The organism is Pseudomonas sp. PS01270 (assembly GCF_029959775.1).
Taxonomy (GTDB): domain Bacteria; phylum Pseudomonadota; class Gammaproteobacteria; order Pseudomonadales; family Pseudomonadaceae; genus Aquipseudomonas; species Aquipseudomonas atacamensis.
In genome coordinates, this window is record NZ_JASCPT010000043.1 from 1 (window position 1) to 40,618 (window position 40,618).

Sequence of the window (40,618 nt, forward strand, 5' to 3'; positions counted from 1 at the left end):
GGATTCATCCCCGCTGGGCTGCGCAGCGGTCCCCGCTTTTTTAAGAACGGGGCCGCTTTGCGACCCAGCGGGGATGAATCCCCTCGCCACAGGGTCATCACATGCGCAGGAGGATTTTCCAGGCGCGGTTCTGGTACACCGCAATCGCCTGATGCTTGCGCGCATCGAGCAGTTCGTCGGTGATGGTCGGCTCGTTGGCCAGTTGCGCCAGTTTGTTCAGCTCACCGTACAGGCGATCCATTTCCGGGATGTCCAGCACGTTGCGCGCGTGGTGCAACCAGACCTGAATGCGCTCGATACGTGGCAGTTGCTCGGCAAGGTCTTCCGGCTGCTGCTGATAGCGTTGCAGCTGCAGAGCGGTGGCTTCTTCGCCCAACAGACGCGGCAACCAGCTGTGCAGTTGCGCGTCACCCTGACGGTTGCCACGGGTGTTGCGGTCGGCGGTCCAGGTGCGGGCCAACAGCCAGCGTGAAGCGTTCAGCGAGAACTGGCCCCAGCGCGGATCTTCCAGCTCTTCGAGGAACTGCTCCGGCGCGGCCTTGCGCACGTCTTCGTCCTCGATGCCGACCTGCACCAACGGGCGCCAGTCTTCGAGCAAAGCATCGAGGGCCACACGCAAATCGTGGGTCGACTGACGCGGCGCCGCCTGGCCGAGGCTGCTGAGCAGGGCGCGCATTTCCGCGAGGTTCTCGACCCAGTCCTGCAACAGACGCCAGTGACCGTTGAAGCGATATTGTTCGGCCAGACGCTGGCTGCTGCCGAGCAGATGCCAGCTCAGCGCGGCGAAGGCGTCGTCGAGACGGGTTTCGGTGGTCAGCTGCGGCGCCGGCAGGCTCAGCGAGTAACTGTTGGCGTCGTGCAGACGATAACCGCGCTCAGCCTTGCTGATATCGCATGGCATCAGCGCCAGGGTTTCGGCCAATTCGGCAGCTAGTTCCAGCAACGCGGCAGGCTCGCCTTCGCGCAGTTCCAGTTCCAGCTCGCAGATTTCTTCCTTCTGCTTGCCGACCACCACATGACCGAGGTCCAGCGCGGCTTCGATGACCACTTTGGTCTTGCCACGGCCCCAGGCGATTTCGGCGCGCTCGCGGACGAAATCGGTGGTGAAGATCGGTTTGAGGGTTTTCTTGTCCAGCTCGACCAGCGCCTCGGGCCAGCATTCGCCGTCGAGTTTCTTCACGTCGAGCTTGGCTTTCGCCAGTTTCCAGTCGTACTCGTTACGCTCGGACAGACCGGCGACGCTCTGGCCACGGGTCTTGAGGGTCTGAATCACTTCGTCACCGTCCTTGCGCAGGCGCAGTGCGACTTTGGCTTGGGCGAGGTCGCGCTCGGGGGTGTCGAAGTACTGGTTCATCAACTCACGGCGTTCCCAGCCACTTTTGTTGCGTTTCTTCAGCAGCGGGTGCTCGCGCAGGGCAGCGAGGGTTTCGCGGCTGACGCGGAGTTTGATTTCAGTTTCTTTTTGCATGGCCGGAACATCCAGAATCGGGAGCGCAGCCGGGGGAATGTGTGGCTGCCAAGGCCGTGCAGTGTACAGGAGTCAAACTTCCTACGCCCTGCGGCGGTTTATTCCGCGCGCCGGATGGTTCTATAGTGGGCCTCAATCCGGGACCTGGAGTCAGTGATGCCATTGCCGTCCATGCAAGACCAGTTCGCCGCGCTGATTGCCGCGCCATCGGTCAGCTGTACTCAACCGAACCTGGACCAGTCCAACCGCGCCGTCATCGATCTGCTGGCGGGCTGGCTTGGTGACCTGGGCTTCAGCTGCGATATCCGGCAGGTCAGCCCCGGCAAATTCAATCTGCTCGCCAGTTTCGGCAGCGGCCCCGGCGGCCTGGTGCTGGCCGGGCACAGCGACACCGTGCCGTACGACGACGCGTTGTGGCAGACCGACCCGCTGAAGCTCACGGAGGTTGATGGCCGCTGGGTCGGGCTGGGCAGTTGTGACATGAAGGGTTTCTTCGCGCTGATCATCGAAGCCGTGCAGCCGCTGCTTGATCAGCCGTTCAAGCAACCGCTGCTGATCCTCGCCACCTGCGACGAAGAAAGCTCGATGTCCGGCGCCCGCGCGCTGGCCGAGGCCGGGCAACCGTTGGGCCGCGCGGCGGTGATCGGCGAGCCGACCGGGCTCAAGCCGATTCGCATGCACAAAGGCATCATGATGGAGCGCATCGACATCCTCGGGCAGAGCGGCCACTCGTCTGATCCGCGCCTGGGCCACAGCGCCCTTGAAGCGATGCACGATGCCATCGGCGAACTGCGCGGTCTGCGTCTGTTGTGGCAGCGCGAATTCAGCAACCCACAGTTCAGCGTGCCGCAACCGACGATGAACTTCGGTTGCATTCATGGCGGCGACAACCCCAATCGCATCTGCGGCCAGTGTTCGCTGGAGTTCGACCTGCGGCCGCTGCCGGGCATGGACCCGAACCTGCTGCGCGCGGAAATCCTGCGCAAGCTCAACCCGGTGGCCGAGCGGCATAAGGTGAAGATCGACTACCGACCGCTGTTCCCGGAAGTGCCGCCGTTCGAACAGTCCGAGGATGCCGAACTGGTGCGCATCGCTGAAAAGCTCACCGGTCATCGCGCCGAAGCAGTAGCGTTCGGCACCGAAGCGCCTTATCTTCAGCGCCTCGGCTGCGAAACCATCGTCCTCGGCCCCGGCGACATTGCCTGCGCGCATCAACCCGGCGAGTACCTTGAAATGTCACGTTTGCAGCCTACCGTGCATCTGATTCGGCAGTTGATTGAACATTACTGCCTGACGACAGACGAACGATGACGGCCCTGTGTGGGAACGAGCCTGCTCGCGAAAGCGTTCCGTCAGTCGCCCTTGATGAACCTGATCCACCGTTTTCGCGAGCAGGCTCGCTCCCACTGGGTTAAATGTCTTGCATCAACCCGGTAAATTGCCTGCACCACAACCCGTATTCATGAGGAGAGCGCGCGTGTCGCCAAGCCTGTTCCGACGATAACCATCAGCCCGCTGTGCGTTTTTCGTTTCGCCCCTTTTTTCGGCTGCTCTTTATTACAGGCCCAGGTTCATGCCCGAATACGTCAATTGGCTTCGCCACGCGTCCCCTTACATCAATGCCCATCGCGATTGCACCTTCGTCGTCATGCTGCCCGGCGACGGCGTCGAGCATCCGAATTTCGGCAACATCGTCCACGACCTGGTCTTGCTGCACAGTCTGGGCGTGCGTCTGGTGCTGGTGCACGGCTCGCGCCCGCAGATCGAAACCCGCCTCGCCGCCCGTGGCCTGACCCCGCATTACCATCACGGCATGCGCATCACCGATGCCGCGACCCTGGAATGTGTGATCGACGCGGTCGGCCAGTTGCGCATCGCCATCGAAGCCCGGCTATCGATGGACATGGCTTCGTCGCCGATGCAGGGCTCGCGCCTGCGCGTGGCCAGCGGCAACCTCGTCACCGCGCGGCCGATCGGTGTGCTGGAAGGTGTCGACTATCACCACACCGGTGAAGTGCGTCGGGTTGACCGCAAGGGCATCAATCGCCTGCTCGATGAACGCTCGATCGTATTGCTGTCGCCGCTGGGCTATTCGCCGACCGGCGAAATCTTCAATCTTGCCTGCGAAGACGTCGCCACCCGCGCCGCGATTGATCTGGGCGCGGACAAGTTGCTGTTGTTCGGCGCCGAGCTCGGCCTGATCGACGAAAACGGCAAGCTGGTACGCGAACTGCGCCCGCAGCAAGTGCCGGCACATTTGCAGCGCCTCGGCATGAGCAACTATCAAGCGGAGTTGCTCGATGCCGCCGCCGAAGCCTGCCGTGGCGGCGTTGCGCGCAGCCATATCGTCAGTTATGCCGAAGACGGCGCGCTGCTGACCGAGCTGTTCACCCGTGACGGTGGCGGTACGCTGGTGGCGCAGGAGCAGTTCGAACTGGTGCGCGAGGCGGCGATTGAAGACGTCGGCGGTTTGCTCGACCTGATCAGTCCGCTGGAAGAACAGGGCATTCTGGTGCGCCGCTCGCGGGAAGTGCTGGAGCGCGAGATCGAGCAGTTCAGCGTGGTCGAGCGCGAAGGCATGATCATCGCCTGTGCGGCGCTGTATCAGATTGCCGATTCTGATGCCGGCGAACTGGCGTGTCTGGCGGTGAATCCGGAGTATCGCCATGGCGGTCGCGGCGATGAATTGCTCGAGCGCATCGAAACCCGCGCACGGGCGCAGGGTCTGAAAACCCTGTTCGTACTCACCACGCGTACTGCGCACTGGTTCCGCGAGCGCGGGTTCGAGCCGAGCAGCGTGGAACGCCTGCCAGCGGCACGGGCGTCGCTGTACAACTATCAGCGCAACTCGAAGATCTTCGAAAAGACCCTCTGAACAACAGCGAGGTCTGTGGCGAGGGGATTTATCCCCGCTGGACTGCGCAGCAGTCTCCTTGCGTTTCCAAGTGAAACCATAGGTGGTCGCTACGCGACCCAGCGGGGATAAATCCCCTCACCACAGGGTTCTGCATTCAGTCAGAGATGAACTTGGCGCTGACGTACTGCGAATAATCAGGCAGCACCGTCTCGACCTTGCCTTGTTCCTTCAAGAATTTCGCCGTTTCGGCAATGGCCTTGGCGGTGCCGCCGTCCAGCAGCGCCGTGCTTTGCTGCGCCTTGGCATCCGGGAACGCCGAACCGGCCAGCAGTTCCGGCACATCTGCTGCGTTGGCACCGGTCAATCTGGCGATTTTTTGCACAGGCACCGAGTCGGCCGTCCAGCTGTCTCTGTGTGCGGCGTAATCAGCGAACGACTCCAGGGTGACCTTGGCAAACTTGGCCACGACCTCGGGATGCTTCTCGGCAAAGTCCTTGCGCGCCACCCACACCTCGAAGGTCGGCGCACCCCACTGGCCGACCTGGGCGGCGTCGGTCAGGGTCTTGCCGGTCTTGCGGATCTCGCCCAGCGCCGGCGACCAGACAAACGCCCCGTCAATGTCGCCACGCTTCCACGCGGCGGCGATTTCCGCCGGTTGCAGGTTGACCACTTTGACTTGCGAAGTATTCAGGCCCCAGTGCTTCAGCGCCCCAAGCAGACTGTAGTGCGAGGTCGACACGAACGGTGTGGCGATGGTCTTGCCGATCAGGTCCTGTGGTTTGTCGATGCCGCTGCCGTTGCGCACCACCAAGGCTTCGGCGGCATTAATCTGCGCCGAAACGATAAACGCCACGATCGGCAGATTGCGTGAAGCAGCTGCTGCCAGTGGGCTTGAGCCAAGGTTGCCGATCTGCACGTCGCCAGAAGCAATGGCAGTGACGACTTCCGGGCCGCTGTTGAAACGACGCCAGTCGATCTTCTCGCCGATGGTTTTTTCATAGACACCATCGGCCTGCGGCACTTTGCTCGGATCGATCCCGGTCTGGTAGCCGACCGTCAGACCGGCGGCATGTGCGGAAAAAGAAAACAGTGCCGACACACAAACTGTAACAAATTGACTTGATAGTGCGCGTTTCGCCATGATGCGTCGCCTTTTCGATGGGATTTGCCGTGTTGGGAGCACGGCAAAGCTAATCGATCTAAAAAAAGGTCAACAAATACCATTTAGGAATGAGCTTAGGCGCCGATACGCTGTTTCCCGGCTCAAAGGGCCATTAATGGGCCATATGTCCGAATGGTATGAAAAAGGATGAATAAATTCTTTTTGGGATTATCAGGAAGTCTTTACGCTGCAGGGACCCAATCACTTGCGATTAGACGATGGTCGTAGACACACAAGGTTACGATTGACTTGGCAGTCACGGTCTGGCGCTAATCGCGCATCTTAGGATTCAGGGCAAATCGACCCCGAACCAGGAACACAAGAATTAGAACGAGAGGAGCGATACATGAACAAGTCCACCTTGGCCCTGGCTGTGGCCGTTGGGGTTATGGCGCAGCAGGCAGGCGCCGCCGGTTTCATCGAAGACAGCAAGGCTACTCTGGGTCTGCGCAACTTCTATATCAACACTGACAACCGTGACGGCGATACCAAAGCTGCCGGCGCTCAGAACAAGCAAGAAGAATGGGGCCAAGGCTTCGATCTGCGGTTTATCTCCGGTTATACCCAAGGCACCGTAGGCTTCGGTATCGATGCCATCGGCCTGTTGGGTGTGCGTCTGGATTCGGGTGGCGGCACCAACGGTGCTACCTCGACTTCCTACGGCGGTACTGTATTCCCGAGCAAATCCAACGGCGAAGCGGTCGATAACTTCTCTAGCCTGGGTCTGACTGCCAAAGCCAAGATCTCCCAGACGGAATTGAAGTTGGGTACCCTGCAGCCGAAACTGCCGGTTATCGTGACCAATGATGGACGTCTGCTGCCACAAACTTTCCAGGGTGGCCAGATCACTTCCGGTGAGATCAAAGACCTGACGCTGGTCGCTGGTCAGATTGAGCATGCCAAGGGTCGGAACTCCAGCAACAACGAAGAGTTGTCGATTGCGGGCTCCAACGCTCACACCGCTGCCGGTCGTGACAGTAACAAGTTCATCTACGGTGGCGGTGACTACAAAATCACCAAAGACCTGACTGCTCAGTACTACTACGGCAACCTGCAGGATTACTACAAGCAGCACTTCCTGGGTCTGGTGCACAACTGGGCAATCGGCCCGGGTGTATTGAAGTCGGATTTGCGTTACTTCAATAGCCGTGACGATGGCGCCAACGGTAATGATCCGGCGTACTACACCACTGGTGACTACGGTACCGGCATCACCAAAGGGAAAGTCGACAACAACCTGTACAGTGGTTTGTTCCTGTACACCGTTGAAGGTCACACCTTCGGTGGCGGTTATCAGGTCAGTAACGGCAACAGCGACTTCCCTTGGCTGAACCAGGGTGACGGCTCGTCGGCTTACATCACTACCGACATGCAAATTGCCAAATTCGCTCGCGCTGGCGAACGTACTTGGCAAGCTCGCTACTCGTACGACTTCGCGAAGGTAGGCGTACCTGGCCTTACCGCCGGTGTGGTTTACCTGCGTGGCGATAACATCGACACTACTGGTCGTGTTGGCAGTAGCGTGCCACAAGTCAGCACCAATGCCACTGGCCGTTCCGAGTGGGAGCGTGACCTCACTGTTGCTTACGTCGTACCGGAAGGCCCGCTGAAAAACGTTGGCGTAATGTGGAAAAACGCAACCTGGCGCAACGACATCCCGGGTCAACGCGACCAGGACGAAAACCGCCTGATCCTCAGCTACTCGATCCCGCTGCTGTAACAGCTCGACCAAGTAACTGAAGCAAAAAAAGCCCCGTCCGGCATCGCGCCGGACGGGGCTTTTGCGTTTCGAGTCAGGCTCACCCCCGTAAGCCCTTCTCGATTTCCCTCTTTGCTGCAACTCAAGGCCTTCTCGAACCTTGCGTTGGATGTTCGTCGCGATGCCGTCTGGTGTCCAATGAACAGATGTTTAATATTCACTAATGATCTAGATATCTAGTTATTTATTCTTTTTCACACTGATTGATCCCGAGCTACAGTTGTTGTCTCCCATCCCTCATCAGGAGCAGCACCATGAGCCTCAGACTCGGCGACATCGCCCCCGATTTCGAACAAGACTCCAGCGCCGGCAAGATTCGTTTCCACGAATGGCTGGGCGATAGCTGGGGCGTGCTGTTTTCCCATCCGGCGGACTTCACTCCGGTGTGCACCACCGAGCTGGGTTTCACCGCCAGGCTCAAGGATGAATTCAGCCAGCGCGGCGTCAAGGCCATCGCGCTGTCGGTCGACCCGGTGGACTCGCACCACAAGTGGATCGAGGACATCAACGAAACCCAGAATACCATCGTCAATTTCCCGATCCTGGCCGATGCCGATCGCAAGGTCTCCGATCTCTACGACCTGATCCACCCGAACGCCAATGACACGCTGACTGTGCGTTCACTGTTCGTCATCGATCCGAACAAGAAGATTCGTCTGACCATCACCTACCCGGCGAGCACCGGGCGCAACTTTCACGAGATCCTGCGGGTGATCGACTCGCTGCAGCTCACCGACAACTACAAGGTCGCCACCCCGGCCAACTGGCAGGACGGTGAAGAGGTGGTGATCGTGCCGTCGCTCAAGGATGAGGACGAGATCAAGCAGCGCTTCCCCAAAGGCTATCGCGCGGTGAAGCCGTACCTGCGCCTGACGCCGCAGCCGAATAAATGAATCAGTGAGATTTTGATCGTTCCCACGCTCTGCGTGGGAATGCCGCCCGTGACGCTCCGCGTCACAGTGGACGCGGAGCGTCCATGGATTCATTCCCACGCAGAGCGTGGGAACGATCTTCGTGTGACTACAACGCAGGGGATTTCAGGCCGTTTCGACGGCCTTTTTTTTCGCCTGGATTCTGCTCAGCGGTATATCTCTTAAATGCATAACCAAATGAATAAATATGATTTATGGATATATAAATCAGCTGGTAAGGTCACTGCCATTGAAGCGAGATCGCAGCCTGCGAATCGCCCGTAACGCTTAAAGGAATCTGCAATGCTGGTCGTCTCACTCGGTGGCAGCCCCAGCCTGCGCTCCCGTTCCGGGGTGCTGCTGGAGCGCTCGCAACGCTGGTTGCAACAGCAAGGGGTGGAAGTGGTGAGTTATCAGGTGCGGGACTTCCCGGCCGAGGATCTGCTCCACGCCCGCTTCGACAGCCCGAAGGTCCTCGACCTGCTGCTACAGATCGCAAACGCCGATGGCCTGCTGATCGCCACGCCGGTGTACAAGGCCTCGTTTTCCGGTGCGCTGAAGACCCTGCTGGATCTGCTCCCCGAGCGCGCCTTGAACCACAAGATTGTCTTGCCGATGGCCACGGGCGGCAGCATCGCCCACATGCTGGTGGTCGATTACGCGCTCAAGCCTGTGCTGTCGGCACTCAAGGCCCAGGAAATGCTTCAGGGCATTTTCGCCGAGGACAGCCAGATCGCTTATGGCGAAGGCAGTGCCGCCGCGCAACTGGCGCCGGCCCTGGAGCAGCGCTTGCACGAGGCCCTGGACCAGTTCATCGGTGCCATGGCGCGCCGGCCGAAACCGCTGGAGCCGGGCCTGCTGAACGAACGTTTGTTGAGTGCTCGCTGGAGCATTTAAGCCTTATCGAAATTTGAAGTACTGGCCTTACTCGCCCGCCAACGGGCAAGCAGGTGCAGCCAAAACCCAACAGCAAAAAGGAGAGCGCTATGCGCACTGTATTTTTGCGTCGTGGTCTGGTCGCTCTGTTTGCTGCGGCTGTCACCTTCGGCGCCATCACCCAAGCTCAAGCCGAGACATTGCGGATCGGTTATCAGAAGTACGGCACGCTGGTGCTGCTCAAAGCCAAAGGCACGCTGGAAAAACGCCTCGCCGCGCAAGGCGTCGACGTGCAATGGACCGAGTTTCCCGGCGGCCCGCAGCTGCTCGAAGGCCTCAACGTTGGCTCGATCGATTTCGGCGTGACCGGCGAAACCCCGCCGGTTTTCGCCCAGGCCGCTGGCGCCGATCTGCTCTACGTCGCCTATGAACCGCCAGCGCCGAACAGCGAAGCGATCCTCGTGCCGAAAGACTCGCCGATCAAATCGGTGGCCGATCTCAAAGGCAAGAAAGTCGCCCTGAACAAAGGCTCCAACGTGCACTACCTGCTGGTGCGCGCGCTGGAAGACGCCGGCCTCAAGTACAGCGATATTCAGACCGTGTTCCTGCCACCGGCCGACGCCCGCGCTGCGTTCGAACGTGGCAGTGTCGACGCCTGGGTCATCTGGGATCCGTATCAGGCCGCTGCCGAGAAACAACTACAAGCGCACACCCTGCGTGACGGCAAAGGCATCGTCGACAACCACCAGTTCTATCTCGCGACCAAACCTTACGCGCAGAAAAATCCCGAGGTGATCAAGACCCTCGTCGAAGAAGTGCGCGCGGTTGGCGAATGGTCGCAAGCCAATCCCGAAGACGTGACGCAACAGGTCGCGCCACTGCTTGGCCTGCCGGCTGACATCACCCTGACCTCGGTGAAACGCCAGGGCTACGGCGCGCTGTTCGTGACTCCGGAAGTGGTCGCCGCGCAACAGAAAATCGCCGACACGTTCTTCCAGCTCAAGCTGATTCCCAAGCCGTTGAGCATCAAGGATGTGATCTGGACCCCGACGGCCGCTGTGGCCCAAAGCTCCCCCGCCCAGTAATTCGAATCCACAAGGAGACCACTCCATGAGCCTCAACATCTTCTGGTTCCTGCCGACCCACGGCGACGGCCATTACCTTGGCACCGCCGAGGGCGCCCGCGCGGTTGATCACGGTTATTTGCAGCAAGTCGCGCAAGCGGCGGATCGTCTGGGTTTTGGCGGGGTGCTGATTCCGACCGGGCGTTCCTGCGAAGACTCGTGGCTGGTGGCAGCCTCGCTGATTCCGGTGACCCAGCGCCTGAAGTTTCTGGTCGCCCTGCGCCCCGGGATCATTTCCCCGACGGTCGCGGCGCGCCAGGCAGCGACGCTGGATCGTTTGTCCGGCGGGCGTGCCCTGTTCAATCTGGTCACCGGTGGCGATCCGGAAGAGTTGGCCGGGGACGGGCTGTTCCTCAACCATGAGGAACGCTATCAGGCCTCGGTGGAATTCACCCGCATCTGGCGTCGTGTGCTGGAAGGCGAAACCGTCGATTACGACGGCGAGCACATCAGCGTGAAGGGCGCGAAGCTGCTGTATCCGCCGATCCAGCAACCGCGTCCGCCGCTGTATTTCGGTGGCTCCTCGGAAGCGGCGCAGGATCTGGCCGCCGAGCAGGTGGAAATGGTCCTGACCTGGGGCGAGCCGCCGGCAGCAGTGGCCGAGAAGATTGCCCAGGTTCGCGCCAAGGCCGCCAAGCTCGGGCGCACCGTGCGCTTCGGCATTCGTCTGCATGTGATCGTCCGTGAAACCAATGCCGAAGCCTGGCAGGCAGCGGACCGGCTGATCTCGCATCTGGACGACGACACCATCCAACGTGCCCAGGCTTCGCTGGCGCGCTTCGATTCGGTCGGCCAGCAACGCATGGCCGCGCTGCACGGCGGTAGCCGCGACAATCTGGAAGTCAGCCCGAACCTCTGGGCCGGCGTCGGTCTGGTACGTGGCGGTGCCGGTACTGCGCTGGTCGGCGATGGCCCGACCGTGGCAGCGCGGGTCAAGGAATATGCCGATCTGGGCATCGACACCTTCATCTTCTCCGGTTATCCACACCTCGAAGAATCGTATCGCGTCGCCGAGCTGCTGTTCCCACACCTCGACGTTGAACGCCCGGAACTGCCGAAGAGCGCCGGTTATGTCAGCCCGTTTGGCGAGATGGTCGCCAACGACATTCTGCCCAAAGCCGCATCGCAGAGCTGAGGCGCAGCCATGAAGAAATTTATCCACAGCCTCGCGCCCTGGGCGTTGCCGGTGTTGCTGCTGGCGGTGTGGCAGTTGTCGGTGTCGGCGGGCTGGTTGTCGACACGGATTCTGCCGGCACCGGTGGCGGTGATCGAAGCCGGCGTCAGTCTGGTACGCAGCGGCGAGATCTGGACGCACCTGGCAATCAGCGGCTGGCGCGCGGCACTCGGTTTTACCATCGGCGGCAGCATTGGTCTGGTGCTGGGCTTCATCACCGGCCTGTCGAAGTGGGGCGAGCGCCTGCTCGACAGCTCGGTGCAGATGATCCGCAACGTGCCGCATCTGGCGCTGATTCCGCTGGTGATCCTGTGGTTCGGCATTGACGAGTCAGCGAAGATTTTCCTCGTGGCGCTGGGCACCTTGTTCCCGATCTACCTGAACACGTATCACGGCATCCGCAACGTCGACCCGGCGCTGGTGGAAATGGCGCGCAGTTATGGTCTGAGCGGTTTCAGCCTGTTCTGGCAGGTGATTCTGCCGGGAGCGTTGCCGTCGATTCTGGTTGGCGTGCGCTTCGCCCTGGGCTTCATGTGGCTGACGCTGATCGTCGCTGAAACGATCTCGGCCAGCTCCGGTATCGGCTATCTGGCGATGAACGCCCGCGAGTTCTTGCAGACCGATGTGGTAGTGCTGGCGATCCTGCTTTACGCGGTGCTCGGCAAACTTGCTGACCTCGCCGCCCGTGGACTTGAGCGTGTGTGGCTGCGCTGGCACCCGGCCTATCAGGTTGCCAAGGGAGGTGCGGCATGACCGCTCAACAACCTCCACGCCTGTTGCGCGGGATTCCACTGGCGGTGCGCAACCTGCAGAAAACCTTCGGCGCGCGCCAGGTGCTGCGCTACATCGATCTGCACATTCCGGCGGGGCAGTTTGTCGCCGTGGTCGGGCGCAGCGGTTGTGGCAAGAGCACGTTCTTGCGCTTGCTCGCCGGCCTCGATCAACCCACTGGCGGCGAGCTGCTGGCCGGCTCCGCGCCGCTCAGCCAGGCGCGCGACGATACGCGGCTGATGTTCCAGGAAGCGCGGCTGCTGCCGTGGAAAAAGATCATCGACAACGTCGGTCTCGGCCTCAAGGGCAACTGGCGCCAGCAAGCACTGGATGCACTGGAAGCCGTGGGTCTGGCTGATCGTGCCAATGAGTGGCCGGCGGCGTTGTCCGGTGGCCAGAAGCAGCGCGTGGCGCTGGCCCGGGCGCTGATTCACCAGCCGCGTCTGCTGCTGCTCGACGAACCGCTCGGCGCGCTGGATGCGCTGACCCGCATCGAGATGCAGCAACTGATCGAACGGCTCTGGCAGCAACACGGTTTTACCGTGCTGCTGGTAACCCATGACGTCAGTGAAGCGGTGGCGATCGCTGATCGGGTGATTTTGATCGAGGACGGCGAAGTCGGCCTCGACCTGCACGTCGAACTGCCGCGCCCGCGTGTCCGTGGCTCGCATCGCCTCGCCGCGCTGGAAACCGAAGTGCTCAACCGTGTTCTGTCCCTGCCCGGCGAACCGCCGGCGCCGGAACCCGTTTCACCCCTGCCTACGCAACTGCGTTGGGCGCAATGAAGCAGCTGCAAGCTTCAAGCTACAAGCCGCAAGAACAAGCCTGGTGCTTTTACTTGCAGCTTATAGCTTGCCGCTTGCAGCTCATTTCGATCCTAGGAGAAATGCCATGACCATCAAAGCCATCAACGTGCGCAACCAGTTCAAAGGCTCGATCAAGGAAATCGTCCTCGGCGACGTGCTGTCGGAAATCGACGTGCAGACCGCTTCGGGCATCGTCACTTCGGTGATCACTACCCGCTCTGTGAAAGAGCTGGAGCTGGTGGTCGGCAGTGAGGTGATCGCCTTTGTGAAATCCACCGAGGTGTCGATCGCCAAGTTGTAAGTCGGTGAGCAAAAAACAACCCCGGAGGGTGTGAGCCCTGCGGGGTTTTTTGTGCCTGTCGCGGATTCGGCGGCGCGGCTTTCGCGAGCAGGCTCGCTCCCACAGGGGAACGCATTTCAAATGTGGGAGCGAGCCTGCTCGCGAAAGGGCCGGTGCATGCGCTAGAGATTTCTTTTGGGTAAATATGGCGGAAGGTACAACCCGATATAGGCATCAAACACGCGCATCCCTTCCTCGGCCATGCGCGGGGTGATCTGCCCGTGCTGCTGCACCGAACGGGCATAAACCCGGTCGCCCAGTTCCATCGCCAGGGCAAACACATCGACATCGTCCGGCAGCCTCGGCAATTCGAAATGCTGGTCGAACAGCTTGTGCATCAGGTCGCCCAGTTCCAGATCGTGCTGGCGGTCAGCCTGGGTCACTTCGGTCAGGCCGTGTTGCGCCAGGATCAATTGCCGCGCGGCGGCGTCTTCGTCGTAAATCTCGAGCATGCGCTGTTCGACCAGTCGCGACAGGTCACGCCAGTCACGCAAAGCATCGTGATCGATCGGCGCTTGCAGGCAGGCGCGGAAGGCTGCGTGGACATCAGCGGTCAGTGCTTCGAGCAACGCCGGCACGCTGGCGAAGAAGTGATACACGGAGGAGGGCGGAATCTGCGCGCGCTCGGCGACGCTGTAGATCGACAGACTGGCCACGCCCTCGGCCGCCAGCAGCGTGCGCGCGGCATCGAGGATCGAATCGATCCGCGCCTGACTGCGGGCACGGGGTTTGCGGACGGTGGCGGGACGCGTCATGGAAGTCTCCTGCGGGGCAGCGGGCATTGTACGAGGCGGTTCAGGTGTTGTCTGCCAGTACCCTGTGGCGAGGGGATTTAGCGAAACGTCGCACCGCCCCGTTCGGCTGCGCAGCAGTCGTAAACCCTGAGAGCCGGGTATTCCTGACACACCGAGTGGGATGGATTTGGGTCTGCTTCGCAACCCAACGGGGATAAATCCCCTCGCCACAGGTTTTGTGTTCGGCCATAAAAAAACGCCGCTGGCTGAGTCAGCCAACGGCGTTTTTTTGAAGCTGCAAACCGTTTAAACCGTATGCAGATACCAGTTGTACTCAAGGTCGGAGATGGAGTGTTCGAACTCCTCCAGCTCGCTTTCCTTGCAGGCAACGAAGATATCGATGTACTTCGGATCGATGTACTTGGCCATCACCTCGCTGTCGTCCAGCTCGCGCAGGGCATCGCGCAAGTTGTTCGGCAGGCTCTGCTCGTTCTGTTCGTAGCTGTTGCCTTCGACAGGCGCGCCCGGTTCGATCTTGTTGACCAGGCCGTGGTGCACGCCGGCCAATACCGAAGCCATCAGCAGGTACGGGTTGGCGTCGGCGCCGGCCACGCGGTGCTCGATACGTACGGCATCGGCAGAGCCGGTCGGTACGCGGATCGCCACGGTGCGGTTGTCCAGGCCCCAGCACGGCGAGTTCGGTACGTAGAACTGCGCGCCGAAGCGACGGTAGGAGTTGACGTTCGGGCAGAGGAAAGCCATCTGCGCCGGCAGGGTCTCGAGCACACCGCCGATCGCGTGACGCAGCGCGGCGTTCTGCTCGGGATCCTCGCTGGCAAAAATGTTTTTGCCGGCTTTGTCCAGAATCGAAATGTGTACGTGCAGACCATTGCCCGCCTGGCCCGGATAAGGCTTGGCCATGAAGGTGGTGTCCATTTCATGGTCGTAGGCGATGTTCTTGATCAGACGCTTGAGCAGGACGGCGTAGTCGCAGGCCTTGATCGGGTCGGCAACGTGGTGCAGGTTCACTTCGAACTGCGCCGGGGCACTTTCCTTGACGATCGCATCGGCCGGGATGCCTTGCTCTTTGGCACCTTCCAGAATGTCCTGAAGGCAGTCGACGTATTCGTCGAGGTCGTCGATCAGGTAGACCTGCGTCGAGTGCGGGCGTTTGCCGGAGATCGGCGAGCGTGGCGGCTGCGGACGGCCGTTCACGTTTTCCTGGTCGATCAGGTAGAACTCGAGTTCGAAGGCGGCGCAGATGGTCAGGCCGAGCTCGTCGAACTTGGTCACCACCTGGCGCAGCACTTCACGGGGATCGGCGAAGAACGGATCGCCTTCGAGTTCGTGCATGGTCATCAACAGCTGCGCGGTCGGGCGCTTCTGCCATGGCTCGTTGCACAGGGTATCGGGGATCGGATAGCAGATGCGATCGGCGTCGCCGATGTCCAGGCCCAGACCGGTGCTTTCCACCGTGGAGCCGTTGATATCCAGAGCAAATAGAGAGGCCGGCAGGTTGATGCCTTTCTCGTAAACCTTGTGGAGGCTGGTGCGTTCGATGCGCTTGCCGCGCACCACACCATTCATATCCGCAATCAGAAGGTCAACGTACAGAACCTCAGGATGTTCCTTAAGGAACGCGTTCGCTTCGTTAAGCTGAACGGCACGCGGGGGTACCGACATGATGCAACACCTTTGTTGTTAAAAATATCAATCATTGATCTTTTCTGGTTTCAGTCAACCCGAACGGCCTGCCGAAGTCAAGCGAGGCCTTTTTTGCCCCGAAAAAGCGCTTGAAGGGCATTTATGGGGCACTTTGGGGCGTTTTTTCAAACCTTGAACGTTGCTCAGCTGCGGGCTGGAGCAGGCCGTGTTGTATTTTTTACGGGGGTGTTGTGTAAAAAAATGAACAAGGCTAAGCTCCGGTCAAACCCATAACAGCAATAATACCGGGGTGCTTCATGTCTCGCCTGCCGTTAATCGGCATCACCGACTGCTCGCAACAGTCCGGTCTGCATGCTCATCACATCAGTGGCGATCAAACCGTCCGTAGCGCAGCCAGCAAGGCGCGCAGCCTGTCGACGACACGCTCGTCAACATCCGGCAAAACGGCAGCGTCCGATATTCTGGACGTCGGGCACAGCATCCGCTTTATGGCGTCTCCTTTCACTATAGAACTCTTTCCCTTCCAAAGCCCGTGCCGCACTCAGCGTCATGCTTGTGATTCTGCACGTTTGCAAAGTGCACGGGAAATGCAACGCCAGCGTCAAGGGCAGGTAAGCTCCTCTTTCATTGTCTATGCGCGGTGCCAGGCGTAAGCCGGCACTGCGCGAGCAAGCCCCCTTTAACGCGACGCCGCAAGCGTCAAAATTGCCTGACATTGCGTCAGGAGACTCAGCCCAGAGGCATTTATGAGTAACAACCTCGACCAGCTCACCGATTGGTTGAAAGACCGCAAGATCACAGAAGTCGAATGCATGATCGGCGACTTGACCGGTATTACCCGGGGCAAGATTTCGCCGACCAACAAGTTCATCGCCGAGAAAGGCATGCGTCTGCCGGAGAGTGTGCTGCTGCAGACCGTGACCGGCGACTACGTCGAAGACGACATCTATTACGAACTGCTCGACCCGGCCGACATCGACATGATCTGCCGCCCCGACCAGAACGCCGTGTACCTGGTGCCGTGGGCCATCGAGCCGACCGCGCAGGTGATCCACGACACCTACGACAAGCAAGGCAACCCGATCGAGCTGTCGCCGCGCAACGTCCTCAAGAAAGTCTTGAAACTGTATGCCGACAAGGGCTGGCAGCCGATCGTGGCGCCGGAAATGGAGTTCTACCTGACCAAGCGCAGCGACGACCCCGACTATCCGTTGCAGCCGCCGATCGGCCGCTCGGGCCGTCCGGAAATCGGCCGGCAGTCGTTCTCCATTGAAGCGGCCAACGAATTCGACCCGCTGTTCGAAGACGTCTACGACTGGTGCGAATTGCAGGAGCTGGACCTCGACACGCTGATCCACGAGGACGGCACGGCGCAGATGGAAATCAACTTCCGTCACGGTGACGCCCTGTCGCTGGCCGATCAGATTCTGGTGTTCAAGCGCACCATGCGTGAAGCCGCGCTCAAGCACGACGTGGCAGCGACATTCATGGCCAAGCCGATGACCGGCGAGCCGGGCAGCGCGATGCACCTGCACCAGAGCATCATCGACATTCAGACCGGCAAGAACGTCTTCTCCAACGAAGACGGGACCATGAGCCAGTTGTTCCTGCACCACATCGGTGGTCTGCAGAAACTGATTCCCGAGCTGTTGCCGCTGTTCGCGCCGAACGTCAACTCGTTCCGCCGCTTCCTCCCGGACACTTCGGCACCGGTAAACGTCGAGTGGGGCGAAGAGAACCGTACCGTCGGCCTGCGCGTACCGGATGCCGGCCCGCAGAACCGCCGCGTGGAAAACCGCCTGCCGGGCGCCGACGCCAACCCATACCTGGCGATTGCCGCGAGCCTGCTCTGCGGTTACATCGGCATGGTCGAGGGCCTGAACCCGAGCGCGCCTGTGGTCGGCCGTGGATACGAGCGCCGCAACCTGCGCCTGCCGCTGACCATCGAGGACGCGCTGGAGCGCATGGAAAACAGCGCGACCATCGAGAAGTACCTCGGCAAGACCTTCATCACCGGCTACGTCGCGGTCAAGCGGGCCGAGCATGAAAACTTCAAGCGCGTGATCAGTTCCTGGGAGCGTGAGTACCTGCTCTTCGCCGTCTGATACGCCGGGCGCGGCGGCCAGCCGTCGCGCCTTCACCGATAACAAGGAGAATTGGCATGACCAGCAACAACCCGCAAACCCGTGAGTGGCAAGCGCTGAGCAGCGATCACCACCTGGCCCCGTTCAGCGACTTCAAGCAACTGAAAGAGAAGGGCCCGCGGATCATCACCAACGCCAAGGGCGTTTATCTGTGGGACAGCGAAGGCAACAAGATCCTCGACGGCATGGCCGGCCTCTGGTGCGTGGCGATCGGTTACGGTCGCGACGAGCTGGCCGATGCCGCCGCCAAACAGATGCGCGAACTGCCGTACTACAACCTGTTCTTCCAGACCGCACACCCGCCGGCGCTGGAACTGGCCAAGTCGATTGCCGACGTGGCGCCAGAAGGCATGAACCACGTGTTCTTCACCGGTTCCGGCTCCGAAGGCAACGACACCATGCTGCGCATGGTTCGCCACTACTGGGCGATCAAGGGCCAGCCGAACAAGAAAGTCATCATCAGCCGCAAGAACGGTTATCACGGTTCGACCGTGGCCGGCGCGAGCCTCGGCGGCATGACTTATATGCACGAGCAGGGCGACCTGCCGATTCCGGGCATCGTCCACATCGCCCAGCCGTACTGGTTCGCCGAAGGCGGTGACATGTCGCCGGAAGAGTTCGGCATCTGGGCGGCCAATCAGCTCGAAGAAAAGATTCTCGAGGTCGGCGTCGACAACGTCGGTGCCTTTATTGCCGAGCCGATCCAAGGTGCCGGCGGCGTGATCATTCCGCCTGATACCTACTGGCCGCGCATCAAGGAAATCCTCGCCAAGTACGACATCCTCTTTGTTGCCGACGAAGTGATCTGCGGCTTCGGCCGTACCGGTGAGTGGTTCGGTAGCGATTTCTACGACCTCAAGCCGCACATGATGACCATCGCCAAGGGCCTGACCTCCGGCTACATCCCGATGGGCGGGTTGATCGTGCGTGATTCGGTGGTGGCCGTGCTCAATGAAGGCGGCGATTTCAACCATGGCTTCACTTACTCCGGCCACCCGGTGGCAGCCGCGGTGGGCCTGGAAAACATCCGCATCCTGCGCGACGAAAAAATTATCGAGAACGCCCACAACGAAACGGCACCGTATTTGCAGAAACGTCTGCGCGAGCTGAACGATCACCCGTTGGTGGGTGAAGTTCGCGGCGTCGGTCTGCTGGGGGCGATCGAGCTGGTGCAGGACAAGGCCACGCGCAAGCGTTACGAAGGCAAGGGCGTGGGCATGATCTGCCGGCAGTTCTGCTTCGACAACGGCCTGATCATGCGCGCGGTGGGCGACACCATGATCATCGCGCCGCCGCTGGTGATCAGCAAAGCCGAGATCGATGAGCTGGTTACAAAAGCACGCAAGTGTCTGGACCTGACCCTCAATGCGCTGCAGGCCTAGGTGCTAGGCTTTGGGCGGGGGAGCTGCGGCGCACTCGCTCAAAGCTGTCAGAAAGGCTGGTCTTTTGTTGAAAGACCGCCTCGGATCTTGCCAGACTAGCCGCGGTTCCAGTTGTCCGGGTTCGGCCGCTGAACAAAGTGGTTCAAAAAAGAAAAATTTGGAGCATGACGCATGAAGGCATTAGGTAAAAAGCTAGCTGGCAAGACTCTGCTCGCGCTGTCCATGGCGGGCATGATGGCGGGTGCGGTGCACGCGGACGACAAGGTGCTGCACGTCTACAACTGGTCCGACTACATCGCGCCGGACACCGTGGCCAACTTCGAAAAAGCCACCGGAATCAAAGTCGTCTACGACGTCTTTGACAGTAACGAAACCCTGGAAGCCAAACTGCTGGCCGGCAAGTCCGGTTATGACATCGTGGTGCCTTCCAACAACTTCCTCGCCAAGCAGATCAAGGCCGGGGTTTACCAGGAGCTGGACAAGTCCAAGCTGCCGAACTGGAAAAACCTCGACGAAGACCTGCTCAAGGCCGTTGGCGATGCCAGCGACCAGGGCAACAAGCACGCCTTCCCGTATATGTGGGGCTCGATCGGCATCGGCTACAACCCGGCCAAGGTCAAGGCTGCGCTGGGCATCGACAAGATCGATTCGTGGGACGTGGTGTTCAAGCCGGAAAACATCGAGAAACTCAAAAGCTGCGGCGTGAGCTTCCTCGATGCGCCGACCGAAATGATTCCGGCGGCATTGCACTATCTGGGCAAGCCGACCAACAGCAAGGACAAGGCTGATCTGAAAGCCGCCGAAGACCTGTTCCTGAAGATCCGTCCGTCGGTCGCCTACTTCCACTCTTCCAAGTACATCTCCGACCTGGCCAACGGCAACATCTGCGTCGCCGTCGGTTACTCGGGTGACCTGGAGCAATCCAAGACCCGCGCCCAGGAAGCCGGTGACAAGGTCAAGCTGGCCTACACCATTCCGAAAGAAGGCGCCGGTACTTTCTATGACATGGTCGCCATTCCCAAGGATGCCGAAAACGTCGAAGCCGCCTACAAGTTCATGAACTACCTGCTGGAGCCGCAAGTGATGGCCGGCATCACCAACGCCGTGCGTTTCCCGAACGGCAACAAGGCGGCGACGCCTATGGTGGACAAGGACATCACCAGCGACCCGAGCATCTATCCTTCGGCTGAAGTGAAGAAACAGCTCTATGCGATCAGCGATCTGGACGCCGCCACACTGCGCCTGATCACCCGCAGCTGGACCAAGATCAAATCGGGCAAATAAGCCGGTTTGTCGCCACAACCACTGGCCGTCGTCGTCGCGACGGCGGCCAGCGGATAATTAAATGACAGAAAGTTTTGCTGGATCGGTTTTTCGAGGGTAAGTTGCGCGCCGGTTTTGTTGTCGGGCAGCCATGGCTGTCATGCAGCGCGGGGCAACTTGGGCCCAATCAATTTAGAGGACCTCCACTTGCCTGTATTTTCTTCTTTGCGCAAAGCCCTGCTGGTCGCTGCCGGCCTGACAATCGCTGTCGGAGCCCAGGCCGCCGGTACGGTGCATATTTATAACTGGTCCGATTACATCGGCGAATCGACCCTGGCCGACTTCGAGAAAGAGACCGGGATCAAACCGGTCTACGACGTTTTCGACTCCAACGAAACCCTGGAAGGCAAGCTGCTCGCCGGGCGTACCGGTTACGACGTGGTCGTGCCGTCGAACCACTTCCTTGGCAAGCAGATCAAGGCGGGCGCGTTCCAGAAGCTCGACAAGGCGCAACTGCCGAATTATTCCAACCTCGACCCGGTGCTGCTCAAGCGCCTGGAGCAGAACGATCCCGGCAACCTCTACGCCGTGCCGTATCTGTGGGGCACCAACGGCATCGGCTACAACGTCGACAAGGTCAAGGCCGTGCTCGGTATCGACAAGATCGATTCCTGGGCCGTGCTGTTCGAGCCGGAAAACATCAAGAAGCTGCACAGCTGCGGTGTCGCGTTCCTCGATTCGGCTGATGAAATGATGCCGACGATGCTCAATTACCTGGGCCTGAACGCCAACAGCACCAACACCAAAGACTACGAAAAGGCCACCGCCAAGCTGCTCGCGGTGCGTCCATACGTGACCTATTTCCACTCGTCGAAGTACATCGGCGATCTGGCCAACGGCGACATCTGCGTGGCCATCGGTTTCTCCGGCGACATCTTCCAGGCGAAGAACCGTGCCGAGGAAGCCAAGAAGGGCGTCAACATCGCCTATTCGATTCCGAAAGAGGGCGGCGCGCTGTGGTTCGACATGCTGGCGATCCCCAAGGATTCGTCCAACGTCAAGGAAGCCCACGCCTTCATCAACTATTTGCTGAAACCTGAGGTGATCGCCCAGGTCAGTGATTACGTCGGTTACGCCAACCCCAACCCGGGTTCGGACAAGCTGATGGAACAATCCATTCGCACCGATGAAGCGGTTTACCCGCCGCAAGCAGTCCTCGACAAGACCTACGTGTCGACCGAGTTGCCAGCCAATATTCAGCGTTTGATGACCCGTAGCTGGACCAAGGTCAAGTCGGGCAAATAACGCACAAACTATCCAGGGTTCGTCTTGCGGGGCGAACTGCTGCTTCTGTTGGGAGTTTCGTAAATGGCAGTTGCCTCCGGCGCCTACAAGAAAGCCCTCGAGGGCGACCAGACACCAAAACAGGTGCTGGTCAAAATCGACCGGGTCACGAAGAAGTTCGACGAGACGATTGCCGTGGACGACGTGTCCCTGGAAATCAAGAAGGGCGAAATTTTTGCTCTGCTCGGCGGTTCGGGATCGGGCAAATCCACCTTGCTACGGATGCTTGCAGGCTTCGAACGGCCCACGGAAGGGCGGATTTTCCTCGACGGCGTCGACATCACCGACATGCCGCCGTACGACCGTCCGATCAACATGATGTTCCAGTCCTACGCCTTGTTCCCGCACATGACCGTGGCGCAGAACATCGCCTTCGGCCTGCAGCAGGACAAGATTCCCAAGGCTGAAATCGACGCCCGCGTGGCCGAGATGCTCAAGCTGGTGCAGATGAGCCAGTACGCCAAGCGCAAGCCGCATCAACTCTCCGGCGGTCAGCGCCAGCGTGTGGCCCTGGCCCGTTCGCTGGCCAAGCGGCCGAAACTGTTGCTGCTCGACGAGCCGATGGGCGCTCTGGACAAAAAGCTGCGCTCGCAGATGCAGCTGGAACTGGTGGAAATCATCGAGCGCGTTGGCGTGACCTGCGTCATGGTCACCCACGACCAGGAAGAAGCCATGACCATGGCCGAGCGCATCGCGATCATGCACCTCGGTTGGATCGCGCAGATCGGCAGCCCGATCGACATCTACGAAACCCCGACCAGCCGTCTGGTCTGCGAATTCATCGGCAACGTCAACATCTTCGAAGGCGAAGTGATCGACGATGCCGAAGGCCACGCGACCATCACCTGCAAGGACCTCGACCGGCAGATCTACGTCGGCCACGGCATCAGCACCTCGGTGCAGGACAAGTCGGTCACCTACGCGATTCGCCCGGAAAAACTGCTGGTCACCGCCGACATGCCGACCTGCGAGTACAACTGGTCGAGCGGCAAGGTCCACGACATCGCCTATCTGGGCGGGCACTCGGTGTTCTACGTCGAATTGCCGAGCGGCAAACTGGTGCAGTCGTTCGTCGCCAACGCCGAACGTCGCGGCGCGCGTCCGACCTGGGGCGATCAGGTCTACGTGTGGTGGGAAGACGATAGCGGCGTGGTACTTCGCTCATGAACATGCGCAAATTCAAACGCCGTATAAACCGAATCATCCCCAATGGCCGGCAGCTGGTCATCGGGGTGCCGTTCATCTGGCTGTTCCTGTTCTTCATGCTGCCGTTCTTCATCGTCCTGAAGATCAGCTTCGCCGAAGCCGATGTGGCGATCCCGCCGTACACCGAGATCTACACCTACGCCGAGCAGAAGCTGCAGCTGCTGTTGAACCTGGGCAACTACGCGTTGCTGGCCGGCGACGAGTTGTACATCGCGGCGTACCTCGGTTCGCTGAAAATGGCCTTTATCAGCACCGTGCTCTGCCTGCTGATCGGTTACCCGATGGCCTATGCCATCGCCACTGCCCGGAAAGAGCTGCAAACGGTGCTGGTGCTGCTAATCATGATGCCGACCTGGACGGCGATCCTGATCCGCGTCTACGCGTGGATGGGCATCCTCAGCAACAACGGCCTGCTCAACGGCTTCCTGATGAGCATGGGCCTGATCGACGAGCCGCTGCAGATTCTCAATACCAACCTGGCGGTGTACATCGGGATTGTCTATTCGTACCTGCCGTTCATGATCCTGCCGCTGTACGCCAACCTGGTCAAACACGATCAGAGTCTGCTGGAAGCCGCCTCGGATCTGGGTTCGAGCACCTTCAACAGCTTCTGGAAAATCACCATTCCATTGTCCAAGAACGGCATCATCGCCGGCTGCATGCTGGTATTCATTCCTGTGGTCGGCGAGTTCGTGATCCCGGAACTGCTCGGCGGCCCGGAAACCCTGATGATCGGTAAGGTGTTGTGGCAAGAGTTCTTCAACAACCGCGACTGGCCGGTGGCGTCCGCGCTGGCGGTGGTGATGCTGGCGATCCTGATTGTGCCGATCATTCTGTTCAACCGCAGTCAGGCCAAGGAAATGGAGGGTAAAGAATGAAACGCTTCCGTTTCTCCAGCCTGATGCTGGTATTGGGTCTGCTGTTCATCTATCTGCCGATGCTGATCCTGGTGATCTACTCGTTCAACGCCTCGAAACTGGTGACGGTGTGGGGCGGCTGGTCGGTGAAGTGGTACGTCGGCCTGCTCGACAACTCGCAATTGATGGGCTCGGTGTTGCGCTCGCTGGAAATCGCCTGCTACACCGCCGTGGCGGCGGTGGCACTGGGTACCCTGGCAGCGTTCGTGCTGACCCGTATCACCCGCTTCAAGGGCCGTACGCTGTTCGGTGGCCTGGTGACTGCACCACTGGTGATGCCGGAAGTGATCACCGGTCTGTCGCTGTTGCTGCTGTTCGTGGCCATGGCGCAGATGATCGGCTGGCCGCAGGAGCGCGGTATCGTCACCATCTGGATCGCCCACACCACGTTCTGCGCGGCGTATGTGGCGGTGGTGGTGTCAGCGCGCTTGCGTGAGCTGGACCTGTCGATCGAAGAGGCGGCGATGGACCTGGGTGCGCGGCCGTGGAAGGTGTTCTTCCTGATCACCATCCCGATGATCGCGCCATCGCTGGCGGCGGGCGGGATGATGTCGTTCGCGCTGTCGCTGGATGACCTGGTGCTGGCAAGCTTCGTGTCCGGCCCGGGTTCGACGACCCTGCCGATGGAAGTGTTCTCGGCCGTGCGCCTGGGTGTGAAACCGGAAATCAACGCCGTGGCCAGTCTGATTCTGCTGGCGGTGTCGCTGGTGACCTTCCTCGTCTGGTTCTTCAGCCGCCGCGCCGAAGAAGCACGCAAGAAAGCCATCCAGCAAGCCATCGAAGAAAGCGCGGCTGATTCGTGGAAGCAACCGGACGCGCGACGCGCGCCTGCGCCACAGACTGTGTGAGCCGGCGGGTTGGTTTCATTCCTGAGGCCAACCCAAATCAAAATGTGGGAGCGGGCTTTTGTGGTGAGGGGATTTATCCCCGATGGACTGCGCAGCAGGCCTTTTTTTTGGGGTCGCTTCGCAACCCAACGGGGATAAATCCCCTCGCCACAGGGCCCAGCTCCAAATCTGGTTTTAAGCAGTCCAGGGAGACTGGCGGATGACCTCGACGAAATTCATCGGTTTGAACCCCGGCTCCTGATCCACCAGCACATCAGTCTTCACATTGCCAAACGTGGTCTGCGGGCGATGACGCAAGCCGTCGGCGAACGCGCAGATGATGCACTCCTTGAAACCCTCCCCACGTGGATGCGCATGCACCACGGCTTCGCGCTGCATGCTGCTGAACGCCGCGTAGTCCATGCCCAGCACGTCCATCTCCACCCCGGCGGTCACCAGCGCGACGGTCGGGCGCAGATGCCTGGGTACGCCCGGCGTGGTGTGCAATGCGATCGACAGCCACACCTGCTCGATGTCGTCGTCGCTCAGCCCGTACGGTTTGAGAAAGGCTGCGGCGGCATTTGCGCCGTCCACTTCGAAGCGCTCGTCATCGCTGCGATGACCTGCGACGAGACCAAGGTCGTGGAACATCGCCCCGACATACAGCAGCTCCGGGTTATAGGCCAATTGCTGGCGCTCGCCGCTCAGGGCACCGAACAGAAACACCCGGCGCGAGTGGTGATAAAGCAGGTCGGATTCGATGTCGCGGATGTATTCAGTGGTGGCCCGGGCGAGGGCGCTGTCAGGGATCTTGATGCCGGCGATGGTGCTGGTCATAACGGTTTCCTCGTCGAAAACGCCGTCGTGGCGCTGCTGGAGAAAGTCTGTTCCCCGCGCGCCAAGCGAACAATCGAGTCATGGCTGCGATCCTTGCCATTGCACCTGCAAATCGTGCCAAGCTCACTTGTCGGGTGTGGGCTGGCCAGGGTTAGCTCGATCAACCAGTTGGACATGGCCCATGTGGGAGCGAGCTTGCTCGCGAAAGCGGTTTCTCATTCGACAGCTATGTTGCGTGTGTTGGCCTCTTCGCGAGCAAGCTCGCTCCCACGGGTTTGTGTGTTTGCCAAAGGATCGAGGACGTTTGAGTCATGAACAAATCCGTCGCCATTGTGGTGTTCCCCGGCGTGCAGTCACTGGACGTCAGCGGCCCGATGGACGTGTTCGCCGAAGCCAACCGCTTTCTTGCGCTGCAGGATCACTATCGCTTGCAAGTGATCGGCGTCGAGCATGGACCGATGGCCTGTTCCAACGGCATGAGCCTGAATGCCCATCGCCACTTCAGCGAAGCAAAGGATAGCCCTGACCTGTTGCTGGTCGCCGGTGGCCCGCAATTGCCGTTCATGGATTTTGGCCCCACGTTCGATGCCTGGCTGCGTGAAGCCTGTGGCCGCGCCCGGCGTTTCGGCTCGATCTGCAATGGCGCGTTCATGCTCGCCCGCGCCGGTTTGCTCGAGGGGCGCACCGTCACCACGCACTGGAACGATGCCGAGGCGTTGGCGCAGTTGTGCCCGACCACGCGGGTCGAGGCAGATCGCCTGTATGTCGAGGACGGCGCGCTCTATACCTCGGCCGGGGTCACGGCAGGCATCGATCTGTCGTTGTACTTGCTGGCGCGCGACCACGGTGCCGAGGTCGCGCTGAGTGTGGCGAAACGGCTGGTGGTGTTCACCCAGCGCTCGGGCGGGCAATCGCAGTTCAGCCCGTTCCTCACGCCGCATGCCGAGCCGACGTCAGCGGTGGCGCTGGTGCAGTTGTATGTGCTGGCCAACCTCACTGGCGATCTGACGATCGCCGATCTGGCCAATGCCGCGAACATGAGTGCGCGCAATTTCTCCCGGGTGTTTGCGCGAGAAGCGAAAGTGACACCGGCGGAGTTTGTCGAACGGGCGCGGGTGGATGCGGCGCGGGTCATGCTGGAAAGCACCACGGCGCCGCTGAAGACCGTGGCCTATCAGTGCGGGTTTCGTGATGCGCAGCATATGCGCAGTGTGTTCAACCGGCGCTTGGGCGTGACGCCCCAGCAGTTTCGGCTGAATTTTGCGCTGGATGTTTGATCCGGGCTTGAGCTCGAAAGCCCTCACCCCAGCCCTCTCCCAGAGGGAGAGGGGGCCGACCGCGTTGTCTGGCGTGTTACATCGACCTGAAAGACCTTATCGATTATGGATTCGGTGCCAATCTTGCACGTCGGCGTTTCTCCCCAATATCCCCCAATCGGTCCCCTCTCCCTCTGGGAGAGGGCTAGGGTGAGGGGCTCTTCAGGGCTTGCGCGCAGGCAACAGCTTCAACGTACTCCGCGTATTCGCCAGCACCTCTTCCTCGCTGAAATGCGCCTGCACATATATCCCCTCCACATACGCCTCGGCCTGGTCGTCATAGTGACTGTCCAGTGGCACGCCACTTTGGCCGACCGGGTTGATCGTCAGGCCATGCACCGGATCGGCAAAATCCACCAGACGTCGCGTCGACGGTCCATAGGTCACCGGCCATGGCGCCGGGCCGATCTTCGCCGAGAGGTTGTTCGGCACTTCGTGGCTGCCCGGCGCTGCGAACGGGCCGACGTTGAACAGGCGATCCAGCGGCTTCTGCTGCCCCAGCGGATGGCCGTGAGTGAGGGTGTGCGCCGCGCCCCACTGCCAACCGGCCACGTTATCGCCGAGGGTCAGTTTCAGATGCGCCATGCTTGCCGCCCACGCCGTGCGCACGACATCGGCGCGGGTTTCTTTGGCTGGCGTGCTGCGATTGTCCCACCACGGTGAATCCGCCTTGGCCGCCAGGCGTGGCAGCGCGGAGTCGATCACCCTCGTCGACAGCAGTGTTTCGAAGAAGTCATTGCCCAACTCATCGCGCATCGCCGCATCGGCAAGGTCATAGAGGAACTGGTTGAACACCGTCGCGCTGATCGAATTGAGCGGATAGTCGCCAGGCCACTGCGCCAGTTGCTCGACCAGTTTCAGCTGCGCCGGATCACTGACCACCTCACGCAACACCGGCAGCAGCGGCGCCAACAGGCGCGGGCCGTAACCGGTCGCCGTGCCCAGTTGCAGTTGCTGGTTGGCCTCGTTGCTCCACTTCACCCGGTTGTCGCTGAGCTGACGGTCAAGCTGCTGACCGCGATCGGCAAGGTTGTAGTAACCGGGGATCTCCATGCCGGTCGGCGACACGGGCTGGAAGTTGGCCGAGACGATATAGCCGCGCGCCGGGTTCTCTTCCTGCGGGTTGGCGCTGAACGGGAAGTAACCTTCCTTGTCCGCTTCAGCCGTGCTGCCGTCGAGGATGAAGCCCGGTTTCACCCCGGCCGGACGTTTGGGCAGCAATGCCGAGGCCCACCAGGCGATATCGCCCTTGGCATTGGCGTACACCAGATTCAGACCCGGCGCCTGCACCTTGGCCGCTGCCGCGCGGGCCTTGGCCAACGTGTCGGCGCGGTTGAGCTGGTAGAAACCGTCGAGGATCGGGTTGGGTGTTTCGAGGAAGGCCCACCACATCGCGATCGGGGTCTTGCCGGCAGCGCTGCCGAGGGCATCGTTGACGATGGGGCCGTGCGGGGACTGGCGCAAGGTGAGAGTCACCGGCGCCTGACCCTTTACATTGATCTGTTGTTCGCTGACGAGCATCTCGGTCCACTGGCCGCGATACCAGACCTGATTGGGGTTGTCCGGGTTGACCTTCTCGGCGATCAGATCGAGATCGTCGTTCTGGAACATGGTCAGACTCCAGCCGAAATCGAGGTTGTGTCCCAGAAACGCGAACGGCACCAGTGCCTGATGATGGCCGTACAACTCGAAACCCGGCGCCGACAACTGTGCCTCGTACCACACCGACGGCACCGAGAAGCGGATATGCGGATCGCCGGCCAGCAAGGGCTTGCCACTCTGGCTGCGGCTGCCGGCAATCACCCAGGCGTTGCTGCCCTCGAACTGCGGCAGGCCGTTGTCGAGCAGCGCCTGTTCGCTGAGGCGGGCGAGGGCGGTGAGGTCCTGCCAGTCGCCGGCGGCGAGGGCCGGTGCGTGCCGGGTGTGATCGGTGGCCAGAACGCCTTTGGCCTGCCAGTCGAGATCGAACACATCGAGGTAATCGGCGCCGAGCTGATCGCGCACGTAGGTCAGCAGCGGCTCGGTGCGAAACGCGGCGGCAAAGCTGTAGGCCATGTAGCCGGCGACGCTGATGCTGTCTTCGGCAGTGAACGGCCGCTTGGGGATGCCCAGCACGTCGAACTCGATCGGCGCGGCGTGGGTGTCCTGATATTGGTTGATGCCATCCAGATAGGCTTGCAGGCCCTTCCACGCCGGCGACTGCCTGTCGAGGCTGGCGACGTAACTGGCCGCGCGCTCGCGAATGCGCAGGCTGCGAAACAGTTTGTCGGTGTCGAGCAGTTTCGGCCCGAGCACTTCGGCCAGCTCACCACGGGCGAGGCGGCGCATGGCTTCCATCTGGAACAGGCGGTCCTGCGCGTGCACATAACCGAGGGCGCGATAGAGGTCGGTTTCGTTCTCGGCGCGGATATGCGGCACACCGCGCTCGTCGTAGCGCACGGTCACCGAGCCTTGCAGGTTGCGCAACTCGACCTGGCCCTGGCGCGTCGGCTGCTTGCTGTAGATATACCCGCCGGCGGCGCCGAGCAGGACAACGATGAGCAAGGCAACGACGATCAACGCACGCTTCATGGTGACTCCTTGTGCAGGCGAAAAGGCCGCCCGTCGGGCTGCAAACATTTAGCACAGAGCATCTGTGCGCTGCAGCGCTGTCCTTGAAAAGTCCGGAATGCCTTACTTCGCGTCCGCCGGCCACGGGCAATAACAACCCACCGCCAGCGTGTGCGTGGCATTGACCGGGCGATCTTCCGTCAGGGCATGCAGGATCGGTTCGATAAAGCTGTTGCTGGAGTTGCAGGTCAAGCCTTCGCTGTACGGGCCGAAATAGGCGAGTTTGCCGCTACGATCCCAGATCGCTACGGCGGGGCTGGCGGGGATCTGTTCGGCGCCGGGCAGGACGATGATGGTTTTCAGGCTGGCGAGGGTGGCGGGCAACTGGCCGTGGCTGCCGGGCTTTTGCACGGCGAAGAACTCCACGCCGCGAGGGCCGAACTGTTCGACCATCTCGCTCAGGTGCTGTTGATTACCGACGTTGCACGGGCAGGCCGGGTCCCAGAAGTGCACCAGGCGGATATTGCCCGGCCCGGCGAGGTTGTCCGGCAGGCGCAGCGGGTCGCCGGAAAATACTGCCGTATGTTCGCTGAACGCGCGCAGATAGCGGCCCTGAAACCAGTCATACGCCGCCCACAGCACCCCGGCGCAGATCAGCGCGAGCAGGCTGGCGAACAGTGCGGTGCGGTAGGGCGAACGCATGGTTTTCGATCCTCGAAAGGCCGGCTAGCTTGCCATGTCTGCCTCTACAGATGAATATCGCAGGCCGATAAAGTCCGTTTACCGCTTTGGAATGTGCGCATGCCTGATACTTTCGACCCCGATCATTTACGCGCGAGCCTCAAGCCATTGGCCGAGTGGCAGCCGTTATCGGATGAGGCGAAGGCCTATCAGCGCTTCTACAAGACCGACTTCGCCGAGCGCGATGTCTGGCGCGGCATGGGCCGTTTCGAAGTCGATGGCTACGAGCTGGTCAGCCATTGCTGGTGGCCGGAGAAGGTCAAGGCGACGTTGTTTCTGCTCCACGGTTACTACGATCACATCGGCCTGTACCGGCATGTGATCGAGTGGGCGCTGGATCAGGATTTCGCCGTGATCGCCTGCGACTTGCCGGGACACGGATTGTCGAGCGGGCCACGAGCGAGCATTCGTGATTTCGCTGAATACCAGGACGTGTTGCAGGCGCTGTTCGCTGAAGCGAACTCGATCGCGCTGCCGCAGCCTTGGCATTTGTGCGGGCAAAGCACCGGTGGCGCGATTGTCGTCGATCACCTGCTCAACCATGGCGAGAACAGCCCGGCGCAAGGGCAGGTGATTCTGCTGGCGCCGCTGGTGCGACCAAGGGCGTGGGGCTGGTCGCAGCTGAGTTATTACCTGCTGCGGCCGTTTGTACGCGGGGTCGTGCGACGCTTTAGCGAGAATTCCAACGATCCGGAATTTCTGCCGTTTCTGCAGGCCGATCCGTTGCAGCCAAGACGTCTGCCGACGAAATGGGTGGGCGCGCTGTCGCGCTGGATCATCCGTGTCGAGCACGCGAAAAAAAGTCCGCGACGGCCGCTGATCATTCAGGGGCAGGCGGACATGACTGTCGACTGGCAGCACAATCTGCAGGTGTTGAAATGGAAGTTCGACCGGCCGCAGATACTGCTGCTGGCCGAGGCACGGCATCACCTGGCCAATGAAACGGCGGAGATGCGTGAGGAGTATTTCGAATTCTTGAGCAAGCGGATCAGGGGGCGGAATCTCTAGTGCCTGGGAGGGCCTCTTCGCGAGCAAGCTCGCTCCCACATTGGAATGCAAACCCTGTGGGAGCGAGCTTGCTCGCGAAGGCGGCTTATCTGGCGACGAAGATTATTGGCCGACCGCCAACCCCGCCCGAATCGCCGCCAGTGCCGCCTGGTAGTAAGCCTTGCCCTCGGTCGACTCGGCAAATGTCGCGAACTCTTCCAGCTCTTCATCCGACAAATCGCGATAGACGTAGAGCAACGTGTTGTTCAGATCGGCGCCAATCTGATCCATCAGCCGCTGGCGCTGACCATTCAGCATGCCCTGTGCCTGTCCACCGCCAAGCAATCCCGGAATCATCGAACTCAAGCTGTCCGCTGCCACGCCGGCAATCGCCAGACTGACCTCGGCGCCCGCCTCTCGGGCTGGCAGGGCCTGGGCGAGATGGCCGATGATCAGCAAGCGACTGTCGCTGGCCTGCATCTTCGGCAGGCCCTGGGCATTTTTTGCCAGTTGATCGCGACGGGTTGCGAGCAATTCGGCGGCGACGATTTTCTTGCCCAGTGGTGACTGGAAGAAGGTCAGCGCCGGTTTAGGGTCGGCGAGTTTCTGCCGCAGTTGCGCTTCGGCACGCTGATCCATGGCCTGCGCGGCAAAGCGTTGATTGCTGTTGTTGACCAGCGCCTGAAATACCGCAGGCGGCAGGCTGTTCTGATAGCGCTGCTGGGCGGCGCTCAGGGCATCGTTGAAATGCGCGCGTTGTTCTGGCCAGCCGGCGACCTTGTACAACTGATCGTGGCCGTCCGCCCAGGCGGGCAATACGCAGAACATCAACAGTGAAAAAAGCAAACGGCGCATAGGGACTCCTGTCAGCAGCGGACTATTGTCCGTGCGGTGCCGGTACTTGTCGAGAATTCGTAGCAAGCCGCTGCGTGGCTCTGTCGGATTTATCGCCGTCGGCATACTATGCGCGCCATGCCGATATCCTCTGAACACCCGCTGCTGTTACGCATTGTCGACGACCTGGCCGAACACGGCTGGTCGCAGCAGAACATCTTCCTGCCCGCCGATCTGACCCGGGCGCTGGCGGCCGAGTGCCGTAAACGTGAAGCCGAAGGTGAGCTTGCGCCGGCTGCGGTCGGTCGCGGGCCGTTTTCGGAGATTCGCGAGGGTATTCGCGGCGATCACATCCAGTGGATCGACCCGGGTCAGGCCGAGGCCACCGACCGTTACCTGAGCCTGATGGACAGTCTGCGCGAGGCACTCAATCGCGGTCTGTTTCTGGGGCTTGAGGATTTCGAATGCCATTTCGCCCTGTACCCGCCCGGCGCGTTTTACCTCAAGCACGTTGACCGCTTTCGCGATGATGACCGGCGCATGGTCTCGGCCGTCATTTACCTCAACGAGGCCTGGCTGCCGGAGGACGGTGGCCAATTGCGCATGTACCTGGGCGAAGAACGTGTGCATGACGTACAGCCGACCGGCGGCTGTCTGGTGGTGTTTCTCTCCGGCGAAGTGCCCCACGAAGTGATGCCGGCCCATCGCGAGCGCCTGTCGCTGACTGGCTGGTTCCGTCGCCGTGGCAACGAGCCGTTCTGAACATGGAAAAGATCCTGGTCAGTCGCTGCCTGTTGGGCCATCGCGTGCGTTATGACGGTGGTGCGAGCGGGCCGTTTGATCTGCTTGAGCAGTGGATCGAAGAAGGGCGCGTGGTGCCGTTGTGTCCTGAGGTGGCGGGTGGATTGCCGACGCCGCGGGCGGCGGCGGAGATTCCTGGCGGGCAGGGCGGTCAGGTGCTGGATGGCATTGCCGCAGTCATCACTACTGATGGCGAGGATGTCAGCGCGCAGTTTCTCGAGGGGGCGCGGCAAGCGCTGGAACTGGTGCAAAAGCACGGCATTCGGGTGGCGGTGCTCAAGGCCAACAGTCCGTCTTGCGGGAATCTGTTGACGTATGACGGCACCTTCAGTGGGGTCAGAGTCAGTGGCGAAGGGGTGACGGCGGCGTTGCTCAAGCGTCATGGGGTTCGGGTTTTCAGTGAGCTTGAACTGGCTGAGGCGGCGGTGACTCTGGCGGCTTTGGACTGATCCGCCATCGTTGCCCTCACCCCAGCCCTCTCCCGGGGGGAGAGGGGGCCAACCGAGGTGTCTGGCGCTGTCCATCGACCTGAAAGACCTTGGCTACCAGGGATTCGACAAAGCCATGATCAGTCGATTTCGGATTCGGTATAGCAATCCCAAGTCGGCGTACCTCTAAAGCATCCCCGGATCAGTTCCCTCTCCTCCGGGAGAGGGTTAGGGTGAGGGGCTCTTACGGTTTCAACCACTTCTCGGACAACGCCGCCAACCGCCCATCCGCCTTGATCCGCTCCAGCGCGCTCTTGAGGCTGGCCTGAAACGCCGGATTACCCTTCTGAAACGGTATCGCCAATTCCACCGGCGTCGCCGCTTTCGGTTTCTCTTCCGTCAACGCCTGCACCAGCACCATCGGCCGCGGCGTCTCGTCCTTCTTCGCCAACAACTGCCCGTCGACCTGGCCGTACGGCTCGCTGAAGTCGAAACGATCCTTGAGTTCGGGTGTCAGTGCTATGTGGTTGAGCGCGACGTCGTACTTGCCGCTTTCAACGCCCTGGAGCAGGTCGCCCTCGTCGGTGACGATGAAGTCGGCGCGTACATCCAGCTCTTGGGCCAGAAGTTGCCCAAGCTCGACCTCGAACCCCGTGAGGGTGTCGCCCTCCTTGTAATTGAAGGGCGGTGTATTAGCCTCAAGGGCTATGCGCAGCTCGCCACGGTCGTTGACGTCATCAATCAGTTCGGCGTGAGCCAGCGGGCTCAGAAGGGGTAGCAGGCAGATCAGGCCAGGCAGCAGGCGCATGGTCACTCCTTTGAAATCATTATCGCGACGCTCTGATTCAGGCTCGCTTTGCTATGGTTGTCGAGTGCCTTCGACAACGAATGGTCATGAAGTTGTCATGACCGTGCGGATTTTACGGAAAAACTGGAGAAGAAAATGAAAAGCTTTATGTCTCGTGCAGCGTTGGCCGGTGTGCTGATGGGTGTTTCGGTGCTGGCCAGTGCGGCGACACCGGCGCCGAAGGATGCTGAAGTGTTCATCGTTTCTCCCGAGGACGGCGCCACCGTCTCGCAGGAATTCAAGGTCAAGTTCGGCGTCAAGAACATCGCGCTGGCCCCGGCGGGTGACACCACCAAGAACACCGGCCACCATCACCTGCTGATCGACGTCGACGACCTGCCGGCCGAAGGTGCGCCGATCCCGACTGACGCCCATCACATGCATTTCGGCAAGGCGCAGACCGAAGCCACGATCAAACTGGCCCCGGGCAAACACACCTTGCAACTGATCCTCGGCGACAGCGGCCACATGCCGTTCGACCCATCGATCGTTTCGGAAAAAATCACGGTCAACGTGAAATAAAAAAAGGGAGCCTTTCGGGGCTCCCTTTTTTTATTCAGCTTCAAGTGGCTGGCTGCAAGCGGCAAGTAAGGCAAAGCGCTTTCACTTGCCGCTTGTAACTTGCGGCTTGTAGCTGCTTTTAGAAAAGCACCCGACTACGGATAGTACCGTTGACGTGTTGCAGCTTCTCTTGCGCCAGCTCCGAGTATTCGGCGTCGACGTCGATCACCACGTAACCGACTTTCTCGTTGGTCTGCAGGAACTGACCGGAGATGTTGATGCCGTTTTCGGCGAAAACCTTGTTGATCTCGCTCATCACACCCGGGATGTTCTCGTGGATGTGCAGCAGGCGGTGCTTGCCAGGGTGAGCCGGCAGGGCCACTTCCGGGAAGTTGACCGACGACACCGAAGTACCGTTGTCGCTGTACTTGACCAGTTTCTCTGCTACTTCCAGACCGATGTTGGCTTGCGCTTCGGCGGTCGAGCCACCGATGTGCGGGGTCAGGATCACGTTGTCGAGGCCACGCAGCGGGCTTTCGAACTCTTCGTCGTTGGAGCGTGGTTCCACCGGGAATACGTCGATGGCCGCGCCGATCAGGTGCTTGTCTTTGATCGCGTCCGCCAGGGCGTCGAGCTCGACCACGGTGCCGCGTGCAGCGTTGATCAGAATGCCGCCCTTCTTGATGGCGCGGATTTCCTTCTCGCCGATCATCCACTGGGTCGCCGCAGTTTCCGGGACGTGCAGGGTGACGATGTCGGACATGCCCAGCAGCTCGTGCAGGTTGTTGACCTGCGTAGCGTTGCCCAGTGGCAGCTTGGTCACGGTGTCATAGAAGAACACTTGCATGCCCAGGCCTTCAGCCAGCACCGACAGCTGCGTGCCGATCGAGCCGTAGCCGACGATGCCCAGCTTCTTGCCACGGATCTCGAACGAGTTGGCGGCGGACTTGATCCAGCCGCCACGGTGGCAGGATGCATTCTTCTCAGGGATGCCGCGCAGCAGCAGGATCGCTTCGGCCAGTACCAGCTCGGCTACGGAACGGGTGTTGGAGTACGGCGCGTTGAACACGGCGATACCGCGCTCGCGGGCCGCGCTGAGGTCAACCTGGTTGGTACCGATGCAGAAACAGCCGACCGCGACCAGTTTCTTCGCGTGATCGAAGATCTCTTCGGTCAGTTGCGTGCGCGAGCGAATGCCGATGAAGTGAGCGTCAGCGATCTTTTCCTTGAGCTGGGCTTCCGGCAAGGAACCAGTCAGGTATTCGATGCTGGTGTAGCCCGCCGCCTTGAGGACGTCGACAGCCGATTGGTGGACGCCTTCGAGAAGAAGGAACTTGATCTTGCTCTTATCGAGAGAAGTCTTGCTCATCTGCGTAAACCTGTATCCCGGAGAAAAATGGCAGGGAGGGAGCAGCCTGGAGCTGACCCGCACGGCAACAAAGCCGTCACCGCGGATCTGGCCTTGGGCACTGTCCTGCGGGGTCGGTATGCTAGCATAGCCACCCCGCTAAACACTCATTCCTGCGACGTGAAGCGTTCTCAGGATGACCATGAATTGTTCGAGAGTTCTGTCGATGACCAATCCTGCGCTGATTGATGAACTGAAGACCCTGGTTGAGCCTGGCAAAGTCCTCACCGACGCCGACTCCCTGAACACTTACGGCAAGGATTGGACCAAGCATTTCGCGCCGGCGCCGAGCGCCATCGTGTTTCCCAAGACCATCGAGCAAGTGCAGGCCGTGGTGCGTTGGGCCAACACCCACAAAATTTCGCTGGTGCCATCCGGCGGGCGCACCGGGCTGTCCGCCGCAGCAGTGGCGGCCAATGGCGAAGTGGTGGTTTCGTTCGATTACATGAACCAGATTCTCGACGTCAACCTCACCGACCGCACCGCCGTGTGCCAGCCGGGCGTGGTCACTGAGCATCTGCAGAACGTCGCCGAAGAAAACGGCCTGTACTATCCGGTCGACTTCGCCTCGGCGGGTTCCAGCCAGATTGGCGGCAATATCGGCACCAATGCCGGCGGGATCAAAGTGATTCGCTACGGCATGACCCGCAACTGGGTGGCCGGCATGAAAGTCGTCACCGGCAAGGGCGACGTCCTCGAGCTGAACAAGGACCTGATCAAGAACGCTACCGGTTACGACCTGCGTCAGCTGTTCATCGGCGCCGAAGGCACCCTCGGTTTCGTTGTCGAAGCGACCATGCGCCTCGATCGCGCGCCGAAAAACCTCACGGCGATGGTCCTCGGCACCGCCGATTTCGATTCGATCATGCCGGTGCTGCATGCCTTCCAGGGCAAACTCGACCTGACCGCGTTCGAATTCTTCTCCGACAAGGCCCTGGCCAAGGTCATGGGCCGTGGTGACGTGCCGGCGCCGTTCGAGACCGAGTGCCCGTTCTACGCCCTGCTGGAATTCGAAGCGACCACCGAAGAAGTGGCCAACAGCGCGCTGGAGACCTTCGAACACTGCGTAGAACAGGGCTGGGTGCTCGACGGCGTGATGAGCCAGAGCGAAACCCAGTTGCACAATCTGTGGAAGCTGCGCGAGTACATCTCCGAAACCATCTCCCACTGGACGCCGTACAAGAACGATATCTCGGTTACCGTCTCGAAAGTGCCGGCGTTCCTGCGCGAAATCGACGCGATCGTTGGCGAGCACTACCCGGATTTCGAAATCGTCTGGTTCGGCCACATCGGCGACGGCAATCTGCACCTGAACATCCTCAAGCCGGAAAACCTGAGCAAGGACGAGTTCTTCGCCAAGTGCGCCACCGTCAACAAGTGGGTGTTCGAAACCGTCGAGAAGTACAACGGCTCGATCTCGGCCGAGCACGGCGTCGGTATGACCAAGCGTGATTACCTGACCTACAGCCGCTCGCCGGCCGAGATCGAGTACATGAAAGCGGTCAAGGCAGTGTTCGACCCGAACGGCATCATGAACCCGGGCAAGATTTTCCCGGTTTGATCGGTAATCTCTGTTGAATCAATAAAGGCAGGAGTCGGTAAATGAGCTATCAGCACCAGTACGTCGACGGCACGCGCATTCACTTCCCGATCGGGAAAGTCGTGTGCATTGGCCGCAATTACGCCGAGCACGCCAAGGAACTGGACAACCCGGTGCCGACCGAGCCGCTGCTGTTCATCAAGCCGGGCAGTTGCGTGGTGCCGCTGGAAGGCGGGTTCAGCATTCCGGCCGAGCGTGGTTCAGTGCACTACGAAGCGGAAATCGCCGTGTTGATCGGCAAGCCGCTGTCGACCAAACCAAGCCGTGAAGAAGTCCTCGATGCGATCTCCGGCTTCGCCCCGGCGCTGGACCTGACCCTGCGCGACAAGCAGGCCGAGCTGAAAGCCAAGGGCCTGCCGTGGGAAATCGCCAAGTCGTTCGACGGCGCGGCGGTGATCGCGCCGTTCGTGGTCGGCAGCACCTTCGCTGACCTGACCGACATTGGCATCCGCCTGACCATCAACGGCGAAGTGCGCCAGGACGGCAACAGCAGCGCGATGCTCAACCCGATCGTGCCGATGATCCAGCACATGGCCGGCTGCTTCTCGCTGCAGGCCGGCGACGTGATCCTCACCGGTACGCCAGTGGGCGTCGGCCCGCTGAACGTCGGCGATGAAATCGTCCTCGAACTGCCGGGGGCGAGCCGCTTCAGCAGCAGCGTGCGCTAACCGCAGAACCCCTTGCAGGGGTGAGCTTTGTGGTGAGGGGATTTATCCCCGGTGGCGCGCGAAGCGGGTCCCTCTTGATCTTAAAGAGGGGCCTGCTGCGCAGTCCAACGGGGCGGTGCGACGTTTCGCTGAATCCCCTCGCCACAAGGGCCATTCCATATCTGTAATGTGTTGCTGCTGGCAAAATGCACACGCCAATCCCGCCATTTCCCGTTTTTTTCACATCCTCTCTGGATAATTCCCGCGATTCTGGCGTCTCAGCCAGCCTCTTTGTGCTATTACCCTCGGCCTGAATTAACGGAACGCATCCCTCGATGGCATCTCCAACTCAGCAGAAATCCCCCTCCCGTTCGCGCTTCGTCCTGCGCTGGTATGTCTGGCTGTTGCTGGTCATCGCCGCAGCCTATGGGCTGGCGTTCGCCATGCATTGGGATGATCGCGGCGTGCTGTGGGTGCTGGAGCGCTTCGAGAGCAAGGCCGAGCAGAAGGAGAGCGTGTGGCTGCCGGACTATCAGGTGGTGATCGATGCCAAGCCGCTGCCGGGCATGGAGAAGGACGAAGCTTCGGATCTGGCCTACAACCCGCAGACCAGGACCCTGTTTGCGGTGATGGGCAAGAATGCCTTCCTGGTCGAGCTGACGCTTCAGGGCGACGTTTTGCGCAAGATGCCGTTGGTGGGCTGGAGCAATCCGGAAGGCTTGACGGTCATGGAAAACGGTTTGCTGGCCATTGTCGATGAGCGTGAGCATACCTTGTCGATCGTTAAGGTCGATGCCGCGACCCGTGAGCTGAACATCGCCGATTTCCCCAAATACGACCTCGGGCCGTCGAAAGATCAGAACAAGGCTTTTGAGGCTATCACGTGGGATCCGCGCAATCAGCGACTTATTCTGGGGGAGGAACGCCCACCGGCGCTGTTCACGTGGAAAAGCGATGGCGGCCAGACCCTGCAGGGCGACAAGCAGAAACTGGCCAGCGATCAGCTGGATCTGCGCAACCTGTCGGCGCTGGCTGTCGATCCGCGCACTGGCCATCTGCTGGTGTTGTCCGCCGATTCGCACCTGTTGCTGGAACTGGACGAAGCCGGCAAGCAAGTCAGCTTCATGACATTGCTCGGCAATTTCAACGGTCTGAAAGACACCATTCCCCGCGCCGAAGGCATGACCATGGATGAGGACGGCACGCTGTACATGGTCAGCGAACCGAACCTGTTCTACCGATTCGAAAAACATCGGTAACTTTCCCTACAGCAATTGCGGAATTGCGCAGTTGTCGTGCGAGGCAAGTGGCCATTAAGCTTCAATTCAGACGGGCGTGATATTTCATCGGCCTGTCATGAATCCGAGCCTGCCTGAATGCGTCGACTTGCCCGCCCCAAACCACTGATTCTCGTCCTGTTGATGATTGTCCTGATCGCCATGATCGCGATCGGCCAATACCTGCGCCTGTTCGAGCGCGCCTGGTTCAACCTGCACACGCTGTGGCAACCGGTGAGCAGCGAGGCGATCGGCCTGGATCAATATCGGGTGACCATCGAAGCGCGACCGATCGACGGGCTCGACGATGACGTCTCGGCGCTGACCTACGATCCGGTGCGTAAAAGCCTGTTCACCGTGACCAACAAGAATTCCGAACTGATCGAACTGTCGCTCGAAGGCAAAATTCTGCGGCGCATCGCCCTGGTGGGTTTTGGCGATCCGGAAGCGGTCGAATACATCAGCGCCGACACCTACGTGATCACCGACGAGCGTCAGCAACGGCTGATCAAGATCCACCTCGAGGCCGACACCACTTTTCTCGATGCCGAAGATGCCGAGCAAATGACTCTCGGCGTGCACATGTCCGGCAACAAGGGTTTCGAAGGGCTGGCTTACGATTCGGTGGGCAAGCGGCTGTTCGTGGCCAAAGAACGCGACCCGATGCTGATCTACGAGGTCCACGGTTTTCCGCACTTCAAGCCGGACAAGACCTACGCGGTGCACGTGATCAACAACCCCAAGCGCGATGCCGGGATGTTCGTGCGTGATCTGTCGAGTCTGCAGTACGACGAGCGCAGCGGGCACTTGCTGGCACTGTCGGACGAGTCGCGGTTGATTATCGAGCTGGATGTCGACGGGCGCCCCTTGAGCACCATGTCGATCAGCGGCGGGCGTCAGGGTTTGCAGAAAACCGTGCCGCAGGCGGAGGGAATTGCGATGGATGATGACGGCACGTTGTACCTGGTGAGCGAGCCGAATCTGTTTTACGTCTTCAAGAAGCCCACACAAAACTGACCAACACCACAAAACACTCTGGGAGCGAGCCTGCTCGCGAATGCGGTTGGCCAGTCAATGAAGATGTTGGCTGAACAGGCGCATTCGCGAGCAGGCT

Annotated in this window: 36 protein-coding genes and 1 pseudogene; 27 read left to right on the forward strand and 10 right to left on the reverse strand. The window is 60.5% G+C overall.

Going from position 1 to position 40,618, the window contains the following annotated elements; translation table 11 throughout:
• Positions 1–97 precede the first annotated feature (97 nt).
• Positions 98–1,468, reverse strand: a complete 1,371-nt coding sequence (locus QMX86_RS14130; RefSeq protein ID WP_282386405.1) for a CYTH domain-containing protein — start codon at positions 1,466–1,468, stop codon at positions 98–100.
• Between the two features lie 156 nt (positions 1,469–1,624).
• Here QMX86_RS14130 and argE point away from each other — a divergent pair, with 156 nt between their 5' ends.
• Together argE and argA are read left to right on the forward strand one after the other, a co-directional pair.
• Positions 1,625–2,779 carry an acetylornithine deacetylase gene (gene argE, locus QMX86_RS14135; protein ID WP_073470986.1) on the forward strand — a complete coding sequence of 385 codons (1,155 nt, stop codon included), beginning with the start codon at positions 1,625–1,627 and terminating at the stop codon, positions 2,777–2,779.
• Positions 2,780–3,041: 262 nt separating this feature from the next.
• Positions 3,042–4,343: an amino-acid N-acetyltransferase gene (gene argA, locus QMX86_RS14140; RefSeq protein WP_016772647.1), complete on the forward strand. Its 1,302-nt coding sequence runs from the start codon at positions 3,042–3,044 to the stop codon at positions 4,341–4,343.
• A gap of 136 nt (positions 4,344–4,479) precedes the next feature.
• Here the strand turns inward: argA and tauA are convergent, their stop codons facing one another.
• A complete protein-coding gene (gene tauA / locus QMX86_RS14145; protein WP_282386413.1) occupies positions 4,480–5,469 on the reverse strand; it encodes a taurine ABC transporter substrate-binding protein in 990 nt (329 codons plus the stop codon).
• A 364-nt stretch (positions 5,470–5,833) separates the two neighbouring features.
• Between tauA and QMX86_RS14150 the strand changes: the two genes are divergently transcribed.
• From QMX86_RS14150 to QMX86_RS14185, 8 genes are all read left to right on the forward strand, one after another.
• Positions 5,834–7,207, forward strand: a complete 1,374-nt coding sequence (locus tag QMX86_RS14150) for an OprD family porin (protein ID WP_056786224.1) — start codon at positions 5,834–5,836, stop codon at positions 7,205–7,207.
• Positions 7,208–7,500: 293 nt separating this feature from the next.
• The gene (locus tag QMX86_RS14155; RefSeq protein WP_122705621.1) at positions 7,501–8,139 is read left to right on the forward strand and encodes a peroxiredoxin; all 639 of its coding nucleotides are present in this window, start codon (positions 7,501–7,503) and stop codon (positions 8,137–8,139) included.
• Positions 8,140–8,460: 321 nt separating this feature from the next.
• Positions 8,461–9,054, forward strand: coding sequence for an NADPH-dependent FMN reductase (ssuE, locus tag QMX86_RS14160; RefSeq protein WP_282386409.1), 594 nt, complete (start codon positions 8,461–8,463; stop codon positions 9,052–9,054).
• A gap of 89 nt (positions 9,055–9,143) precedes the next feature.
• Positions 9,144–10,118 (forward strand): sulfonate ABC transporter substrate-binding protein, encoded by a 975-nt coding sequence (locus QMX86_RS14165; RefSeq protein WP_282386410.1) that lies wholly within the window; start codon positions 9,144–9,146, stop codon positions 10,116–10,118.
• A 25-nt stretch (positions 10,119–10,143) separates the two neighbouring features.
• A complete protein-coding gene (gene ssuD, locus QMX86_RS14170) occupies positions 10,144–11,292 on the forward strand; it encodes an FMNH2-dependent alkanesulfonate monooxygenase (protein WP_016772653.1) in 1,149 nt (382 codons plus the stop codon).
• A gap of 9 nt (positions 11,293–11,301) precedes the next feature.
• Complete coding sequence (gene ssuC / locus QMX86_RS14175) at positions 11,302–12,084, forward strand: aliphatic sulfonate ABC transporter permease SsuC (protein WP_011336451.1); 783 nt, start codon at positions 11,302–11,304, stop codon at positions 12,082–12,084.
• Positions 12,081–12,887, forward strand: a complete 807-nt coding sequence (ssuB, locus tag QMX86_RS14180; protein ID WP_282386412.1) for an aliphatic sulfonates ABC transporter ATP-binding protein — start codon at positions 12,081–12,083, stop codon at positions 12,885–12,887. Before ssuC ends, ssuB begins: the two co-directional genes overlap by 4 nt.
• Positions 12,888–12,993: 106 nt before the next feature.
• A complete protein-coding gene (locus QMX86_RS14185) occupies positions 12,994–13,209 on the forward strand; it encodes a TOBE domain-containing protein (RefSeq protein ID WP_003229256.1) in 216 nt (71 codons plus the stop codon).
• A 161-nt stretch (positions 13,210–13,370) separates the two neighbouring features.
• Here QMX86_RS14185 and QMX86_RS14190 read toward each other — a convergent pair whose 3' ends face one another.
• Both QMX86_RS14190 and QMX86_RS14195 read right to left on the reverse strand, forming a co-directional pair.
• On the reverse strand, positions 13,371–14,003 hold the full coding sequence (locus QMX86_RS14190; protein WP_041476873.1) for a TetR/AcrR family transcriptional regulator: 633 nt from the start codon (positions 14,001–14,003) through the stop codon (positions 13,371–13,373).
• Between the two features lie 285 nt (positions 14,004–14,288).
• Complete coding sequence (locus QMX86_RS14195) at positions 14,289–15,665, reverse strand: glutamine synthetase family protein (RefSeq protein WP_016772657.1); 1,377 nt, start codon at positions 15,663–15,665, stop codon at positions 14,289–14,291.
• Positions 15,666–15,943: 278 nt separating this feature from the next.
• Between QMX86_RS14195 and QMX86_RS28350 the strand changes: the two are divergent.
• The 8 genes and pseudogenes from QMX86_RS28350 to QMX86_RS14235 all read left to right on the forward strand — a co-directional run.
• Positions 15,944–16,060: pseudogene (locus QMX86_RS28350) on the forward strand (gamma-glutamyl-gamma-aminobutyrate hydrolase family protein); the annotation flags it as partial.
• A 333-nt stretch (positions 16,061–16,393) separates the two neighbouring features.
• Entirely contained in the window at positions 16,394–17,752 is a 1,359-nt protein-coding gene (locus QMX86_RS14205) for a glutamine synthetase family protein (protein ID WP_016772658.1), read from the forward strand.
• A 56-nt stretch (positions 17,753–17,808) separates the two neighbouring features.
• Positions 17,809–19,173: an aspartate aminotransferase family protein gene (locus QMX86_RS14210; protein ID WP_073470991.1), complete on the forward strand. Its 1,365-nt coding sequence runs from the start codon at positions 17,809–17,811 to the stop codon at positions 19,171–19,173.
• A 171-nt stretch (positions 19,174–19,344) separates the two neighbouring features.
• Positions 19,345–20,457 (forward strand): polyamine ABC transporter substrate-binding protein, encoded by a 1,113-nt coding sequence (locus tag QMX86_RS14215; RefSeq protein ID WP_123441777.1) that lies wholly within the window; start codon positions 19,345–19,347, stop codon positions 20,455–20,457.
• A gap of 186 nt (positions 20,458–20,643) precedes the next feature.
• Entirely contained in the window at positions 20,644–21,741 is a 1,098-nt protein-coding gene (locus QMX86_RS14220) for a polyamine ABC transporter substrate-binding protein (RefSeq protein WP_051600552.1), read from the forward strand.
• A 63-nt stretch (positions 21,742–21,804) separates the two neighbouring features.
• The gene (gene potA, locus QMX86_RS14225) at positions 21,805–22,947 is read left to right on the forward strand and encodes a polyamine ABC transporter ATP-binding protein (RefSeq protein WP_016772662.1); all 1,143 of its coding nucleotides are present in this window, start codon (positions 21,805–21,807) and stop codon (positions 22,945–22,947) included.
• Between the two features lie 35 nt (positions 22,948–22,982).
• Positions 22,983–23,864 (forward strand): ABC transporter permease subunit, encoded by an 882-nt coding sequence (locus QMX86_RS14230; RefSeq protein ID WP_172834039.1) that lies wholly within the window; start codon positions 22,983–22,985, stop codon positions 23,862–23,864.
• Positions 23,861–24,751, forward strand: coding sequence for an ABC transporter permease subunit (locus QMX86_RS14235; RefSeq protein WP_122705623.1), 891 nt, complete (start codon positions 23,861–23,863; stop codon positions 24,749–24,751). Before QMX86_RS14230 ends, QMX86_RS14235 begins: the two co-directional genes overlap by 4 nt.
• Positions 24,752–24,925: 174 nt before the next feature.
• Here QMX86_RS14235 and QMX86_RS14240 read toward each other — a convergent pair whose 3' ends face one another.
• Entirely contained in the window at positions 24,926–25,567 is a 642-nt protein-coding gene (locus QMX86_RS14240; RefSeq protein WP_282385699.1) for an HD domain-containing protein, read from the reverse strand.
• Between the two features lie 311 nt (positions 25,568–25,878).
• Here QMX86_RS14240 and QMX86_RS14245 point away from each other — a divergent pair, with 311 nt between their 5' ends.
• Positions 25,879–26,844 carry a GlxA family transcriptional regulator gene (locus tag QMX86_RS14245; protein ID WP_282385697.1) on the forward strand — a complete coding sequence of 322 codons (966 nt, stop codon included), beginning with the start codon at positions 25,879–25,881 and terminating at the stop codon, positions 26,842–26,844.
• 201 nt (positions 26,845–27,045) lie between these two features.
• Here QMX86_RS14245 and QMX86_RS14250 read toward each other — a convergent pair whose 3' ends face one another.
• Both QMX86_RS14250 and QMX86_RS14255 read right to left on the reverse strand, forming a co-directional pair.
• Positions 27,046–29,454, reverse strand: coding sequence for a penicillin acylase family protein (locus QMX86_RS14250; RefSeq protein WP_282385695.1), 2,409 nt, complete (start codon positions 29,452–29,454; stop codon positions 27,046–27,048).
• A gap of 102 nt (positions 29,455–29,556) precedes the next feature.
• On the reverse strand, positions 29,557–30,135 hold the full coding sequence (locus QMX86_RS14255) for a DUF6436 domain-containing protein (protein ID WP_024014714.1): 579 nt from the start codon (positions 30,133–30,135) through the stop codon (positions 29,557–29,559).
• Positions 30,136–30,234: 99 nt separating this feature from the next.
• Between QMX86_RS14255 and QMX86_RS14260 the strand changes: the two genes are divergently transcribed.
• Complete coding sequence (locus QMX86_RS14260; RefSeq protein ID WP_282385693.1) at positions 30,235–31,182, forward strand: alpha/beta hydrolase; 948 nt, start codon at positions 30,235–30,237, stop codon at positions 31,180–31,182.
• Positions 31,183–31,284: 102 nt separating this feature from the next.
• Here QMX86_RS14260 and QMX86_RS14265 read toward each other — a convergent pair whose 3' ends face one another.
• Complete coding sequence (locus QMX86_RS14265; RefSeq protein WP_024014712.1) at positions 31,285–32,016, reverse strand: DUF2059 domain-containing protein; 732 nt, start codon at positions 32,014–32,016, stop codon at positions 31,285–31,287.
• Between the two features lie 108 nt (positions 32,017–32,124).
• Here QMX86_RS14265 and QMX86_RS14270 point away from each other — a divergent pair, with 108 nt between their 5' ends.
• Together QMX86_RS14270 and QMX86_RS14275 are read left to right on the forward strand one after the other, a co-directional pair.
• A complete protein-coding gene (locus tag QMX86_RS14270; RefSeq protein ID WP_071172179.1) occupies positions 32,125–32,757 on the forward strand; it encodes a 2OG-Fe(II) oxygenase in 633 nt (210 codons plus the stop codon).
• Between the two features lie 2 nt (positions 32,758–32,759).
• Positions 32,760–33,245 (forward strand): DUF523 domain-containing protein, encoded by a 486-nt coding sequence (locus tag QMX86_RS14275; protein ID WP_282387027.1) that lies wholly within the window; start codon positions 32,760–32,762, stop codon positions 33,243–33,245.
• A gap of 223 nt (positions 33,246–33,468) precedes the next feature.
• On the opposite strand, the gene QMX86_RS14280 is transcribed toward QMX86_RS14275, so the two are convergent.
• Positions 33,469–34,032: a transporter substrate-binding domain-containing protein gene (locus QMX86_RS14280; protein ID WP_282387028.1), complete on the reverse strand. Its 564-nt coding sequence runs from the start codon at positions 34,030–34,032 to the stop codon at positions 33,469–33,471.
• A gap of 135 nt (positions 34,033–34,167) precedes the next feature.
• On the opposite strand from QMX86_RS14280, the gene QMX86_RS14285 reads away from it, so the two are divergent.
• Positions 34,168–34,593 carry a DUF4399 domain-containing protein gene (locus tag QMX86_RS14285; RefSeq protein ID WP_039757489.1) on the forward strand — a complete coding sequence of 142 codons (426 nt, stop codon included), beginning with the start codon at positions 34,168–34,170 and terminating at the stop codon, positions 34,591–34,593.
• A 118-nt stretch (positions 34,594–34,711) separates the two neighbouring features.
• Here the strand turns inward: QMX86_RS14285 and serA are convergent, their stop codons facing one another.
• Complete coding sequence (serA, locus tag QMX86_RS14290) at positions 34,712–35,941, reverse strand: phosphoglycerate dehydrogenase (protein ID WP_024014707.1); 1,230 nt, start codon at positions 35,939–35,941, stop codon at positions 34,712–34,714.
• 205 nt (positions 35,942–36,146) lie between these two features.
• On the opposite strand from serA, the gene QMX86_RS14295 reads away from it, so the two are divergent.
• The 4 genes from QMX86_RS14295 (at position 36,147) to QMX86_RS14310 (ending at position 40,521) form a co-directional block, all read left to right on the forward strand.
• Positions 36,147–37,541: an FAD-binding oxidoreductase gene (locus QMX86_RS14295; protein ID WP_122705635.1), complete on the forward strand. Its 1,395-nt coding sequence runs from the start codon at positions 36,147–36,149 to the stop codon at positions 37,539–37,541.
• 41 nt (positions 37,542–37,582) lie between these two features.
• Positions 37,583–38,248 carry a fumarylacetoacetate hydrolase family protein gene (locus tag QMX86_RS14300; RefSeq protein ID WP_130928465.1) on the forward strand — a complete coding sequence of 222 codons (666 nt, stop codon included), beginning with the start codon at positions 37,583–37,585 and terminating at the stop codon, positions 38,246–38,248.
• Between the two features lie 314 nt (positions 38,249–38,562).
• Positions 38,563–39,486, forward strand: a complete 924-nt coding sequence (locus QMX86_RS14305; RefSeq protein ID WP_073471003.1) for an SdiA-regulated domain-containing protein — start codon at positions 38,563–38,565, stop codon at positions 39,484–39,486.
• A gap of 117 nt (positions 39,487–39,603) precedes the next feature.
• Complete coding sequence (locus tag QMX86_RS14310; RefSeq protein WP_282387029.1) at positions 39,604–40,521, forward strand: SdiA-regulated domain-containing protein; 918 nt, start codon at positions 39,604–39,606, stop codon at positions 40,519–40,521.
• Positions 40,522–40,618: the final 97 nt, after the last annotated feature.

Excerpts from the sequence above, each read along its gene's own strand:
- QMX86_RS14130 (WP_282386405.1), bottom strand. The coding sequence starts at position 1,468 with ATGCAAAAAGAAACTGAAATCAAACTCCGCGTCAGCCGCGAAACCCTC.
- argE (WP_073470986.1), top strand. The coding sequence starts at position 1,625 with ATGCCATTGCCGTCCATGCAAGACCAGTTCGCCGCGCTGATTGCCGCG.
- argA (WP_016772647.1), top strand. The coding sequence starts at position 3,042 with ATGCCCGAATACGTCAATTGGCTTCGCCACGCGTCCCCTTACATCAAT.
- QMX86_RS14150 (WP_056786224.1), top strand. The coding sequence starts at position 5,834 with ATGAACAAGTCCACCTTGGCCCTGGCTGTGGCCGTTGGGGTTATGGCG.
- QMX86_RS14155 (WP_122705621.1), top strand. The coding sequence starts at position 7,501 with ATGAGCCTCAGACTCGGCGACATCGCCCCCGATTTCGAACAAGACTCC.
- ssuE (WP_282386409.1), top strand. The coding sequence starts at position 8,461 with ATGCTGGTCGTCTCACTCGGTGGCAGCCCCAGCCTGCGCTCCCGTTCC.
- QMX86_RS14165 (WP_282386410.1), top strand. The coding sequence starts at position 9,144 with ATGCGCACTGTATTTTTGCGTCGTGGTCTGGTCGCTCTGTTTGCTGCG.
- ssuD (WP_016772653.1), top strand. The coding sequence starts at position 10,144 with ATGAGCCTCAACATCTTCTGGTTCCTGCCGACCCACGGCGACGGCCAT.
- ssuC (WP_011336451.1), top strand. The coding sequence starts at position 11,302 with ATGAAGAAATTTATCCACAGCCTCGCGCCCTGGGCGTTGCCGGTGTTG.
- ssuB (WP_282386412.1), top strand. The coding sequence starts at position 12,081 with ATGACCGCTCAACAACCTCCACGCCTGTTGCGCGGGATTCCACTGGCG.
- QMX86_RS14185 (WP_003229256.1), top strand. The coding sequence starts at position 12,994 with ATGACCATCAAAGCCATCAACGTGCGCAACCAGTTCAAAGGCTCGATC.
- QMX86_RS14190 (WP_041476873.1), bottom strand. The coding sequence starts at position 14,003 with ATGACGCGTCCCGCCACCGTCCGCAAACCCCGTGCCCGCAGTCAGGCG.
- QMX86_RS14195 (WP_016772657.1), bottom strand. The coding sequence starts at position 15,665 with ATGTCGGTACCCCCGCGTGCCGTTCAGCTTAACGAAGCGAACGCGTTC.
- QMX86_RS14205 (WP_016772658.1), top strand. The coding sequence starts at position 16,394 with ATGAGTAACAACCTCGACCAGCTCACCGATTGGTTGAAAGACCGCAAG.
- QMX86_RS14210 (WP_073470991.1), top strand. The coding sequence starts at position 17,809 with ATGACCAGCAACAACCCGCAAACCCGTGAGTGGCAAGCGCTGAGCAGC.
- QMX86_RS14215 (WP_123441777.1), top strand. The coding sequence starts at position 19,345 with ATGAAGGCATTAGGTAAAAAGCTAGCTGGCAAGACTCTGCTCGCGCTG.
- potA (WP_016772662.1), top strand. The coding sequence starts at position 21,805 with ATGGCAGTTGCCTCCGGCGCCTACAAGAAAGCCCTCGAGGGCGACCAG.
- QMX86_RS14235 (WP_122705623.1), top strand. The coding sequence starts at position 23,861 with ATGAAACGCTTCCGTTTCTCCAGCCTGATGCTGGTATTGGGTCTGCTG.
- QMX86_RS14240 (WP_282385699.1), bottom strand. The coding sequence starts at position 25,567 with ATGACCAGCACCATCGCCGGCATCAAGATCCCTGACAGCGCCCTCGCC.
- QMX86_RS14245 (WP_282385697.1), top strand. The coding sequence starts at position 25,879 with ATGAACAAATCCGTCGCCATTGTGGTGTTCCCCGGCGTGCAGTCACTG.
- QMX86_RS14250 (WP_282385695.1), bottom strand. The coding sequence starts at position 29,454 with ATGAAGCGTGCGTTGATCGTCGTTGCCTTGCTCATCGTTGTCCTGCTC.
- QMX86_RS14255 (WP_024014714.1), bottom strand. The coding sequence starts at position 30,135 with ATGCGTTCGCCCTACCGCACCGCACTGTTCGCCAGCCTGCTCGCGCTG.
- QMX86_RS14260 (WP_282385693.1), top strand. The coding sequence starts at position 30,235 with ATGCCTGATACTTTCGACCCCGATCATTTACGCGCGAGCCTCAAGCCA.
- QMX86_RS14265 (WP_024014712.1), bottom strand. The coding sequence starts at position 32,016 with ATGCGCCGTTTGCTTTTTTCACTGTTGATGTTCTGCGTATTGCCCGCC.
- QMX86_RS14270 (WP_071172179.1), top strand. The coding sequence starts at position 32,125 with ATGCGCGCCATGCCGATATCCTCTGAACACCCGCTGCTGTTACGCATT.
- QMX86_RS14275 (WP_282387027.1), top strand. The coding sequence starts at position 32,760 with ATGGAAAAGATCCTGGTCAGTCGCTGCCTGTTGGGCCATCGCGTGCGT.
- QMX86_RS14280 (WP_282387028.1), bottom strand. The coding sequence starts at position 34,032 with ATGCGCCTGCTGCCTGGCCTGATCTGCCTGCTACCCCTTCTGAGCCCG.
- QMX86_RS14285 (WP_039757489.1), top strand. The coding sequence starts at position 34,168 with ATGAAAAGCTTTATGTCTCGTGCAGCGTTGGCCGGTGTGCTGATGGGT.
- serA (WP_024014707.1), bottom strand. The coding sequence starts at position 35,941 with ATGAGCAAGACTTCTCTCGATAAGAGCAAGATCAAGTTCCTTCTTCTC.
- QMX86_RS14295 (WP_122705635.1), top strand. The coding sequence starts at position 36,147 with ATGACCAATCCTGCGCTGATTGATGAACTGAAGACCCTGGTTGAGCCT.
- QMX86_RS14300 (WP_130928465.1), top strand. The coding sequence starts at position 37,583 with ATGAGCTATCAGCACCAGTACGTCGACGGCACGCGCATTCACTTCCCG.
- QMX86_RS14305 (WP_073471003.1), top strand. The coding sequence starts at position 38,563 with ATGGCATCTCCAACTCAGCAGAAATCCCCCTCCCGTTCGCGCTTCGTC.
- QMX86_RS14310 (WP_282387029.1), top strand. The coding sequence starts at position 39,604 with ATGCGTCGACTTGCCCGCCCCAAACCACTGATTCTCGTCCTGTTGATG.